Source organism: uncultured Nocardioides sp., from assembly GCF_947489365.1.
Lineage (GTDB): Bacteria > Actinomycetota > Actinomycetes > Propionibacteriales > Nocardioidaceae > Nocardioides.
In genome coordinates, this window is sequence record NZ_CANLDB010000004.1 from 110,619 (window position 1) to 165,256 (window position 54,638).

Genomic DNA, 54,638 nt, shown 5'->3' on the forward strand with positions numbered 1-54,638 from the left:
AAGGGCCCGACGCACACCGGGGACTGGCCGAAGTCGTCGCCGAGCTCGTCGAGCGCGGCGGGCGACATGATCATCCCGGCGCGGTCGGCCAGCGAGGCGGTGATGGGCGCGAACGGCTCGTCGTACGACAGGACGACCGTGCGGTCGTCGGGGGTGCTGATGTCCGTGACCGGGCCCATCTCGCCGCTGCGGGCGGAGTCGTCCTTGGTCAGGTGCCGCTCGAGGGTCTGCTGGACGGCGGCGGCGTCGAAGTCCTCGCCGTCGGCGAACCGGATGCCGTCACGCAACGGGATCTCGACCTCCCTGCCACCACGACGCACGGTGGGCAGGTCGGCGGCCAGCTGCGGGACGATCTCGTTGTCCGCGTCGATGTCGTAGAGCTTCTCGCAGATCGTGTTCATGACGTAGCGGGTGTAGAGCGAGCTGGACGTCGTCGGGTCGAGGACGTCGGGCTCGGCGGACAGGCCCATCGCCAGCTCGCCGCCCTGCTGGAGCTCCGCGCCGTCGGCGAGCACGTCGGTAACGTCGGGACGGTCCTCCACGGCCTGGCGGGGCTGCACCGGGGAGCACCCGGCGACGAGCAGCGTCGCGGCGAGGGCGGCGGCCAGGAGGCTCGGGGCCGGTCCTCGCGCGCGCCGGTTCCGCAGGTCCATCTGGTCACCTCGTCCGAGTCAGGGGTGCCGGCTGGCGGTTGTATACATTCCGACCCTGCCCCAGGACGCCCTCCAGGTCAACAGGTGACCCGCCCCGCCCGCTCCCGCGCGACCCGCACGACGCTGGTCTGACGTGCGGTTGCTCGCACGGGGAGGCCGGCGGAGAGCCGACGGACCTCAGCGCACGAACGGCACGACGGACTTGACCAGGCTCGACCGGGCGACGACCTCCGTGCCCGCGTGGGCGGTGACCGCGACGAAGGCGAGGCGCGCCGTACGGCGGTCGAGCACGCCGGAGGCTCGCACCTGCTGGCCCTCGCGAGCGACGCCCACGAACGTGGTCGCGGCGGCGTGGGTGACCGCGTGCTCGGCGGTCGTCAGCGCCGGGGCGAGCGCGAGGTACCCGGCGACCTCGAGGAGGACCGAGAGTGCGGCCGCGTGCGTGCCCCCGGCCCCGTTGCCGGCGAGGTCCCCGGGCTCCATGACGACCCCGCGCGACGGGTCCGCGTCGTCCAGCAGGCGGATGCCGAGCGCCGCCGGCAGCGGGAGACCGAGGGCGAGCGCGGCGCGGTCGCGCAGGGACCGGCCGGCGAGGAGGGGTGCCGTCGTCACGACGCCCGGTCTAGTCCTCCGAGGTGAACAGCGGGTGCGGCCCGAGACCGGTGCGACGCCGGAGCAGCGCGACCACCTGCTCGGCGACCTCCCGGGCCTGAGCCGTCGCGTCCCCGCGTCGGATCGAAGAGGGCGGCTGGTCGACGTGGAGACGCAGCGCCCCGGCCGAGAGACGGCCCCGGACCGCCGGCGTGGAGCCGCCGTAGGTGATCTGGACGGAACAGGTACGGATGTCGGCCCGCGACCACCACTCCTGGCCCTGGGGCGAGTCGAGCCGGCGCATCGGCGCACGCCGCCCGGCTGAGCCTCCTGAACCTCCGCTGCCCAGTGCGCCAGACTGGCGCGGGTGCTGCACCGCCACCCCTTCCTCGCACTGGTGATCGGCGCCTACCTGCTGTTCGTGGCGTGGTTGACGCTGACGCCCCAGCCGATCAGCCCCGACCAGGTCGAGCTGGTCGAGCGGGTGCTCGCGGCGATCCAGCGTCGCGGGTACGTCGAGTCGTTGACGTTGCCCGACGTGGAGTTCCTCGCGAACATCGGGCTCTTCGTGCCGATCGGGGTCTTCCTGCTGGTGCTCTTCGGCGCCAGCGGCTGGTGGGTCGCGCTGCTGGCGTGCGTGGCGCTGACCGTGGGCATCGAGTCGGCCCAGTTCGGCATCCCGGGTCGGTTCCCCGACGACCGCGACCTCGTCGCCAACAGCCTCGGGGGCGCGATCGGTGTGGGCGTCGCCCTGGTCCTGACGCTGCCGGCCACCCGCCGCCGGCGGCGGGTCAGGGAACGGTCCCGACGCGCCGCCGCGACGTGACCGCAGTCACAGGTTCCCGTGCGACGGTCGAGGACCACCGACTCGGGAGCACGCCATGCCGATCCGCCGCCACACCCTCGTCCCCACCCTCCTCGCCACGGCCGCGCTCGCCCTGGGCGCCCTCGCGCCGGCAGCGGCGTCCGCTCCCCCGGTCGCGTCCTCGGCCGGGACCTCCACCGCGGCGGCCCCCGACCCCGACTGTCCGCAGCTGCAGCTGAAGGACCGCTGGTACGGCGACAACGCCGAGCGGATCCAGCGGGTCATCGACCGCCGCGGCCGCTGCGGCTGGGCGGACGGCGAGGCCCCGGAGGCGACGCCGTACGCGGTGTTCGACTGGGACAACACGATGATCAAGAACGACATCTCTGACCAGACCCTGTTCTGGATGCTGCGCCACGACAAGCTCCTGCAGCCGCGGGGCGGGAACTGGCGCACCACCAGCCAGTACATGACCGACGACGGCGCCCGCGCCCTCCGCTGGGCGTGCGGCGACCTCGCCGCACCCGGTGAGCCGCTCCCGACGCGGTCGTCGGCGCCCCGCTCGGTGCGCTGCGCCGACGAGATCGTGTCGGTCCGCAAGGAGGAGACGACCACCGACGGCGAGAAGGTCTTCGCGGGCTACCACCACCGCCGGATGCAGGCGATGTACGCCTGGGTCGGGCAGGTGCTGCAGGGCTACACGCCCGAGCAGGTCCGCCGGATCGCGGCCAAGGCCCGCACCGCGGCGCTGGAGGCCCCGAAGGGCGCCACCCAGCGCGTCGGGTCGTCCCGCCAGACCGCGTGGATCCGCTACTACCCCACGATGCGCGACCTGGTCCGCACCCTGCACCGCGCCGGCATCGAGCCCTGGATCGTCTCGGCGTCCCCGAAGGAGTTCGCCGACGTGTGGGGCCCCGCCGTCGGCATCGACCCCGACCACACCATCGGCGTCTCCCAGCTCACGACCGACGGCCGGCTGAACGGCCACCTCGAGGGGTGCGGCGGCGTCCCCGACGGCGCCGACTCGGTCATGACGTACGTCGACGGCAAGCGGTGCTTCATCAACAAGCGGATCGCCGGCATCGACGGCCCCCGCGGTCTGCGCCCTGCGCCGTACCGGCTGCGCCCGGTGATCACCGGCGGCGACGCCACCACCGACGTCTCGATGCTCTCCGACGCCACCGGCGTCCGGATCACGCTGAACCGCAACGACGACGAGGTCATGTGCCGCGCCTACGACGACCCGGACGGCCGCTGGCTCGTGCAGCCGATGTTCATCGACCCGCTGCCCCGCAAGGAGGGCCGCTACCCCTGCTCGACGACGGGCGCCCTCGACGGCGACGGCGACGAGGTGCCCGTACGCCGCCCCGACGGCACCGTCGTGCCGGACCAGCGGGACACCGTCTTCGGCCGCGGCTGAGCACGCGACTGCAGGCCTCGGCTCAGGATCGTGACCGCGACCGGGCCGGGTGGGTAGTCCGTGACGGATCGCACCCGCCCGGCACCCCCGAGGGGTGCAGAACGTCACGGACTACCGGGGTGGGCGCGCGGCGCGGCGTGAGTTCCGCGCCGTGACGTAGACCGGGAGCCGCTCAGACCCGGCGGGGGTCCCCGTCGACGACGTCGACGACGGTCACGTCGACCGCCACCTGCTGGCCGGACGCCTTGCTCAGCGGCACGAGCTCGTCGAGCTCGCGCAGGACCCGGGCCCGGACCTCGTCGGCCGTCCGGACCAGGTCCACGCCGAAGGCCGCCACGAGGGACACACCGACCGAGACCAGGCGCTCCCCCTCCACCACGAAGGTCAGGTCGTCCGGGGTGTACGACGCCTCTTCGGTGAGCCCGACCCGCAGCAGGTCCGTCAGCACCCGCGTGGACACCACGGTCCGGGAGCCGTCCGGTCGCAGGTCGGCCAGCACCGGCTGCTCGTGGCGCCGCAGTGCCCGGGCACGTCGCATCACGTCGTCGGCGAGCACCGACCAGCCCGCGGGCTCGGTCTGCTGCGCCGCGGCCACGGCGCGTTCCAAGGGATCCACGACCGGCTCGGTTCCCTGTCCAGTCACCGCCATCGGGCCATCCTCTCCGCCAGTACTCGTCGTCCCCGATGCAGGTGTCCGCGCACGCTGCCCACGGGGATGGCCAGCGCCTCTCCGATCTCGGCGTACGACAGCCCCTCGACCTCCTTGAGGAGCCAGCAGGACCGCTGCAGCCACGGTAGTTCGTCCAGCGCCGCCTGCAACGCCTCGAGCAGCTCGCCGTCGAGCACGTCCTGCAGCGGGTTGTCGTTCGCGGGCCGGACGACGCGGGACAGCAGCTGGTCGTCGATGGGCACCGGACGCCGGTGTCGCTGCAGGTCGGCGGCCCGGCGGTGCACCATCCGGAACAGCCAGGTCCGCAGGCTCGAGCGGCCCTCGAAGGTCGGCAGGCTCTTCCACGCCGAGATCAGCGCCTCCTGGGTGACCTCGGCGCCGTCGTGGGTGCTGCCCCGCATCAGCCGCACCGCGTAGCGGTACATGCCGGGGCCGTGCCGGTCCACGATGACCCGGAACGCGGCCTCGTCCCGGAGCTTGGCCCGTCGTACCAGTGCGTCGTCCGTCGCGTCCTGCAACCCCCACGAGTCGTCGTCGGGAGTCTCAGAGCCAACCGCCATGGCCACGCAACAACGAGCGTCAATATTTTGTGCCCGCTGTCACAGACGGACCGCTGTGCCCGCGATCACACGAGAAAGTCCGTGACGTTTCACCGACTCGGTGCGACCAACTGTTGTCCGACCGAACGCCGGTCGTCATCACAGTGAAGGAGATCATCGTGAGCCAGAGCAGCACCGAGAAGACCACCACGCCGGCCACCACCGCCAAGGAGGGCCCGCTGGTCACCGAGCACGGCCGCACCACCATCGCGGACACCGTGGTCTCCAAGATCGCCGGCATCGCGACCCGCGAGGTCGCTGGTGTCTACAACCTCGGTGGCGGCACGGCCCGCGCGGTCGGCGCCCTCCGTGAGCGCATCCCCGGCTCCAGCACCAACCACTCGCAGGGCATCTCCGTCGAGGTCGGCGAGCGCGAGGCCGCCGTCGACGTGCAGCTGGTCGCCGAGTACGGCGTCTCCATCGCGGACCTGTCCGCGGGCGTGCGCCGCAACGTGATCAACGCCGTGGAGCGCATGACCGGGCTCGACGTGGTCGAGGTCAACATCACCGTCAACGACGTCCACCTGGACGACGGCTCCGACGACGACGACGTCAAGGACGAGGCTCCCGCCCGTGTCCAGTGACACCTCGCCCGCGACCGCGGGCGAGCCCACCCCCTCCGACCCGGCCGAGAGCCTGGCGGAGGAGGTGTTGGCCCTCCCCGGTGTGGCGGGCCTGCACGGCGGCCTCTTCGGTGAGGTCGCGACCTACCTGCCGGGACGACGCGTCACCGGCGTCCGCCTCGACGACGAGCGCACCGACGTCCACGTGAGCGTGGAGTGGGGCGCGAACGTCCACGAGGTCGTCGATGCCGTACGACGCACCGCCGAGGCCCGCTTCGGCGGACGTGTCGACGTGCACGTCGAGGACGTCGTCGGCCCGGCGTCGGCCTGAGCCCTGCCGGTGGCGGCGTTTCCCCTCGTCGCCACCGGCACCGGCCCGGGTCCGTCCCGGGCCCCCAGCCTCCGCGGCCCATCCGCCGCGACGAACCACTGATCAGCCACCACCCACCTTCTGCGACACCCACCCTGAGACCTGTCTGGAGACACACCTCATGACCACCTCGACCCTCGGCCTCATCGCCGGCCTCCTGCTCGCCATCGCCGTCACCATCGGCGGCTTCGGAGGCTTCCTGCTCGCGCTCGTCCTCGGCGCCGTCGGCTACGTCATCGGTGGCCAGCTGGACGGCGAGATCGACGTGACCGCGATGGTCCGTGGTCGCCGTGGCTGAGGTCTCCACCCAGGAGCCGACGCTCGAGAAGGCCCCCGCACCCGCTGCCGGCCACGCCGCACAGGGCAAGGACCGGGCCCCCGAGGAACGAGGCTCGCTGGAGCTCAAGACGAAGGCGCTGTCCCACCTGGCGCAACACGCCGCCACCGAGGTGTCCGGCACGGTGCGCTCCGGGAACGCCGTGCGCCGCACCCTCGGCCGCGATTACCCGCGCGCCTCGGCCCGCATGGACGGCGCCCAGGCCTCGATCGACCTCGACGTCGCGGTCCGCTGGCCCGCGCCGGTCGCCCGGATCGCCCAGCAGACGCGCGACCTGGTCCTGCGGCGCACCCAGGACCTGTCCGGCATCGACATCCGACGCGTGGACGTCACCGTCCACGTCGTCTCCGACGACGACGCCACCACCACCGAGACGAGGAGGGTCCAGTGAGCAGCCCGAAGGCTCCGTCCACTCCCCCCACCCGTACCCCGGCGGCCGGTCTGGTCGCCTCCCTGTTCGCGATCGCGCTGATCGCGCTGGCCGTCGTGGCCGTGCGCGACCTCGCCGTCGACCAGGGGTGGACGTCCGGCTCGCCCTGGACCCCGCCGCTGGTCTCCGGACTCGACGGGCTCACGGCCACCACGACCGTCCTGGTCGTCGGCGCCGTCGCCGGCGTCCTCGCCCTTCTGCTGCTGTACGTCGTGCTGAAGCCGGCTCGTCGTACCCACGGCAAGGGCGGCGACGACGCCACCGACCTCTGGGTCACCCCCGCGGCCGTGGCCACCCTGGCCCGTGAGGCCGCGGACCGCACCGCCGGTGTCCGGTCCGCCGAGGCCCGCGCCACCCGTCGCTCGGTGTCGGTGACCGTGGCCGCGGAGCCCAACGCCGGCGACGTCGAGAGCGCCGTGCGCGCCGCCGTCGACAGCCAGCTCGCCGGCCTGGCCTCGCCCACCGTCAAGATCCGCACCCGCCGTGCAGAGGAGCAGACCGCATGAGCCGCAAGCTGAACGCCCTGGACCGGGTGGTGACGCTGCTCGTCGCCCTCGCGCTCGGAGCCCTCGCCTTCTTCGCCTTCGACTGGCGCTACGGGTGGGTGTTCTCCTACCCCGAGCAGCTGTCGACCGGGCCGGTCACCACCGCCGTCGAGGCGACCTGGTTCCCCTGGGTCTTCGCCGTCGTCGCCGTCGTGCTGGGTCTGCTGGCCCTGTGGTGGCTCGCCTCCCACGCCCGGCGTCCCCACGAGTCGACCGTCCGCCTGACCGGCTCGGACAACACGGGCCGTCTCGACCTGGACCTGTCGTCGCTGGCCTCGGCCACGGCGGACCGCTTCGGCCAGCTGGCCGGTGCGGACTCGGTCCGGGGCCGTACCCGCAGTCTCGGGTCGCACCAGGTCGTCGAGATCACGGCACGCCTCGACCCCCGCGCGGACGGTCCCAGCGTCGCTGCCGCGGCGCGCACCTGCGCCGCCGACGTGGCCGCCGCCCTGCCCGACGGGGACGCGACCTGCCGGGTGCTCATCGATGGTCCCCGGGGTCGCGGCCGACGCGGCTCGACCACCACCGTCGGGGTCCAGTAGGCCCCGCCACCGACGTCCGTCGGGCCTCCTGGCCCGTCGGCGCCGACCTTCCCGTTCCGGCCTCCCGTGAGGTCTTCCCGGGTACCGTCGGTATGCATCGCACCACCACACCGCGTCGGACGGACGCACCGTCCGGCACACCAGAGAGGGAGTTGATCCACATGGGCATCGGCGACAAGATCCAGAACGCTGCTGAGGACCTCAAGGGCAAGGCCAAGGAGGCCGTCGGCGACGCCAAGGGCGACGACAAGCTCAAGGCGGAGGGCAAGTCCGACCAGACGAAGGCCGACGCCAAGAAGGCCGGCGAGAACGTCAAGGACGCCTTCAAGAACTGACCTCTCCCGAGGCACCCAGCTCGAGCACGACGGGCCGACCGCTCCTGCGGTCGGCCCGTCGTCGCGTCCGGACCCCGATGGACCTCCGGTGAGGCCTCCGGGGACCCGCCCGCAGCGACTGCCTTACGCCGTAAGTGCCCCCTGCCTTACGCTGTAGCCACGTCGCCCCGGCACCGGGTCGGCGTCCCGACCCCGGAGGTGGCCAGGCAGTGGCGGCACAGGCGCGCGGAGCAGGCTCCGCCACCGGCGACGACGTCGTCCCCTCACCCGGCGACAGCGTCCTGACCGTGCGGGCCGTCGTCGCGATGTGTGCCCTGGCCGCTCGGTCGCACGCGCAGGTCGCCGAGGTCCTCGGCGCCCCGGAGGTCCTGACGGAGGACACCACCTCCTCGGGCCCGCCGCGTCTGCGGGTCCGCCTGGACGTCGCGGGCACCTACGGCGCCGACCTGCTCGCGCTCGCCGCCGGTGTCCGCAGCGCCGTCGCCGCGACGGTGACGGGGATGACCGGCCTCGAGGTCGCCGCCGTCGACGTCGCCGTCACCGACGTGAGGGCCCCCACCGCCGGGCCGACAGCCGGGCGGAGGGTCGTCGGCGGCCGCTGATCAGCCTGCCCGGAGCCTGCGGCGCAGCTCGACCACGCCCGGCCCCGACAGCTCGCCGAGCGCCGCAGGGCGTCCGGCGACGACCATCAGCAGGGCCTCCCCCGGCCCGCTTACCTCCGGGCCACGACCGACCGAGAAGTCGACGTCGTCGGCGACGAGCCGCAGCCCCCGGGTCAGGGACCGACCGGGCAGGGTCGGCGCACGGCGGGCGAAGTCGAGGGCGGGGACGAGACGCTCGGCGGGCACCACCCGCGGCAGGCCGAGCCCCCGCCGGACGTCCTGGTGGTGGATGGTCCCGTCGGTCAGCGCGATGCCGCCGCCGAGCCCGGCCGTCAGCCCACGCGGGCGCAGGTGCCGGCGCACCAGGTCGAGGACCGCGGCGGGCGACAGGGCGTCGTACGCGCGGAGGACGAGGTCGTTGACGCTCTCGACCCGGAACCCGCCCCGCACGAAGGCGCCGCCCAGCTTTCGTGTCGTCAGCGGGTCGTAGGAGACGACGTGGACCGCGACGTCGCGGACGCTCCACCCGGCGCACAGCGACGGCGCTGCCCACTGCTCCTCGGTGAGGCCCTCCAGGAGGGCCAGGAGGTCGGCCCGCTCCTGCTCGGCCAGCGGCAGGAGCGCCGGTGCCGCCATCAGTCCCGTCCCCCGACCGCCGACGCCAGGCGCCGCAGCCAGAGCGGCCACCCGCCGTCGGCGTCCAGACCCTGGCGCAGCCCGGGCCAGTCCGTGCCGTGGCGCTCGAGGTGGCGGTGCACCAGCGTCACCCGGGTCCCGGCGCCCTCCGGCGTGAAGGTGACCTCCACCTCGCTGGCCGCGGCGGGGTCGTCGACGACCCGCCAGTCGGTCCCGATGAGCCAGGCGAGGACCAGTCGCCGTGGCGGGTCGTGGACGAGCACCCGCGCCCAGCGGCAGGTGCTGCCGTCGACGCCGCGGTCGTAGACGTCGCCGCCGGCGTACGGCTCGAGGACCGTCTCGGCGATCGGCACGTCCAGCAGGTTGTGCTCCCGGGGCTTGACCGCGTCGAGGCGGGAGAAGACCGCGAAGGCCCGGTCGACCCCGACCTCCACCACGACCTCGTGCCGCACGGCGCCGTCCTGCTCGATGCTCATCCGTCCTCCTCGTCGGTCCTCATGCTGTCCAGGGCGTTCGCCCAGAACGCGTCGAGCTGCCGCCGGTACGACGCGAGCCGCTGCACGTCCAGGCTGTACACGTTGGTGCGGCCCACCGGCCGGTCGCGCACGATCCCCGCGTCCTTCAGCACGCGGAGGTGCTGGCTGACCGCGGGTCGCGTGATCGGCATCGCGGCGGCCAGGTCGCCGACGGTCCGCTCCCCTGCGGCGAGACGCTCGACGATGTCCCGCCGGCTCGCGTCGCCGAGGAGGTCCCAGGCGCTGGATCCGTCAGTGGTCACGAACGCGTAAGTTACCACTGACCGGTCTGACGTGCCACCGAGCGCCGGGCCCGGGTCTGCCAGGGTTGGCCCCGGACCCCCGGGGAGGAGCAGACGTTGGACGCACGCCGCATCGCGATGTGGTCGGGCCCGCGCAACCTGTCGACGGCGATGATGCGGAGCTTCGAGAACCGCGCCGACTGCTCGGTCGTCGACGAGCCCCTCTACGCGGCGTACCTCGCGGCCACCGGCCTCGACCACCCTGGGCGCGAGGACGTCCTGGCCGCCCAGCCGACCGACGCCGCCACCGTCCTGGCCGAGCTCGTCCACGGCACGGTGACGACCCCGCTGCAGTACCAGAAGCACATGACCCACCACCTGCTGCCGGACGTCGACCGCACCCCTCTCGCCGGTCTCGTCCACGCCTTCCTCGTCCGGGACCCCGAGCGCGTGCTCGTCTCCTACGCGAAGGTCCGGGAGACCCCCACCCTCGAGGACCTCGGCCTGCCGCAGCAGGTCGAGCTCTTCGAGACGTACGGCGGCCCGGTGGTCGACGCCGCCGACGTGCTCGCCGACCCGGCCGGGACCCTGCGCGCGCTGTGCGACGCGCTCGGCATCGGGTTCGACCCCGCCATGCTGCGGTGGCCCGCGGGCCCGCGCGACACCGACGGGGTGTGGGCGCCGCACTGGTACGCCGGCGTGGAGGCCTCCACCGGGTTCGGCTCGTCCTCCCCCGGCGCCGGCGACCCCCTGCCCGATCATCTCGCCCCGCTCCTCGAGCGGTGCCGCCCCTCCTACGACGCCCTCGCGCCGTACCGCCTGCGACCCACCCGCGACCCGTCCGACCAGGAGACCCGCTGATGCTGCAGACCTACGACCCCCGCAACGACGACCTGCTGGTCGGGATCGACGACGAGGTCGTGCACCGCGACGCGGCCGGGATCAGCCCGTTCGACTCCGTCGTCCAGGGCGGCGACGCCGTCTGGGAGGGCCTGCGGCTCCACCGCGGCCGCATCTTCAAGCTGGACGCCCACCTCGACCGGCTGAAGCGCTCGGCCCAGGCGCTGGCCTTCAGCGAGATCCCCTCGGCCGAGCACGTGACGGAGCGGATCCGCGCCGTCCTCGCCGCCAACGCCATGACCGACGGCGTCCACGTCCGCCTCACGCTGACCCGCGGGGTCAAGATCACCTCCGGGATGGACCCGCGGCTCAACCAGCGCGGACCGACCCTGATCGTGCTCGCCGAGCACAAGGCGCCGGTGTACGACGACTCCGGGATCAGCCTGGTCACGTCCTCGGTGCGCCGGCACCGGCCGGACTCGCTGGACCCGAAGATCCACCACAACAACCTGCTGACCTCGATCCTGGCGAAGGTCGAGGCCAACGTGGCGGGTGCCGACGACGCGCTCATGCTGGACGACGCCGGGTTCGTCGCCGAGACCAACGCGACCCACGTGTTCCACGTCCGCGACGGCGTCGTGCGGACCTCGACGACGCGGGCCTGCCCCGAGGGCATCACGCGCGAGACGGTCCTGGAGATCTGCGCGGCCCAGGGCGTGCCCGTCGAGGTCGGCGACTTCTCGCTGACCCAGGTGTACGCCGCCGACGAGGTCCTCGTCACCGGCACCATGGGTGGCCTGACGCCGGTCACCACCGTCGACGGCCGCACCATCGGCGACGGCCGGCCCGGGCCGATGACGACCCGGCTCGACGCGGCGTACGCCGAGCGGACGGCGGTCGAGGGCACGCTCGTCGTCTGAGTGCTCCCCGCCCGGCCTCAGGCGCCGACGTACTCCGCGAGGTGCTGGCCGGTCAGCGTGCTGCGGTCGGCCACGAGGTCGGACGGAGTGCCCTCGAACACGACCCTGCCGCCGTCGGAGCCGGCGCCCGGGCCGAGGTCGATGATCCAGTCGGCGTGGGCCATGACCGCCTGGTGGTGCTCGATGACGACCACCGAGGTACCGCCGTCGACGAGACGGTCGAGGAGGCCGAGCAGCTGCTCGACGTCCGCGAGGTGCAGGCCGGTGGTCGGCTCGTCGAGGACGTAGACCCCGCCCTGCGTCGCCATGTGGGTCGCCAGCTTCAGGCGTTGCCGCTCCCCGCCCGACAGCGTGGTGAGCGGCTGGCCGATCGTCAGGTAGCCGAGCCCGACGTCCGCGAGGCGCACCAGGATCTTGTGCGCCGCGGGCAGTCGCGCCGCCCCCTCGGCGAAGTGGGCCGCCGCCCGGTCGACCGACATCGCGAGCACGTCCGAGATGGTCGCGCCACCGACGGTGTACTCCAGGACCTCGGCGGTGAACCGACGCCCCTCGCACTCCTCGCAGGGCGTCGCGGAGCCCGCCATGACGCCCAGGTCCGTGTAGATCACGCCCGCGCCGTTGCAGGCCGGGCAGGCGCCGTCCGAGTTCGCGCTGAACAGGCTGGGCTTCACCCCGTTGGCCTTCGCGAAGGCCTTGCGGATCGGCTCGAGCAGGCCCGTGTACGTCGCGGGGTTGCTGCGGCGGGAGCCCCGGATGGCGCCCTGGTCGACGATCACCACGCCGTCCCGCTTCGCCAGCGACCCGTGCACCAGGGAGCTCTTGCCGGAGCCGGCGACGCCGGTGACGACGGCCAGCACCCCCAGCGGGACGTCGACGTCGACGCCCACCAGGTTGTGGGTGTCGGCACCGCGGATCTCCAGCGCGCCCGTCCGGTCGCGGACCGACGCCTTGAGCGACGCCCGGTCGTCGAGGTGGCGGCCGGTGAGGGTGCCGGCCCGGCGCAGCCCGGCGACGTCACCGGTGTAGACGATCTCGCCGCCCTCGGTCCCGGCGCGCGGGCCGAGGTCGACGACGTGGTCGGCGATCAGGATGGCCTCCGGCTTGTGCTCGACGACGAGCACGGTGTTGCCCTTGTCCCGCAGCTCGAGCAGCAGGGTGTTCATCCGGGCGATGTCGTGGGGGTGCAGCCCGATCGTCGGCTCGTCGAAGACGTAGGTGACGTCGGTGAGCGAGGAGCCGAGGTGCCGGATCATCTTCGTGCGCTGCGCCTCTCCCCCCGACAGGGAGCCGGAGGAGCGGTCCAGGCTGAGGTAGCCGAGCCCGATCGCGACGAAGGAGTCGAGGGTGTGCTGCAGGCCGGCGACGAGCGGACCCACCCCCGGGGCGTCGACGGTCCGCAGCCACTCGGCCAGGTCGGAGATCTGCAGCGCCGACACCTCGGCGATGCTGCGCCCGTCGACCAGCGAGCTGCGCGCGCCCTCCGAGAGTCGCGTGCCGTCGCACTCCGGGCAGGTCTGGAAGGTGATGGCGGAGTCGACGAAGGCGCGGATGTGCGGCTGCATCGCCTCGCGGTCCTTCGAGAGGAACGACTTCTGGATCTGCGGCACCAGACCGGAGTAGGTGAGGTTGATGCCCTCGACCTTGATCTTGGTGGGCTCGCGGTAGAGCAGGTCGTGGCGCTCCTTCTTCGTGAACCTCCCCGTCGGCTTGTCGGGGTCGAAGTAGCCGCAGCCGCGGAAGATCCGGCCGTACCAGCCCTCCATCGAGTAGCCGGGCACGCGAATGGCGCCCTCGTTGAGGGACTTCGACGCGTCGTACAGGGCGGTGAGGTCGAAGTCCGTGACCGCGCCGCGTCCCTCGCAGCGCGGGCACATCCCGCCGGTGCGGGTGTAGCTGACCTTCTCGGTGCGCGACCTCTCACCGCGGTCGACGGTCAGGCCACCCTGCGCGGAGACGGACGCGACGTTGAAGGAGAAGGCGCTGGGGGGTCCGAGGTGGGGCTCGCCCAGCCGGCTGAAGAGGATCCGGAGCATGGCGTTGGCGTCGGTGACCGTGCCGACGGTCGAGCGCGGGTTGGCGCCGAGCCGCTCCTGGTCGACGATGATCGCGGTCGTCAGCCCGTCCAGCAGGTCCACGTCGGGCCGGGCCAGGGTGGGCATGAGCCCCTGGAGGAACGCGCTGTAGGTCTCGTTGATCAGCCGCTGGGACTCCGCGGCGATGGTGCCGAAGACCAGGGAGCTCTTGCCGGAGCCCGAGACGCCGGTGAAGACGGTGAGGCGCCGTTTCGGCAGCTCGACGCTGACGTCCTTGAGGTTGTTCTCCCGGGCGCCGTGGACCCGGATCCGGTCGTGCGTGTCGGCCGCGTGACCCGTGCTCATGGGGTCAACCTAGTGCGGCACCGCTGCCGTGCGTCCCGTCCCTGCCCGGTCGCTCAGGCCCGGCCGGCGGTCCGTGAGGAGGAGAGCACCGTCAGGGGCAGGTCGCGGCAGGCCCGGCTGCGGTCGTAGGCGCGCCGGTCGACCCGGTCCCCCGCGAACCGGCGCCCGCCGCCGGCGACCACGACCTGGTCATGGCGGTTGACCAGGACGGCGCCCGGGGCGAGGGCGGGGCCGAGGACCTGCTCGAGCGTCTCGGCGAGGACGTCGGCGCCCGCCAGGCCGAGGACGACGCCCCGGCGGTCCTCGAGCGGGAGGGTGAGGGTGAGCACGAACTCGTCGCTGCAGACGTAGTCCAGGTAGGGGCCGGTGACGTGCAGGCCGCCGGCCCGCAGCGGCGTGCGGAACCACTCCTTGCTCCGGTAGTCGGCGTCCCGGCCCAGGCTGACGGGCTGCGCGACGCGCGCCCGCCTCTCCCCCTGCCACCAGGCGAGCAGCGAGGTGCCCGAGAACGCGTCGGGGTCGGCCACGAACCCGGCCCCCAGCACCCGGTCGTCGCCCAGCACGTCCGCCGCCGACGGCTGGACGGCGGCGACGAGGTCGGCGGGGACGGGGTCGCGGGTCGGGTCCAGCCGGGCGGCCGTGTCGCCGGCCATCCGCGCGATCGCGTCCCGCAGGCCGAGCAGGAAGTCCTCGACGGCGGCCGCGCTCCGGGCCAGCCGCTCGTCCGCGCTGTCGTCGGAGCGGTCGTCCCCCGGTGCGGCGGGGGTCACCGAGGGCACGGCGGCCACCTCACCGGACCCCGGTCCGCAGCTCGGCGAGGTCCTCGAGCGCCCGTCGTACCCGCAGGCGCATGGCGTCCCGCGCCGCGTCGGGGTCGCGCTGCTCGACCGCCTCGACGAGGGTGGTGGTCTCCCGCAGGAGCGACGACCGGTGGTGCGCCTCGAACAGGGGCAGCCTGAGCAGCGCCCCGACCTCGGACTCCAGACGGATGACCTCGCGCGAGAGCCGGGCCGACCGGGTCAGGGCGGCCAGCGCCAGGTGCAGCTCGGTGTCGGCCTGCTGCATCGAGGCGGCGTCGTCACCGGCCATGGAGCCCAGCAGCCCGCGCAGGTCGGCGACGTCGTCGGAGGTGGCCCGCTCCGCGGCCAGCTCCGCGCACCCCGTCATCACCACCGAGTAGTGCACCCCGCGGTCGGCGAGGTCGACCCGGCTCATCGTCGTCAGCCGGCTCCGGAGCTCGGCCTCCCCGGGAGGGACGGGTCCGAGGACGAAGGAGCCCCCACCCCGTCCGCGGACGGTGGTGATGAGGCCGTGGGACCGCAGCCCGACCAGCGCCTCCCGGGCCGTGACGACGGCGACGCCGAACATCGACGCCAGCTCGGACTCGCTCGGCAGTCGCTCACCGTCGGCCAGGACGCCCGAGCGGATGGCCTCGTCGAGCCGGCGCTCGACCCCCGCCGCGCGCCCGATGTCCCCGATCGGGGCGAAGACGGCGGAACGCGCCCGACTCCCCAGCCACCGGTGCATCGGCGGCCCCCTCTCCTCGATGGCTGACACTGTAAGCCCGGACGCGGGCCGTGCGCACCAGGGACGACTCCTGTTAACCTCTGGATCCAGAGGTCCGAGACCTCTCAGCTCGGCGTCCGGCCGGTTCTCCCCCCTCCGGCCGGGCGTCGTCCCCCGCGTCCCGGGGACGTCTCATGACTGCCCGGCGAGGATGTCCGTGAGTGACGGCACGAGGGTCGCGGCGAGACGCCCGCCCTTCTCCAGGTAGGCGTGGGCACCCGCCTCCAGCGCGCCGGCCTCCGCGGTGCGGGCCGGGAAGCCGGACAGCATGACGACCGTCGAGTCCGGCGACACCCTCCGCACGAGCGGGACCGCCTCCAGGCCGTCCATGACCGGCATCGCGATGTCCATGAGGACGAGGTCGGGCTGCGTCTGCTCCACGACCTGGACGGCCTCACGGCCGTCCCCGGCCTCACCGACCACCTCGAAGTCGCCGCCGCCGCGCAGGTCGAGCACCATCGTCAGCATCTCGCGCAGGTCGGCGGCGTCGTCCACGACGACCACTCGGCAGCTCACCAGGGGTCCTCCTCGATCTGCGCCGGCGCCACGCGCCGCAACGTCCCGGCCCGGACGTCCCCGGTGAGCTCGCCGATCAGCTCGCGGGCACGGACGGAGGTGGCGGCCAGGATCTGCCGGGCCCTCGCCTGCTGACCCAGGTCGAGGGTCATCTCCGCCGTCACCAGGCCCTGCACGATGGTGTCGTTGACCTCCAGCGCGGTCCGCATGCGGTCGTCGCGCTGCTGGGCGCGCGCCCGCTCCTGCTCCAGCTGGGCGACCAGGCGGCGGTGCTCGGTGACGTCCGCGACCGCGCAGCACACGATCGTCTCCTGGGCGAGCCGGACGGCCGTCGTCGACAGCAGCACCTGGTTCGTGTGCTGGCCGATCCGCAGGGTGACCTCGGTACGGCGGGTGTCGCCCACCTCGACGGCCAGCAGGTCGAGGACGGCCTGCAGGTGGTCCGCGACGACGAACGCCGTCAGCGGCCAGCCGCGCAGGGACGTCGCGTCGACGCCGAGCAGCTTCGCGAAGGGCTGGTTCGCGACGAGGACCGTCCCGTCGCGGGACACGGTCGCGGCGCCGTCGCCGAGGCGCTCCACCATGACGCGGTAGGGCAGGTCGGTGCCGGAGACGGACACCACCCGCTCCGAGCCGGGCGCCCCGACGACCAGGCTGTCGGCCTCGCCGTCGGCGAGGGCGGTCAGGGCGTCCTCGAGCTCCGCGAGGCGGCGACGCAGCTCGACGACCTCCGCGTCGTCCCCGGGGCTCACGCAGGACCCGTCTGCGCGGCCGGGAGCTCCAGCCCTGCGAGCAGGCGGGCCGTGTCGGACAGGTCCCCGACGATCTTGCGGGTCGGCTCGGGGCTGACCCGCACCAGCGTGGGGACGGCGATGACGCCGTCGGTCCGTGCGCGGGAGGGCTCGTCCATGAGGTCGACGACCTCGATGCTGTGCCGCCCCGCGAGCCGGGCCTCGCAGAGCGCGTAGAGGTTCGCCTGCGCCAGCGCGGACCGGGGCGTCTGCCCGGCGACGTACAGGCGCAGGTGGAAGGACGCGGCGTCGAGGTCCTCCAGCGGGGTGGTCGGGCTCATGGGCTGCCGCCCGTGAGTCTCCGCGCGGCGGAGTCGTGTCGCTCGGCGTCTCGGTCGGCGGCCTCGTCGGCCACCGAGTCCGCCATGTCGGTGGCCTGAGCCAGCTCGTCGTCGAGCTGGCGGCGGAGGGAGGCGATCTGTCTCTCCACCTCCTCGCGTCGGCGGTCGAGCGACTGGCGGCGCCGCTCGTCCTCCCGACGGCGACTGAGTCGCGTCCGCTCGTCCCGCTCCTCCTGCTGTCGGCGCGCGGACCCGGTGAGGACGCCGTCGGGGCCGACGAACACGTCGACCAGCTGCGGCCCGTCGTCGGTGAGCAGGAACTCGCGCACCTGGTTGGAGTGGGCGGAACCACGGTTCTTGATCGCCATCAGCAGGCGGTTGCGCTCGCCGTCGTTCTCGACGTTGCGGACCAGCAGCCAGGCGTCGACGAGGGAGGAGGCGGACACGTCGGTGTGGGGGTCGTCGTCCGCGCCGACGAGCGCGGTCATGATCGTCGTGGCGCCCCGCACCCGGAGCATCGCGATGTCCCGGGCCACGGCCGAGGCGCTGGAGTACGACGCCACGCCCCGCGTGAGGCTGGCGACGGCGTCCACGACGACGACCTCGGCGGGGTGCTCGTCGAGCAGCAGGTGCAGGGAGGCCAGGTGGGCCTCCAGCCCGGTGATGCTCGGGCGCATGTGGCGGACGAGGAGCAGGCCCTCGTCGATCCAGCGCTGCAGGTCGAGGCCGATCGAGCGCATGTTGCGGACGATCTGGCCGGCCGGCTCCTCGAGGGAGAGGAAGAGCGCCTTCTCCCCCCGCTCGCAGGCGGCGGTGGCTGCGGCCGCGGCGATGCTCGTCTTGCCGGTCCCGGCCGATCCGCTGATCATCGTCGTCGAGCCGCGGAAGACGCCGCCGCCGAGCATGCTGTCGAGGTCCGGGATGCCGAGGCTGATGCGCTCGTCGCTGACCTCGTCCTGCTCCTCGTGGTGCAGCGGCATCACCACCAGGCCGCGCCCGGTGATGAGGAAGGGGAACTCGTTGGTGCCGTGCGGGGACCCGCGGTACTTCGCGACGCGCATCCGCCGGGTGGCGACCTCGTCGTCGACGCGGTGGTCGAGGATCACCACGCAGTCGGAGACGTACTCCTCGATGCCGTGGCGGGTCAGGCGGCCCTCGCCGCGCTCGGCCGTCACCACGACGGTGACGTCGCGGTCCTTCAGCCAGCGCAGCAGCCGACCGAACTCCCGGCGCACGGTGACCTCGTCGGGCAGGGTGGCGAACAGGGTCTCGACCGTGTCCAGCACGACCCGGCGTGCGCCGACCGCCTCGATCGCCGCGGCCAGGCGCAGCATCAGCCCGTCGAGGTCGAACTCGCCGCTCTGGACGAGGTCGTCGGTGTCACCGGCGGCGGAGTCGACGGTGACGATGCCCTCGCGTGACATGCCCTCCAGGTCGACCCCGATCGAGGCCGCGTTGGCGAGCAGCTCGGCCGTCGTCTCCTCGAAGCTGAGCAGCACGCCGGGCTCGTCGTACTCGCGGGCGCCCTGGGCCAGGAACTCCACGCCGAACATGGACTTGCCGGACCCGGCGGCGCCGGTGACGATCGTGGCCCGCCCCCGGGGAAGGCCCCCGTAGGTGATGTCGTCGAAGCCCTCGATACCGGTCGCCGCCTTGTCCAGCACACCGGTACCGCTCTCCGACAACGGCCAGGGCCCCACGGTCACTCCCGTCCTCCGAGCAGCTCTCCGTCGGTCCGGGGCCGGACGGTCCGGGCCGAGGAGGAGAGGCGTGGCGAGTGTAGTGGCAATCGCCCGATCTGACCCGATCAATCGCCGAGCACTCCGTGGGCACCCTCAGCAGTCGCGTCGCACCACGACCCGGGGGCGGCCGCTGCCGGTCGCGTCGGTGGTGCCGACGACCCGGAACCCCGCCCGGGCGAACATCCGGACCGTGCCGACGAAGGCCATGGTCAGGTCGATCCGGTCGTCGCCCGCGTCGACCGGGTAGGCCTCGACGGCCGGGGCGCCCCGCGACGCCGCCCAGGCGACCGCGCCCTCGATCAACCCGGTGGTGACGCCGCGGCGCCGGTGCCCGGCGCGCACGACCACGCAGACGATGCTCCACACCGCGACGTCGTCGACGGGGAGGATCACGCGCGACGAGACGAGGCGGGGGTTGTCCGCCCGCGGCCCGAGGCTGCACCACCCGACGGGGACCCCGTCGGCGTAGGCCACGACCCCGGGCGGGTTCTCGCGCCGGCCCAGCGCCCGCGCCGCGCGCTCCCGGCTGACCCCCTCGTCCGTCCGGCCGAGCTCCTCGATCTGGGGGGCCCTCAGGCGGTGCGAGAGGCACCAGCAGTGGGTCGCCCGCCGGTTGGGGTTGACCACGTCGGCGAAGTCCTCGAACCGGTCGGGGGTGACCGGGTGGGTCTCGAGGTGCACCGGGGGCGTGCTCGTCATCGTCCGATCCGACCACGACCCCTCAGCGCGGCGGAAGCCCCTAGGTGGGGCCGGACCGGGGCCCCGACTCGGCGAGGCGGGCCAGGGTGAGCAGCTGCTTGCGGGCCATGACGAGGTCGCCGACCGACACGAGGGGCGCCAGGAGGCGGCCGCGGTCCATGACGATCTTCAGCAGCAGCCGCGACCGGCCCGGCCCGGCGGGCACCACGACGTACGACATCAGCGCACCGAGGATGCGGCCGGTGAACGAGGTGCCCTCCTCGACCGCCAGCACCTCGCCCTGGCCGCGGCCGAAGGCGGAGGTGAACGGCTCCCCGGGCACGGGCTCCGGCAGGTCGAGCAGCCGGCGCGGGGACCGGCGGCCGAGGTTGTCGACGAGGTCGTAGGAGTACGGCGCCGCCCGGACCTGGGTCAGCCACGGCCAGACCCGCTCCGGCGGGGCCGCGACGTCCACGCCGCGCCAGACCTGGAGGGCGGGTCGCCCGTCGGCGGCGCGCAGGTCGTCGCAGGGGTAACGGCGGGCGACCTCGGCGTCGGTAACGCCCCAGCGGTCCCCGATCACGCCCGGTCCCCCGCGGCGCCCCGGCCCGCCGGACGGGCGCCGGGGCCGGGCGCGGGCGTCACGTCGCGCGGGTCGTCCACGCGGTGGCCGTGCGCGCACTCCATGACCGGGTGCACCGTCGCCCCGCACCCGCGGTGCTCCATCCGCGTGGCGGGGCCGTCGGGGTCGGCGTACCACCGGGCGCCGAAGGCGGCGAGCGCCACCAGCGTCGGGTAGAGCTCGAAGCCCTTGTCGGTGAGCCGGTACTCCTGCCGCTCCCGGCTGCCCTCGTCGCGGTACGGCGCCCGGCGGAGCACACCGTGGTCGACCAGGAGCGTCAGCCGGTCGGTGAGCACCTGCCGCGACAGGCCCGCGTGGCGCCGCATGTCCTCGAAGCGGCGGACGCCGTTCACCACCTCGCGCAGCACGACGACGACCGAGGGACGGCCCAGCAGGTCCATCACCCGGCCGACCTGGCAGTTCTCCGTCGACCAGTCCAGCGCCGTGGGTGCCTCCATGTCCCGAGGCTACCTGAGTCCATTTGACAGACCCAGGAGGCGGGCCGGAGGCTGCCCCCATGAGCGCACCCGACCGCGACCTGCCCGACCTGTCCGCCCTGTCCGGGATGGAGCAGCTCCGGGCCGTCGTCGACGGCCACGTCCCCCCGCCCGGCATCTCGACCCTCATGGGCATGGTCGACATGGAGATTCTCGGCGAGGGCTCGGTGGCCGTCTCGCTCGTGCCCGGGCTGCAGCACTACAACCCGATCGGCAGCGTCCACGGTGGCGTGCACGCGACCCTGCTCGACACCGCCTGCGGCTGCTCGGTCCACACCACCCTCGCCCCCGGCGAGCGCTACACCTCGCTCGACCTCACCCTGAAGTTCCTGCGCGGGATCACCGTCGACACGGGCCCGGTGCGCGCGGTCGGCACCCTGCTGCAGCGCGGACGACGGACGGCGCTGGCGCAGGCGCGCCTGGAGGACGCCTCCGGGCGCCTGCTCGCCCACGCGACCTCGAGCTGCTTGATCGTGCCTCCTCCGGGCTGAGTCCTGGCCCCCGCCGCCTGCCAGACTCCGGCCATGAGCGAGCACGCGTCCGTCGTCGTCCTCGGCGGCGGCGTGGTCGGCCTGAGCACCGCCTACCACCTGGCCCGCGCCGGGGTGGAGGACGTCGTCCTGCTGGAGCGCGGCAGCCTCGGCGAGGGGTCGTCGTGCCGGGCCGCCGGCGGGGTGCGGGCGATGTTCACCGACGCGCTGAACGTCGAGCTCGGCCTGCGGAGCCTGGAGGCCTACGAGCGGTTCGCGACCGACCTGGGCGTCGACGTCGACCTGCACCGGGTCGGCTACCTGTTCCTGGTCGACTCCGACGAGGCGATGGCCGCCTTCGCCGCCGCCGCCCCGGTCCAGCGGTCGCTGGGCCTCGAGGTGCGGGAGCTGTCCGTGGCCGAGACGGTCGCCGCCTCCCCGCTCGTCTCGCCCGACGGCCTGGTCGGCGGCGTGCTGTCCCCGCGGGCCGGGCACTGCACCCCCGAGTCGGTCGTCGCCGGGTACGCCGCCGGGGCACGACGCCACGGCGCCCGGCTCCACACCGGCCGGGCGGTGACCGGCGTCGACGTCGTCGACGGCGTCGTCACCGCGGTCCGCACCGACGCCGGGCCGATCGCCACGGACACCGTGGTCTGCGCGACCGGGGCCTGGTCGGCGCGGGTCGCCGCCTGGGCGGGCGTCGACCTGCCGGTGGCGGCACTGCGCCGCCACGTGGCGATCACCGACGAGGTCCCCGGGCTCGACCCGGCGACGCCCTTCACCATCGAGCACTCCTCCTCCTACTACTTCCACCGGGAGGGCGCGGGCCTGCTGATGGGCCTGCCGGACCGCGCCGACGTCTGGACCGAGGACCCGCGCCGTGACGAGTCCTGGCTCGAGGACCTCGGTGAGGCCGTCGAGCGTCGTACGCCGTCGCTGGCGGAGACGGGGATCGGCATCGGCTGGGCGGGCCTGTACGAGATGAGCCCCGACCACAACGCCCTCATCGGCGAGGCCACGGGCCCGGGTGCGCCGTCCCGCTTCCTCTACGCCACCGGGTTCTCGGGCCACGGCTTCCTCATGGCGCCCGCGGTCGGGGAGGTCGTCGCGGCCCTCGTGATGCGCCGGACACCGCCCATCGACGTGGCCGCGCTGTCCGTCGACCGGTTCACCACCGCCGGGGCCCGCCCCGAGCTGCACGTGGTGTGACCGTCGTCCTCGGGCCGCTCCTGGCCCTCGTCTCGAGCGTCGGCTGGGGCACCAGCGACTACCTGGGCGGGCGCCTCTCGGCCCGCCTCGGCGCGCTGCGCGTGCTGCTGGTCTCCCAGGCCGCGGCCACCACCGTCCTGGTCGTCCTCGCCGTCACCGTGGGCGGGCCGCTGCCCGCGGGCATCGTCGCCACCGGACTGCTGGCGGGCGTCGCGGAGGCCGTCGCGATCGCTTCCCTCTACCGGGGCCTCGCGGTCGGACGGGCGGGCCTGGTCGCCCCGGCGTCCGCCGTCTCCCCCGTCGTGCCCCTGGCCGTCGGGCTCCTCGCGGGCCAGGTCCCCGGGCCGCTGCGCACGGTGGGGCTGCTGCTGGTCGTCGCCGGGCTCGTCCTGGCCTCGCGCGAGCCTGCGTCGTCCGACGGCGCCCGGTCCGGTCCCGACGTCCGCAGCCTCGGCTTCGGGCTCGTGGCCGGGGTCGGCTTCGGGGCCTACTTCGTGCTGATGGCGGAGGCCAGCGCGACGAGCGTGCCGTGGGCGCTGGCGCTCGCCCGGCTCGCCGCGATCTCCCTGATCGGGCTCGGCGTCGTCGTGGCGTCGCGGCTGGCCACCGTCCCGGCCGTCGCGCTGCGGCGGGTCGACGTGGTGCGGCTGCTCGCGCTGGGGCTCGTGGTGGTCGTCGGTGACGGCGCCTACGCCCTGTCCTCGACGTACGGCGCCCTGGTGCTCGTCGCCGTCCTGGCCGCGACGCACCCGGTCGTCACCGTGCTCTGGGCGCGCTTCGCGGGCGGCGAGCGCATCGACGGCCTACGGTGGGCGGGCATCGCGGTGACCGTCCTCGGTGTCTGCGCCGTCACGGCCTGAGTCTCGACCCGCGAAGGTGGGGTACCGCGCAGCCGATGAGTCCCCCGCCACCCCAGCTGAGCCGTCGTGCCGCCCTCCGCGGCGCCGCACTGGCCGGTCTCCTGCCGCTGGGCGGCTGTGCCGGCCTCACCCGGCGGGTCTCCAGCACCGCGCCGGGCGGCCGCGACCGGCTGACGGTGCAGGTCTACGGCACCGACGTCGAGGCCGACCTGTACGTCGAGCTGGCACGTCGCTTCTCCGAGGCGCGCGGGGTGACGGTCGACGTCACCTACGTCCCGTTCGCCGAGGCGTTGACCGCGGTCGACTCCGGCCTGCTGGCCGGCACCGCCCCCGACGTCTTCCGCGTCGACTACCCGACGATGGGCCTCTACTCCGGCACCGGCCAGCTGCTCGACCTCACCGACGCGACCGCGGAGCTGGCGCGCGACGTGTCGCCGGCGTACATGGGCGCGGTCAGCAGCGGCGACCGGGTGTACGGCGTGCCCCAGCACGTCGACACCTCGGCCCTGCTCTACCGCCGCGACGCCTTCGAGGCCGCCGGCATCACGGTGCCGGACCGGGGCGAGGACGCGTGGTCGTGGGAGGAGTTCGGCGAGGTCGCCGACCGGCTCCGCGACAGCGCGGAGGCCGACGGCACCGGACGGGCGCCGTTCGCGGTGAACTGGCAGGAGTTCGGTGCCTTCCGCTGGCTCACCTGGCTCTTCGAGGCGGGCGGCCAGCTCTACACCGAGGACCTCGGGTCCGCCGCGCTCACCGAGGGCGGGGCCGACGGGCCGGGGGCACGGGCGCTCGAGTTCACCCGCTCGTTCTTCGAGCGCGGCTGGGTGCCGCGGGCGACCTCGACGAAGGCCACCACGCTGCCCGACGCGCTCTTCACCTCCGGCCGGCTCGGGATGGTCTTCGCGGGCAACTTCCTGCTCCCCGCGTTCGCCGAGACCATCGGCGACCGCTTCGGCTACGGCGCGACCTTCCAGCCGCAGGACGCCCGCCGCTCCTCCGAGCTGGGGGGCAACGCCCTGGTCGCCAACGCGGACGCCGCCAACCCCGAGCTGGCCGCGGAGTTCCTCACCTACATGGTCGAGCCCGACCAGATGGCCACCTTCTGCGCCGAGGGCGTGCTCCTGCCGACCCGGACCTCGCTGCTCGAGCAGGGCCTCGACTTCGCGATCGGGGCCGACCTGATGGGGGTGTACGCCGACCAGATCCGGACCATCACGGACCGCGACGTCGCCGACGTCACCACCCCCACCTTCGCGGAGGTCAACACGGTGCTGGCCAACGAGCTCGAGCAGTGCTTCCTGGGCGACGCGTCGGTGTCCGACACCCTCGACGCCATCGCCGAGCGGGTCGACCAGACCGCCACGCTCAACGAGGCCGCCCCGTGAGCGGTCCCGTGAGCGGTCCCACGGGCCGCCGGCACCCGGACACCCGGGCGGCCTGGGCGTTCCTGGCGCCGAACGCCGTCCTCATCGTGCTGTTCCTGCTCGTCCCGCTCGGCTGGGCGTTCGTGCTGAGCTTCCAGGCCAAGCGCCCCTTCGGCCCGGGCACCTGGACCGGGTTCGACAACCTCACCCGGCTGCTGGCCGACGACGTGTTCTGGCGTGCCGCCCTCAACACGGCGGTCTTCACCGCCGTCACGGTGCCCCTCATGGTCGTGCTGGGCCTGGCCGTCGCGCTGCTGCTCGACAAGGCGATGCCGGGCCGCACGATCGCCCGCACCATCGTCTACCTGCCCGTGGTGGTCAGCACCGTCGTCGTCGCGCTCATCGGGCTGCTGCTGTTCGACGAGTCGATCGGGATCGTCAACGGCGTGCTGGCCGACCTCGGCGTCGGCCCCGTGTCGTGGCAGAGCGACGGCACGCTGGCGATGATCTCGGTGATGCTCATCGTCCTGTGGACGCGGGTCGGCTTCGCACTGCTGATCTACCTCGCCGCACTGCAGGACGTCGACCCGGAGATGCTCGAGGCCGCGCGGGTGGACGGCGCCGGGCCCTGGGTCCTGGTGCGCCGCATGATCGTCCCGACGCTGCGCCCCACGACGTTCTTCCTCGTCGTGGTCAACATCATCTGGTCCTTCCAGATCTTCGACATCGTCTACGTGATGACCAACGGCGGCCCGGGCTACTCGACGACGATGCTGGTGACCTACGCCTACGACCAGGGCTTCGGCCCGGCGCGCAACTTCGGGTACGGCGCCGCCGTCGGCGTCGTCCTGTTCCTGCTGACGCTGCTGGTGACCCTGCTGCAGCTGCGCGGCTCGCGCCGCCACGACCCCTCGGAGCAGAGCTGATGCCGACCTGGGCCCGGGTGCTGGTCGCGACGGTGGTGACCGTCGTGTTCGCCCTCCCGCTCTACGCGATGGTGGTCGTGGCCTTCACGCCCCGCGACCTGCTCCTCGACGACGGCGCCGGTCTGTGGTCGTCGCAGTGGACCACCGCGAACTTCACCGGGCTGTTCGAGGCCTACCCGATCTGGCGCTGGTTCGGCAACGCCCTGCTCGTCGCCGGCCTGACCACGGTGCTGTCGGTGGTGGTGAACCTGCTCGCCGGCTACGCGCTGGCCAAGCTGCGCTTCGCGGGCCGCACGGCCGCGTTCCTCGTCGTCCTGGCGACGCTGATGATCCCGACGCAGGCGGTGATGATCCCCCAGTTCCAGGTGGTCTCGGCGCTGGGGCTGGTGGGCTTCTTCTGGGCCGTGATCCTGCCGTCGGCGTCCACCGCGCTGGGCATCTTCCTCGCCCGCCAGTTCTTCCTCGCGATCCCCGACGAGCTCGTCGACGCCGCGAAGGTCGACGGGTGCACCACGTTCGGCGCCTTCCGCCGCATCGTGCTCCCGCTGTCGCGACCGCTGCTGGCGGTGATGACGCTGCTGGCGTTCATGCAGCAGTGGAACGACTTCCTGTGGCCCCTCATCGCGCTGCGCGACCCCGACCTCTACACGCTGCCCGTCGCCCTCCGGTTCCTTCAGGGCGCCTACGACGCCGACTACGGCGGGATCATGGCGATGGCGCTGCTGTCGAGCATCCCGCTGCTCGTGATGTTCGTGCTGCTGCAGCGCTGGTTCGTCGCCGGGCTGTCGCGCTCGGGGTTGAAGTAGCCCCCGTCGTCCGGGCCGTCGCCGATGAGTCCGGACGCCCGACCCGGTCGGTCCGGTCGTGATCCTCGTGACCGGCCACCTGCGCGTCGACCCTGCCAGCCGTGACGCCTTCCTCGCCTCCTGCCTCGACGACGTCCGCGCGGCACGCTCCGCCGACGGCTGCCTCGACTTCGTCCTCGCCCCCGACCCCCTCGAGCCGGACCGCGTCCACGTGACCGAGCGCTGGCGGGACGAGGCCGCCCTGGAGGCCTTCCGGGGGTCCGGGCCGAGCGACGAGGCGCAGCAGACGATCCTCGGCGGCGACGTCACGCAGTACGCCGTGACCGACCCGGGGCACGCCCTGATGCGACCTGGTGGCTGACGATCGGCTAGTGTGCGAGGCCGAGAGGGAGTAGTCCCCAACGGCCGCGTCGACATACTGGCCCCCGCCCCGCGAGATCGGGTGGGTTCCCGGCGTGGCAGGCCACCGTGAGGTGGCGGACGAGACTTTCGACCAGTGCACCGTCCCACCAGACGCGCCTGGTCGAGAGCGCGTCCCCTGCGGCCGGTTCTCGTCCCGGTGCGGGAAACGAGTCCCGATGTCCGAGTTCCTCTCCGCCCTGCTGCTCAGCACGGGCGTCATCTTCGTCGCCGAGCTCGGCGACAAGAGCCAGCTGATGGCGATGACCTTCGCCACCCGCTACCGCGCCCGCGACGTGCTGATCGGCATCACCGTCGCCACGGCGTTCGTCCACCTCGCCTCGGTGGGGATCGGCTACGCCATGGGGACGGCGTTCGCCGACTACCAGGGCCCGATCGCGATCGTCGCGGGCGTGTCGTTCCTGGGCTTCGCGGCGTGGACCCTGCGCGGCGACGAGCTGACCGAGGAGGAGCGCAGCAAGGCCGCCACCGCCACCCGGACCGCGATCCTCGCGGTCGGCACTGCGTTCTTCCTCGCCGAGCTCGGTGACAAGACCATGCTCGCCACGATCGTGCTCGCCGTGCGCGAGGACTGGGTCGGCGTCTGGATCGGCTCGACGATCGGCATGGTCGCCGCCGACGCCCTCGCGATCGTCGTCGGCGCCGTGCTCGGCAAGCACCTGCCCGAGAAGGTCATCACGTACGGCGCCGCCGCGCTGTTCGCGATCTTCGGCGTCGTGCTGATCCTCGAGGGTGCGGGCGTCCTGGGCTGAGGCGCCGCTACTCGGCGGCGAGCACCAGGCCCGGCAGCGCGGCCAGGGTCGGGATGCGCAGTGCTCCCACGACCTCGGCTCCCGGTCCGGCCCCGGACCGGTCGAGGTGCACCGCTGCCGCGCCGGCACCGAGCGCTCCCGCGACGTCGTTCTCGACCGAGTCGCCGACCATCACGGTGCGCGCCACGGCGACGCCCAGCAGGTCCGCGGTCGCGGTGAAGGCGCGCGGGTCGGGCTTCGCCGCAGGTAGGTGGGACGACGCCGCGACGACGTCCACGAGCTCGAGCAGCCCCGTCGCCCGCAGCTTCGCGGTCTGGATGTCGCGCTCCCCGTTGGTGAGCACGGCCAGCGGTACGCCGGCCTCCCGCAGCGCCCGCAGGGCGGGGGCGGCGTCGGCGTGGGCGCGCCACCGGTCGCGGTAGGCACACTGGTAGACGCCGAACCGTGCGTCCGCGTCGGCGTCCCTCAGGTCGGGCTGGCCGAGGAAAGCGCGGATGCGCTCGCGGCGGTGCTCGTCGAGCGTGAGCTCACGACGCTGGTAGCGCGGGTAGTACCGGTCCGTGAGCGCCTGCCACCGCCGCACCAGCTCGTCGGGCTCCCCCGCCGGCCCGTGCGTGGCCGCGAACGCGAGCACGGCACCGCGGGCGGCCCCCTCGTGGTCGACGAGCGTGTCGTCGAGGTCGAGGAGCACCGCCCCCGGGCGTGCGGTCACGGGCCTCAGGCGTCGGTGCCGCGACCCGAGGCGGCCTGCAAGCGCTCGATCTGCTCGGAGGCCTCCGCCTTCGTCAGGTCGGCCGACAGCGTCTCCCCCGCCTCGCGGGCCAGGGTGTCGAGGTAGCTCTTCTGCGCGCCGGTCGCCGGCTCGTCGCCGGTGACCCACTCGGAGGGGTCCTTCTCCGTCGTGTTCGCGGCGTCGGTGCCGGTGGCCCCGAGCATCCCGCCGCTCTCGCCGATGGCGGTGTCGGTGCCGGCGTCGTCGCCGGCGTCGGGCGTCGAATCTGTGTTCGAATCGGTCATGTCACGACCGTAGCACCCACCCCCGACAGCGCCCTCCGCACACCTCCACCCCCCGCTCCCATCCGTCGTCCCTGTCGTCCCAGGGGTCTCACTGGCCTCAGGTTTCACGGGTTGGCTGGTGAAACTCCCTCTGGGCTGACGAAACTTCGTGCGCCAGGACGGGGTTTCGTCCGCCCGACGACCCGACGACCCGACGACCCGACGACCCGCCGTGCGCCGGGCCGCTCGGTGGCAGGCTCAGCTCGCGCGCAGCGCCTGGCGGGCGAACGCGTCGCGCACGCGCTGGGCGACGACGTGCGGCCGGTCGAGGTCCGCCCACACCACGCGGACGACGATGAAACCGGTGAGCTCGCGGATGAGGTCCTCGCGCTGCTGCTCGGCGAAGACCGCGTCCCCGGGCGTCGCGCCCGCGGCGAGGAAGCGCTGGTACTTGTACCGGCCGTCGAACTCCAGGACCACACCCAGCTCCGGCCACGCCATGTCGCAGGTCGCCACGAGCGCGTCACCGCGACGGACCTCGTACTGGAGGACCGGCGCCGGCAGCCCGGCGCACCGGAGCAGCCACCGGGTGCGCGACTCCCCGACGGACGCGGCACCGGGGTCGGCCATCCGCACCAGCAGCTGCAGGGGCAGCGTGCCGGGCCAGTGGCGCTTCGCGGCGAACTCCGCCCGCAGCTCGTCGGGCGAGCACTGACCGCTGCGCAGCAGCGAGTCCAGAACCACCAGACCCGCCTCGCCGTCGCCGAGCGTCGCAGTCTCCAGCGCGCAGCGGACCGCCGGCAGGACCCGCCGACCGCCCACCGTCCCGACCTCGTGCCCGGCCACGGAGCCGTGGTGGTGGACCAGTCCGTTGTTGCGCCGGCCGGTGGCGCCGTCCAGGCGGGTGACATGGGCGTTCGTCAGGTCGGTCCCCCAGACGTCGAGCCCGTGGGCGAGCGACCCCGTCACGTGGCTGAGGGCCACAGCCTCCCCCAGCTGGTGCAGCGCGGCGTCCCCACGCAGCATGTGGCGACCGACCTGGTCGAGTCCGCGCCGGCGCGCCGCGTCGGTGTAGTAGCCGTGGCAGAACCGGACCCAGACCCCCGCCCGCCGCCCGGCGGTGAGCAGGTCGTCCGTCGTCCCGGCGGCCACGGCCTCGGCCCGGGAGAAGAACCCGCGCTCGGCCAGCAGGTGTTCGAGGATGCCCATGGCGAGCACCCTGCGACGACCAGCGCGTACGCAGCCCGCCCCCGCGCGAGGCCTGTGGAGCACCCGTCCCGCCCGGCGTCTGTGGACGAGTTCTGGCGTGCTCCTGGCGCCCGGGGGTTTCACCAGCCGGCTGGTGAAACCCCGACTGGGCTGACGGAACTTCGTGGGCCAGGACGGGGTTTCACGGGTCGACTGGTGAAACCAGGGACCAGTGAAACTCCTGTGAACACAGCGACCCCCGTGACGCCCGTGACCCACGCGACCACAGTGACTTGTGGGACCGGCCGCCTGGCGAGCCTACGACCGCAGGCGGGCGAGGCGGGTGCGGAAGCGGGGGGCGATGTGGCGGCGGGTGCGGGTGGTGGGGACGGCGTCGCCGTCGAGGTCGACCTCGGCGACGGTCTCGAGCACGGGCGCTTCGTGGTCGCCGGCGACGACGGTGCCGCGGGCCCACCACAGGGCCAGGCCGTCGTCGGTGACCTCGAGGCTGGCGAGGTTGTTGTCGAACCACGGCCCGCGCAGCAGGGACCACTGCAGCGGCGCGTCGGGGACCTTCGCCGAGCGGGCGACGAGGTGGCCGATGGGGCCGGCGACGCCGTACGACAGCACCGCGGTCGCGAAGCGCATCCGCCGGGCCAGCGGGTTGCGGATCGGGGAGCACACCGCCTGGATGATGCGGCTCTGGAGCGGTGGGGCGTCCGGGTCCCTCAGACGTGCCTCGGAGACGAAGCTGTGGTGGACGTCGCCCGACAGGAAGGTCACGGTGCGTGGCGCGTCGCCGCGGCGGCCGGTGGCGACCTCGATCACCATGTCGACGACCGCCCGGAACGAGGACTGGAACGCCGCCCAGTGCTCGAGGTCCACGCCCTGGCGGACCGTCTCGCCGAAGCGGGCCGGCCGCTCGCCCCACGCCCCGCCGGCCAGCGCCTCGCCGAAGGCCTCGACGTAGTGCAGCCCGGGGGCCAGCAGGAACGGCAGCGAGCTGCCGATGAGGAGGTGCTGCACGTCCCCCCGGAGCTGGCCGGACAGCCAGTCGAGCTCGTCGGGGTCCAGCATCGCCCGGTGCTCGGGCTCCAGCACCCGCCCGGCGCGGGTGTCGACCACGACGAGACGGGCCTGGTCCCCGAAGTCGCGCACGTAGCTCCAGCGGTACGACGTCGGCACCTGGTTGGCGCGGTCCGCGAACGTGTCGAGCTCGGCCGACAGGTCGAGCTCCTCCCCCGCCGCCGCGTACGCCTCGTGCGCGGCGACCCGGCGCCACAGCGGGTCCGCGGCCCGCTCGGCCGCCGACATGTTGCCGAGGTGCTGGTAGACCCAGTACGACGCCAGCCCGCCGACGATCCGTCCCTGCCACCAGGACGTCGCCTCCATCTTCTGGCGCCAGTCCCAGGAGGTGTTCCAGTCGTCGCGGATGTCGTGGTCGTCGAAGATCATCGCGCTGGGCAGGGTCGAGAGCAGCCAGCGGTTGGCCGGGTCGCTCCAGGCCAGGTAGTACAGGTGGGCGTACTCCTCGTAGTCGGCGAGCTCCTTCCACGGCGCCTCGTCGATGTCGCGCCGCGAGGAGATGAACTCGTGCATCGCCTCCGTGGTCTCGTCGGCGTAGACCTGGTCGCCCAGGAAGACCACGAGGTCCGGCCAGCGCATGTCGCCGCCGGTCAGGCCCGCCATCCGCAGCGCGTAGCTGCGCAGCGCGTCCACCCCGTGCAGGTCGTTGCCCGCCTTGTCGTGGCCCACGCTGGTGCGGCACGAGCCGTACGCCAGGCGCAGGGGCTTGTCGGCCTCCAGCGTGGCGATCACCGGCGGCGGGTACGGCGAGGCCGCCTCGGGCCACACCGTCACGCCGTCGACCTCGACCTCGTAGGCCACCCGGCTGCCCCGCTCGAGGCCCGTGACCTCCACGAGCGCGTAGTGGTGGCCGTGCACGCCGAAGGTCCGCGCCCGGGCGGTGACGTCACCGGCGCGGACGACGACGTCGCCGGCGGCGGCCGTCTCCACCCAGATGGTCGCGGAGTCCTCGTCGACGTACCGCATGAGCGGTCCGAGGACGAGTCCCGTAGCGTCGGATGCTGGCTGTGCGGGGTCCCCCGGGGCACCCGGGCCGCCGCCGTCTCCGGCCCTGTGGTCCATGCCACCGATCCTGTCACGGGGGCCCGCAGCGCAGCCGCACCCGTCTTATCTCATATCTGATATATGGTGGTGACCATGACGCAGAGCGAGGACTACAAGTCCCGGATCGGCTACCTGATCCGTGACGCACGGAAGCACCGCGGCCTGACCCAGCACCAGCTCGCCGAGCTGCTCTCGACCAGCCAGCCGGCGATCAACCGCATCGAGCGCGGCCACCAGAACCTCTCGCTGGAGATGCTGGCGCGCATCGGCGAGGCGCTCGACTCCGAGATCGTCGCCCTGGGCGCCGGGCCGACGCACCTGCGCGTCACCGGCCCGACGACGCTCTCGGGCAGCATCACCGTCAAGACCTCGAAGAACGCCGGTGTCGCGCTGCTCTGCGCGAGCCTGCTGAACCGCAACCGCACGGTGCTGCGCAAGGTCGCGCGCATCGAGGAGGTCAACCGGCTCCTCGAGGTGCTGCAGAGCCTGGGCGTGAGGACCCGCTGGCTCAACGACGACAACGACCTCGAGATCGTGCCGCCCACCGAGCTGGACCTCGACCACATCGACGAGGCCGCGGCCCGTCGTACGCGCTCGGTGATCATGTTCCTCGGCCCGCTGCTGCACCGCTCCGAGTCGTTCGCCCTGCCGTACGCCGGGGGCTGCAACCTCGGCGAGCGGACCGTCGAGCCGCACATGTCGGCGCTGCGTCCCTTCGGCCTCGAGGTCAAGGCCACCGAGGGCAGCTACCACGCCACCGTGTCCGAGGCCGTCGAGCCGGTCCGCCCGATCGTGCTCACCGAGCGGGGCGACACCGTCACCGAGAACGCCCTGATGGCCGCCGCGCTCAACCCCGGCACCACGGTGATCCGCAACGCCTCGTCCAACTACATGGTCCAGGACCTCTGCTTCTTCCTGCAGAAGCTCGGGGTCGACGTGGAGGGCGTGGGCAGCACGACGCTGCGCGTGACCGGTCGCGAGCGGATCGACGTCGACGTCGACTACGCCCCGAGCGAGGACCCGATCGAGGCGATGTCGCTGCTGGCCGCGTCGATCGTCACGAAGTCGGCCATCACCATCAAGCGCGTCCCGATCGAGTTCCTCGAGATCGAGCTCGCCACCCTGGAGGGGATGGGGTTCGCCTACACCCGCTCCCCCGAGTACGTCGCGCTCAACGGCCGCACCCGCCTCGTCGACCTCACCACCGAGGCATCCGAGCTGCGCGCGCCGCTGGACAAGATCCACCCGATGCCGTTCCCGGGCCTGAACATCGACAACCTGCCGTTCTTCGCGGTCATCGCCGCTGTCGCCCAGGGCCAGACGCTGCTGCACGACTGGGTCTACGAGAACCGGGCGATCTACCTCACGGAGCTGACCAAGCTCGGCGCCCAGGTCAAGCTCCTCGACCCGCACCGCGTCCTCGTCGAGGGGCCGACCCACTGGTCGGGCACCGAGATCGTCTGCCCGCCCGCGCTGCGCCCGGCGGTCGTGATCCTGCTCGCGATGCTGGCCTCCAAGGGCACCTCGGTCCTGCGGTCGACGTACGTCATCCACCGCGGCTACGAGGACCTCGCCGCCCGGCTGAACGAGCTCGGCGCCAACATCGAGCCCTTCCGCGACATCTAGGCCGCGGTGGGGCAGGTGACCGGCCGGGTGCGCGCCTTCGCCCACCGGGGAGGGGCGCTGCACCCCGACCTGGTGGGGCTGGAGAACACGCTCCGCGCGTTCCGCCACGCCCACGCGCTCGGCTTCCGCCACCTGGAGACCGACGTCCACCTCACGGCGGACGGGGTGCTGGTCGCCTTCCACGACACCGTCCTGGACCGGGTCACCGACGGCACCGGTCGGGTGTCCGCGGTGACCCTGGCGGGGCTCCGCACAGCGCGGGTGGGCGGTCGTGAGCCGGTGCCGACCCTCGTGGAGCTGCTCGACGCCCTCCCGGACACGGTGGTGAACGTCGACCTCAAGGACGACCGCGCCGTCGCCCCGCTGGCGCGGCTGCTCGCCGTCCGCGGCGACGAGGACCGGGTCGTCGTCGGCTCCTTCTCAGCCCGTCGCCTGCGCCGGTTCCGCCGGCTGACCCGCGGCCGCGTCGCCACCAGCGCCCACGCCGTCGAGGTGGCGGCGTACCGCCTCCTGCCGAGCGCCGGGCTGCTGCGCCTGCTGGTGCGCGGTCGCCCCACGGCGCTGCAGGTGCCGGAACGTGCCGGGCCGCTGCGGGTCGTCACCCCGGGGCTCGTACGGCGGGCGCACGCGGCCGGCGTCGAGGTGCACGTGTGGGTGGTCGACGCCGAGGACCGGATGCGGGCGCTGCTCGAGGCCGGCGTCGACGGGCTCATGACGGACCGGACCGACATACTCGCCCGTGTGATGCGCGACGTCGGACCCTGGCCGACCCCGTGACCGCGCCGACGGCGACCGGGGTGAGGGCCTACGGCTGGCCCGTGTGGGCCTGGGGGCTGTGGGACTGGGCCGGGGCGGCGTTCAACGCCGTCATCACCACCTTCGTCTTCAGCGTCTACCTCACCTCCGACGCCTTCGGGCCCCAGGCCGACAGCCGCCTGGGCTGGACCCTGGCCGCCGCGGGCGTGGTCGTGGCGCTCACCGCCCCCGTCAGCGGCCAGCGCTCGGACGGGCGGGGGCACCGCACCCGCTGGCTCGGGATCCACACCGGGCTGGTCGTCATCTGCTCCGCCGCGCTGTTCTGGGTGCGCCCGGACGAGTCGTACCTGTGGTTCGGCCTGCTGGCCCTCGCCGCGGGCAACGTCTTCTTCGAGCTCGCGCAGGTCAACTACAACGCGATGCTGCCGCGGGTCTCGACCCCCGCCACCATCGGGCGCATCTCCGGCCTCGGCTGGGGACTCGGCTACCTGGGCGGCATCGTGCTGCTCCTGGCGGTCTACCTCGGCCTGATCTCGCCGGAGGTCGGCTGGTTCGGCGTCACCGACGCCGACGGGCTCGACGTGCGGGTGACCATGCTCGTCTGCGCGGCGTGGACGCTGGTGTTCGCCGTGCCGGTCCTCCTCACCCTGCGCGACGAGAAGGTCCCGGCGACGAGGGGCGGCCCCGAGGCCGGCGCCCGCGCCGGGGTCGTGGAGTCCTACCGCCGGCTGCTGCGCTCCGTCGCCGACCTGTGGCGCACCGACCGCAACCTGGTGTTCTTCCTGGGGGCGTCGGCGGTCTTCCGCGACGGCCTCGCCGGCGTCTTCGCCTTCGCCGGGGTGCTCGCCGCCGGCTCGTTCGGCTTCTCCCCCGGCGACGTCATCCTGCTCGGCATCGCGGCCAACGTCGTGGCCGGGATCGCCACGATCGGGTTCGGCTTCCTGGACGACCGCCTCGGACCGAAGCGCGTCATCGTGCTCGCCCTGGTCGCCATGGTGCTGGCGGGCCTCGGCATCTTCGCGTTCCACGACGCCGGGGCCGCCGTCTTCTGGACCCTCGGGCTGACCCTCAGCGTCTTCGTCGGGCCGGCCCAGTCCGCCTCGCGGACCTTCCTGGCCCGGATGGTGCCCCCCGGGCGGGAGGGCCAGGTGTTCGGCCTCTACGCCACGACCGGGCGTGCCGTCAGCTTCCTCGCGCCGGCCGCCTTCGCGACCGCGATCACCGTCGGTGCCGCGGTCACCGGCGAGGGCCAGGACGCCGCGCAGCACTGGGGCGTCCTGGGCATCGTCGCCGTCCTCGCGGCGGGCCTGGCGCTCCTGTCCGGCGTCCGCGAGGTCGTCCGCCTCGACCCGCCGACGGACACCCCGCGCCCGGCCTGACACCCGGCCTGACGTCGGGCCTGACATCGGGCCGGGAATGTTCAGGGCCACCCGGTCGTTCTGACGGGGTACAGGAGAGCGTGTCGTGACCGCCGGACTGGACCAATCCGCCTGCGGCCGCGGCGTCGAACCACGTTCTACCGTCGCACGACAACCACATGGGGACATGAAGGGAAGGTGGCACCGTGGCCGAGAGGACGCTACGCGGAGCCCGACTGGGTGGCCAGAGCTTCGAGGACGAGCGCGGCATCGAGTTCGCCGCTCGCCAGCAGATCGGGTACGCCTGCACGCAGGGGCACGAGTTCGAGATCACCATGTCGGTCGAGGCCGACGTCCCGGGGATCTGGGAGTGCCCGCGCTGCGGCGCCGAGGCCCGCAGCACCGCCGGGATCGAGCACGTCGCCAAGGCCGAGAAGCCGGCTCGTACGCACTGGGACATGCTCCTGGAGCGACGCTCGGAGAAGGAGCTCGAGGACATCCTCAAGGAGCGCCTCGAGCTGCTGCGCGGCGGCGAGATCGGTCCCGCGCACCTGCACCGTGGCAAGAAGCGCAAGACGCCGGCCTGATCCTCAGGCCTGACGGTCGTCGGGCGGGTCCACGACCTCGCCCGGCACGACGTCACCAGCGGGCCGCGCCCCTCTCGGGGGGTGCGGCCCGTTCGTCGTCCCGGGCCCGGTCGGCGGGGAGTACGCCGCCGCGCCCGCGGCGAGCAGCCGGCGGGTCACCATCCCGGTCAGGGCCACCCGGGCGAGCGGACGTGTCAGGGGCAGGATCAGCAGGATGCCGACCACGTCGGTGACGAAGCCCGGCGCGACCATCAGCACGCCGCCGACCAGCACCAGCCCGGCGTCGGCGAGCTCGCGGGCCGGCATCCGTCCCGACTGCAGCGCTGTGCTGAGCGCCTGCCAGGCCCGGCGGCCCTCGCGGCGCACCAGCCAGCCCCCCACCACGGCGGAGAGCAGCAGCAGGCCCACCGTGGGCCAGGCCCCGATGACCTCGCCGACCTGGATCAGGACGTACAGCTCGAGGAGCGGGACGACGAGGAACACCAGCGCCAGGAGGGCCAGCACGGGCGGTCGGCGCCGACGGGGCCCGGTGCCGTGGGCGGTGCTCACCGGGACCCCCTGCTGCCGGCGAGCACCCGTCGTACGCGCGGACCGGCGAGACGTCGGCGCTCCCGCAGGCCCCACCCGGTGATGCGGACCAGCGACTCCAGGGCGACCCGACCGCTCATCTTCGACTCCCCGCGCACCCGCTCGACGAAGTCGATGGGGACCTCGCGCACCACGAGGCCGGCCGAGACGACCCGCCACGCGAGGTCGGTCTGGAAGACGTAGCCGGTGGAGCGCACCGTCTCCAGGCCGAGGGCCTCGAGGGCCTCGCGGCGGTACAGCCGGAAGCCGGCGGTGGCGTCGCGGATGCCGACGCCGAGGAGCAGGCGCACGTAACGGTTGCCGGCCCGCGAGAGCAGCTCGCGGCGACGCGGCCAGTTCTGGACGCTCCCGCCGGGCACCCAGCGCGAGCCGATGACGAGGTCGGCGGGCGGGCCGCCGTCCGCGCCGTGGAGGGCGTCGAGGAGGCGGTGCAGCTGCTCGGGCTGGTGCGAGCCGTCGGCGTCCATCTCGCCGACCACGTCGTAGCCGGCGGCGAGGGCGCGGTCGAACCCGGCGAGGTAGGCGGCGCCGAGCCCGCCCTTGCCGGTGCGGTGCAGCACCTGCACGCCCGGGTCGGCGGCGGCCAGCGCGTCGGCCACGTCACCGGTGCCGTCCGGGGAGTCGTCGTCGACGACGAGGACGTCGACGTCGGGCCTGCTGCGGCGCAGCCGGCCCACGATCCACGCGAGGTTCTCGACCTCGTCGTAGGTGGGGACCACCATGACGACCCGGCCCGTCGGCCCGGGTCGGATCGGGTCGCTCACGCCCACCGGCCCTCCTCCCGCACGTCGCCGCGCCCGTCCGCGTCCTCCTCGCGGCGGCGCCGGTCGCGTCCTCGACGATACGGGAGCAGGGCGAGCAGCAGCCCGATCGGGACCGACAGCAGCGCCAGCCGGCCGAGCCACGGCGCGACCGTCATGGACGGCGGGGCGCCGGAGGCGAGGGCGACGTCCGCCTCGAGGACCTCCTGGGTGCGCGGGGCGGCAGCGTCACGGACCTCGCCGTCGGGGCCGATGACGCCGGAGACGCCGTTGATGGCCGCGACGACCGTGGTGCGGCCCGTCTCCTGGGCCCGCATCCGGGTGATCTCGAACTGCTGGTCGATCTGCGCGGTGTCGATGAACATCGCGTTGCTGGTCTGGACCACGAGCACCTGGGCCCCGTTGCGCACCTGGGCGGTGATGCCGTCGTCGTACGCGACGTCGAAGCAGATGGCGTCGGCGAGCGCCACCTCGCCGCCACCGGCCAGGGGCACGCGCAGCGGCTCGCTGCGGTCGCCGGCGAGCATGTCGCGCGGGATCAGGTCCAGGCGGCTGACCTGGTCGGTGACCCAGCCGAGCAGCGGGCTGTCCCGGAAGGGGATGAACTCGCCGAAGGGGACCGGGTGCCACTTCGTGTAGCGCTGTCCGGCGCCCACCCCGGGCGTGAAGACGATCCCCTGGTTGAGCACCTGGCCCTCCGCGGGGGCGTCGACGATCGCGCCGACGAGGAGGGGGGCGCCGACGGCGTCGACGGCGGTGTCCACGCCGTGGCGCACCGCGCCGGTGAACGGGTCGCTGGTCGTCGAGTTCTCGGGCCAGACCACCACGTCCGGTCGGGGGGTCGAGCCGTCACGGACGGCGTCGCCGAGCTCCTCGGTGGCCTCGACGTGGTTGGCCAGCAGCTGGTCGGTGTCGTACAGCACGTCGTCCCCCGGGCCCGGGACGTTCCCCTGGACGGCGGCGAGCCGGGCCGTGCCCGAGGTGTCCTGCCGGTGCTGGACGACGTGGGGGGCGGCCACCAGGACCAGGCCGACGGCGGCGGCGGCCGCCACGGTCCCGGGCCGGCGGCGGACCTCGAGGACGGCCCACACGAGCGTCACCCCGGTCGCGGCCATGAGCAGCGAGACCCCGACCGAGCCCCACCACGGCAGGCCGGCGGCGTACGGCGAGTCGGGCGAGGCGAAGGCGAGGCGGCCCCAGGGGAACCCGCCGAAGGGCCAGGACCCGCGGGCGGTCTCGGTCGCCACCCAGGCCAGGCTCACCCAGACGGGCCAGGCGGGAAGACGCATGAGCAGGACGGTGGCCAGGGCCCAGGCGGCGTAGAACGCCGCCTCGAGCAGGCCGACCCCGATCCAGGCGTCGACGCCGATCACCCGCATCCAGACGAGCAGGGTGACCTGGAACGCGGCACCGAACACGATCGCCGGGAGCAGGACGACCCGCAGCCGCCGCTCCCTCAGCCGGTGGACCGACCAGGTCGCCCCGGCGACGGCCAGGGGACCCAGCACCCAGAGGCCGACTGGCTCGAAGGCCCCGACGAGGAGGAGCCCGCTGACCAGCGCGAGGAGCGTGGAGACGAGCACGACCGGAACGCTACCGGGGCCTTCCGCGCCCGGGACCTGCAGCACAGCGGAAGGGGCCGTGACCCTTCGGACCGACCCAGGACCGACCGGCTGCCGGCACCAGGAAGTTGTCTACGGAGTCCCGACCCCTTCCGCTTTCGCTCCCCACGAGCGGCACCGACCTCCGTGAACGGTCTTGGCGGGGTTCGTGGTACTCGACCCTCCATGACCGCCACTCGGACGCCGGTCCGCTACCGCGGACTGCACGAGCGAACACCCAGGACTCTGGTCCAGCCGACCGGGGGTGTCAAACGCGCGCTGACCTGCGCGGACGCGCATCGTCGCAGGTCAGCGCGATACGGCTCGGCCAGAACTACTCCGTTGTAACTCCCGGGGTCCCGGCGTGTCGGGACCTGACACGCCGGGGTGCTGGCGCTGGTCTAACCGGTCGTCCCCAGGGGTCGGCCCGCGCCCCAGGAGCGGCGCGGACGGGGCAGCGCGGCGGGCTCCGCCAACACCGGCAGCCCGTCGGCGTCCAAGCCGTCCGGGCAGTCCCACAGCGTCAGGTCCGCCCGGGCGCCCACCTCGAGCCGACCGCCGTCGTCGTCGCGCCCGGCCCGCGCCGCACCGGCGGTGTGGGCCCGGTAGGCGACGGCAGGTGTGAGGCGGTGCCGAGGGTCGTGGTGGTGGACCGCCGCCCGGACCGCCGCCCACGGCCCGACGGGGGTGACCGGGGAGTCGGACCCGAGCGCGAGGCCGCCGCGGGTGGCGGCGAGGGCGGCGAACGGGTTGGTGTCGGCCCAGCGCTCCCCCAGCCGGGCGGCGTACATGCCGTCGGGTCCGCCCCACAGGGCGTCGAAGAGCGGCTGGACGCTGGAGGTGACGCCGAGCTCGTCGAGGACCGCCACGACGGCGGGTGACGGGAGCTCGACGTGCTCGACGCGGTGACGGGCCGCCCGCAGCCGGGCGGCGCCGTCGGGCCCGAGCCGGACGGCGGCGGACGCGAGGCCCTCCCCCACGGCGTCCAGCGCGGCGTCGCCGATGGCGTGGAAGCCGGCCTGCAGCCCCGCCTCGGTGCACGCCACGACGTGGTCGGCGACCTGGCCGGCGTCGAGGTAGGCGTGGCCGCAGCCCCCGGCGTCGGCGTACGACCGCCCCAGCGCGGCCGTGCGCGAGCCCAGGGCGCCGTCGGCGACGAGGTCGCCGGCGAGGCCCTCGACACCGAGCCGGCGCGCGGTGCCCAGGGCCAGGAGCTCGCCCCAGTAGACGGTCGCCCGGAGGCCGGTCTCGGCCGCGGCCTGCCGGACGAGGGGGATCTCGGCCTCCGGCCCGATGTGCGGGGCGGCGTTCTCGTGGAACCCGACGAGGCCCACGGCGAGCATCGCCGCGCAGGCGGCGCGCGCGGCGTCGAGGCGGTCGGTGTCGGGCACCAGCTGCTCCAGGGCCGCCCGGGCCGCGTGGTGGGCGTCCCGCTCGACCCGGCCGTCCTCGCTCCACCCGTCGAGGTCGGCCAGGCCGGGGACCAGCGCGGCGAGGGCGGGCGAGAGGACGGCGGAGTGGCCGTCGACGCGGGTGAGCTGGACCCGGCGGCCGGGGGCCGCGCGCTCGAGCTCGTCGGCGGTCGGGGGCCGGGGCGTCGCCCACCCCGTCTCGTCCCAGCCCTGGCCGAGCAGGACGCCGGCGGTCGGCGAGGCCGACGCGTGGGCCGACAACCGGTCCAGGACCGCGGTCAGGCTCCGCTCGCCGGTGAGGTCGAGGCCCAGCAGGGCGAACCCGGTGCGGACCGTGTGGACGTGGCTGTCGGTGAAGCCGGCCGTGAGCAGCGCCCCGCCCGCGTCGACGACCTCCGTCCCCGCGTCCCCCGCCGCGCCCGGGCCGTCGTACGCCGACGCGCCGTCCGCGTCGGTCAGGCCCACCACGACGCCGTCCGCCACGGCGACGACGGTCTCGGGCCGACCGGGGAGCCGGGCGTCGCGGACGAGGAGGCGGCCGGCCGGGGTGCGGGTCGTGGAGGTCATGGCCCCACCCCACCATCCGCGGAGCCCGGGATGCGGGACGACCCGTGAGAGGATGTGCCGTCTCCTGGACGATCCCGCGACGGGCACACGAGAGGTCCCCCCGCCATGACCGCAGTCACCGCCGCCGAGGCGTCCTCGGGGGCTCCGGCGTCTCGGCAGCTCCGCGCGGCCGGCTGGCTCCTCCACACCTACACCGCGAGCGGGACGGCCATCGCCTTCGGCGCCCTGGTGGCGACCGTGGCGGGCAACGAGGTCGTCGCCCTGTGGCTGCTGTTCGCTGCCCTGGTCGTCGACGGGACCGACGGGCTGCTGGCACGTCGGCTCCGCGTCTCGCAGACCATCCCGGGCTTCGACGGCGCCCGGCTGGACGACATCGTCGACTACATCACGTACTGCTTCGTGCCGGTCTTCATGCTCTGGAACGGCGGCTACCTCCCCGAGGGCCCCGTGGGAGCGGTGCTGGCCGTCGTCCCGCTGCTGGCCTCGAGCTACCAGTTCTGCCGCGTCGACGCGAAGACCGACGACAACTGCTTCCTGGGCTTCCCGAGCTACTGGAACGTCGTCGCGCTCTACGTCATCGTGCTCGGGCTGTCCGACGCCGTGGTGGCCACGATCCTGCTGGTCTGCGCCGTGCTCGTCTTCGTGCCCGTGAAGTACCTCTACCCCTCGAAGACCCGGGTGCACCGCGTGCTGAACCTGGTGCTCGCCGGTGCGTGGCTCGTCACCTACGCCCTGATGCTGGTGCAGTACCCCGAGGCCCACCCGCTCGTGGTCGCGGTCTCGCTCGCCTACGTCGTCTACTACGTCGGCGCCAGCGTGTGGATGACGGTGCGCAACCCGCACCGCGCCGCGGCCTGAGCGGTCCCGCTCAGCCCACGGGGCGACGTTCGTACGGCGTCGACAGCACGATGGTGGTCCGGGTCGACACGCCCGCCGCGGCCCGGATCCGCGCCAGCAGGTCCTCGAGGGCGACCGGCGACGCGACCCGCACCTGCAGGATGTACGACTCCTCGCCGGCCACCGACCAGCAGGACTCGATCTCGGTCAGGTGCGCCAGCCGGTCGGGCGCGTCGTCGGGGGCCGCGGGGTCCGTGGGCCGGATCGACACGAAGGCCGACAGCGGCAGCCCGGCGGCGGCGTGGTCGACGCGGGCGCCGTACCCGGTGATCAGGCCACGCTGCTCGAGACGCTTGACCCGCTGGTGGACCGCCGAGGTGGACAGGCCGGTCGCCCGGCCCAGGTCGGTGAACGACATGCGCCCGTCGTCGACCAGCAGCCGCAGGATGGTGCGGTCGATGTCCTCCACGCCCTCACCCTAGGTGGGCGCCGAGCGGCGGTGGGAGACTGCGCGCATGACGGGACCGAGCGGCGGCGACAGCACGGGGCGGCTGATGCTGCTGGACACGGCGAGCCTCTACTTCCGGGCGTTCTTCGGGGTCCCCGACTCCGTCACCGCCCCCGACGGCACCCCCGTGAACGCCGTGCGGGGCCTCATGGACTTCATCACCCGCCTGGTGGGGGACTACTCCCCCACCCACCTGGCCTGCTGCTGGGACGACGACTGGCGCCCGCAGTGGCGCGTCGACCTGCTGCCGTCGTACAAGGCGCACCGGGTGGTCGAGGAGGTCGCCTCCGACCCCGACGTGGAGGAGGTCCCCGACCCGCTCTCCGTGCAGGTCCCGGTGATCCGCGAGGTGCTGGAGGCGCTCGGGATCGCCGTCGTGGGGCACGCCGAGATGGAGGCCGACGACGTGATCGGCACGCTCGCCACCGAGGCCGGGATGCCGGTCGACGTGGTCACCGGAGACCGGGACCTGTTCCAGCTGGTGGACGACGACGCCGAGGTCCGGATCCTCTACACCGCCCGCGGCGTCGGACGCCACGAGCGGGTGGACGACGCCTGGGTCGTGGCGAGGTACGGCGTCCACGCGGCGCAGTACGCCGACTTCGCGACCCTGCGCGGGGACTCCTCCGACGGCCTGCCGGGCGTCGCGGGGGTCGGCGACAAGACCGCGGCGACCCTGCTGGGCCGGTTCGGTGACCTCCCCGCGATCCGCGCCGCGGCCGCCGATCCCGCGGCGGACCTGGGTCCCGGCCCGCGCGGCAAGGTCAAGGCCGCCGCCGACTACCTCGACGTGGCCCCGCAGGTCGTCGCCGTCCGTCGCGACCTCGACCTCGCCGGGCACGACCTGCGGCTCCCGTCGTCGCCGGCCGACCCCGACGCGTTCGCCGCCCTGACGGAGCGCTGGGGCCTCGGCAGCTCGGCCGAGCGGCTGCTGGAGACACTGGCGCGCTGAGTCGCCCTGCGTCGCACTGCGTCGCACGGGCCGCGCACCGCCGCCTCCCGCGTGCCGGGCCCGACCTGGCTACGGTGGGGACCATGTCGAACATCGCCGTCGTCGGAGGCCACGGGCAGATCGCCCGCCACCTGCACCCCTTCCTGGTCGAGGCCGGGCACACCCCGGTCGCGCTGGTGCGCAACGAGGACTACCGCGCCGACCTCGAGGCCGCCGGGGCGGAGGTCCGGCTGCTCGACATCGAGTCGGACGACGCCGCGGCCTTCGCCGCCGCGTTCGAGGGCTGCTCCGCGGTCGTCTTCGCCGCCGGCGGCGGGCCGGACGGCAACGTCGAGCGCAAGCGGACCGTCGACCTCGAGGGCTCGCTGAAGTCCATCGAGGGCGCGCGGCAGGCCGGCATCTCCCGGTTCGTGCAGATCTCCGCGATCAGCGTCGACGAGCCCGTCGCGGACGACGCCGGCGAGGTCTGGAAGGTGTACGTCGCCGCCAAGCGCGACGCCGACGCCGCCCTGCGCGACAGCGGGCTGGACTGGACGATCATCCGTCCCGGCGGTCTCGTCGACGAGCCGGGCACCGGCATGGTGGCCCTGGCCCCGTCCCTCGACCGTGGCTCGGTCCCGCGCGCGGACGTCGCCGCCGTCGTCGCCGCGTGCCTCGACGAGGACGCGACGATCGGCAAGCAGTGGGAGCTCGTCGCCGGGCAGACGCCGGTGCTGGCAGCGATCCGCAGCTCCTGAGCCTGGGAAGGAGCGTCGCGGATCGGGCTACTCCTTGGGTCTCGAGGCCGCGCGGGTGTGCATCCGCTCGCCCTCACGGCTGAAGATCGAGAGCATCTCGACGCGGTGCGCGTCGGCAACGCCGAACCAGTGCGGGAGCCGGGTGTCGAACTCGGCGACCTCGCCGGGCTCGAGCACGATGTCGTGGTCGCCGAGCACCATCCGGAGCCGGCCGTCGAGCACGTAGAGCCACTCGTACCCCTCGTGGCTCTGCGGGTCCGGCTTCCGGCGCTGGGAGCCCGGGGCGAGGATCATCTTGTACGCCTGCAGCCCGCCCGCCCGCCGTGACAGCGGGATCATCGTCAGCGGACCGTTCGTCACCGCGCGCTGCGGCACGCGGGGGTCCGCGGCGGTCGTGGTCTCCAGCAGCTCGTCCAGCGCCATCCCGTAGGCCCGCGCGATCGGCAGCAGCAGCTCCAGCGTCGGCTTGCGGCCCCCGGACTCCAGCCGTGACAACGTGCTCACCGAGATGCCCGTCTGCTCGGCGAGCCCGGCCAGCGTCACCTCCTGCTCGCCCCGCAGGGCCCGCAACCGGGGGCCGACCGCCTCGAGCACCGTCTCCACGTCCACGCCGACAGTTTGCCGTATCGGCAATGGAGTTTGTCAATGCGCCGCCGTCCCGGCAGTCTCGTGGTGTCGAGACAACCGAGTGAGGGGACAGCGTGATGGAGACGTACGACGTGGTGGTCGTCGGAGGCGGACCGGCGGGGCTGAGCGGGGCGATCGCCCTGGCGCGGTCGCGACGCAGCGTGCTGGTCGTGGACGCCGGGAACCCCCGCAACGCGCCCGCGGAGGGTGCCCACAACCTGCTGGGCCGCGAGGGGGTCCCGCCCCGGGAGCTGCTGGCCACCGGGCGCGACGAGCTCGCGTCGTACGGCGGGCACGTGCGGCACACCGAGGCCATCGGCGCGCGGCGCACCGACGACGGGTTCGTCGTGACCCTGGCCGACGGTCCGGGGTCGTCCCGGGAGGTCGCGAGCAGGGGACTGTTGGTCACCAGCGGGCTGGTCGACGAGCTGCCGGACGTGCCGGGCCTGGCGGAGCGGTGGGGGCACGAGGTGCTGCACTGCCCCTTCTGCCACGGCTGGGAGGTGCGCGACCAGCGGATCGGCGTGCTGTCCACCGGACCGATGACCACCCACCAGGCGCTGCTCTTCGGGCAGCTGTCGGACCGGGTGGTCGTGCTGGCGCACACCGCGCCGCCCTCCGCCGAGGACCGGGCGAGCCTGGACGCCATGGGCGTCGAGGTCGTCGACGGCCGGGTGACCGAGGTCGTCGGCGAGGACGGCGGCCCGCTGGGCGGTGTCCGGCTGGCCGACGGGACCGTGGTCGGGCTGGACGCCGTCGTGGTCGCCTCGCGGCTGGTGGCGGCGTCCCCGGTCCTGGCGGACCTGGGGCTGGAGGCGGTGGACCACCCGTCGGGGGCAGGCGTGCACTACCCGTCGGAGATGGCGGGGAGCACGTCGGTGCCCCTCCTGCGGCTGGCCGGCAACGTCACCGACCTCATGGCCCAGGTGGGCGCCTCGGCCGCGGCCGGGATGATGGCGGGCGCCGCCCTCCACGGCGAGCTGATCCAGGCCGACCTCGCCGCGCGTCTCGCGGCGCGGGCGGAGGCCGTCGCTACTCGGTGAGGCTGGAGTAGGCGACGACCCCGCGGCGCAGCCGGCTGCCGGCCTCGCGGGCGACCTTCCGGAGCTCGCCGCCGCCGGCGGCCACGGCCACCTGGTCGACGAGGTCGAGCAGCTGGCGGACCCAGCGCACGAAGTCGCCGGCCGCGAGGTCGGTGCCGGCGAGGACGTCGTCCAGCTCGCCGCCCTCGGCCCAGCGCCACGCCGCCCAGGCGAAGCCCGGGTCCGGGGGTCGGAGGTAGTCGAGCCGGTGGTCCTTCTCCAGGGTGTCCAGGTCGCGCCACAGGCGGACGGTCCGCTGGATCGCCCCGGCCACCGGCCCCCGCGGCAGGCGCGGCTCGGCGGCGTCCTCGGGGCGACGCGCCTCGTAGACGAGGACGGACACGGCGGCGGCGAGCTCCGAGGGGTCGAGGCCGTCCCAGAGCCCGAGGCGCAGCGCCTCGGCGGCCACGAGGTCCATCTCCCCGTGCAGGCGCCGCAGCCGGCGACCGCGGTCGGTGACGGCGTCGCCGTCGAGGTAGCCCAGCTCGTCGAGGACCTGGCAGACCCGGTCGAAGGCCCGGGCCACGGTGTGGGTACGACGCTCCACCCGCGCCCGGAGCGTCTCGGCGTCGGTGTGCAGGCGGTGCCAGCGGTCGGCCCAGCGGGCGTGGTCCTCGCGGTCGGGACAGTGGTGGCAGGGGTGGGCGGCGAGCTGCTCGCGCAGGGCCGCGATCTCCGTCTCGACCGCCGACGGCAGCCCCACCGCGCCCCGGGAGCCGCGGGAGGGTCGGTCGAGGTCGCGGGTGCGCAGGTGCAGGGCGGAGGCGAGGTCGCGGCGCTGCTGGGGGTTGCGGCCGTCGAAGGTCTTCGGCACCTTCAGCGTCGCCACCGGGGCGACGGGGGTCGGGAAGTCCAGCAGGCTGAGGCGGCGCGCCTGCCGCCCCTCGGTGACGACCAGGGGCCGGGGCTCGCGGCCGTCGGTGCCGGGGTCGACGACGACCACCCAGCCCGCGAACTTGCCGGCGGGCACCGCGACGACGTCCCCGCGGCGCAGCCGGGCCAGGGCGTCCCCGGCCTCGTCGCGCAGGTCCATCCGCCGGGCACGGGCCGCGTTCTTCTCGACGTGGGAGATCTGGCGGCGCAGGGCGGCGTACGCCATGAAGTCGCCGCGGTCGCAGACCGCGGCGTCGGCGTACCCCGCCAGCGCGTCCTCGGCCTTCGCCAGCTGCGACGCCAGGCCCACCACGGAGGCGTCGGCCTGGAACTGGGCGAAGGACTGCTCCAGCAGGTCGCGGGACCGGGCCCGCCCGACCTGGGCGACGAGGTTGACCGCCATGTTGTACGACGGCCGGAAGCTGGACTTGAGCGGGTAGGTGCGGGTCGAGGCCAGGCCGGCGACCGCGGCGGGGTCGATGCCCGGCTGCCACAGCACCACGGCGTGGCCCTCGACGTCGAGGCCGCGGCGTCCGGCGCGGCCGGTGAGCTGGGTGTACTCCCCCGGCGTGATGTCGGCGTGGGTCTCGCCGTTCCACTTCGACAGCTTCTCGATGACCACGGTGCGGGCGGGCATGTTGATGCCCAGCGCCAGGGTCTCGGTGGCGAAGACGGCCTTGACGAGGCCCTGGACGAACAGCTCCTCCACGCACTCCTTGAAGGTCGGCAGCATGCCGGCGTGGTGGGAGGCGATGCCGCGGGACAGCCCCTCGGCGAAGCGGGCGTAACCGAGGACGCGGCGGTCCTCGTCGGGCAGGTGGCGGCAGCGGTCCTCGACGAACGCGAGGATCGAGTCCCGCTCCGCGGGCGAGGTCAGGCGCAGGTCGGCGTCGAGGCACTGCTCGACCGCCGCGGCGCAGCCGGCGCGGCTGAAGACGAACACGATGGCGGGCAGCAGGCCGTCGCGGTCCAGGCGGGAGAGGACCTCCGGGCGGCTCGGGATCCACACCCGGCGGCCGTTGCCGACCTGCCGCGGTCCGGAGCCCCGGCCCGCGGGGCCCGGCCGGCCGCGACCGCTGCGGGCGCCCTTGGGCGAACGTCGGTCCTTGACCCGGCTGGAGACCATGTCGTCGCGGGCCACGCGCAGCAGCTCGGAGTTCACCTTCGCGCCCTCGCGGACGAACCCCGCGCGGGCGTCGACGTCGGAGTCGGCGAACAGGTCGTGCAGGCGGCGTCCGACCATGACGTGCTGGAACAGCGGGACGGGGCGCTTCTCCTCGACGATCGTGGAGGTGTCACCGCGGACGGTGGCCAGCCACTCGCCCAGCTCCTCGGCGTTCGACACCGTCGCCGACAGCGAGACCAGGGACACCGAGTCGGGCAGGTGGATGATGACCTCCTCCCACACCGCCCCCCGCATGCGGTCGGCGAGGTAGTGGACCTCGTCCATGACGACGTAGCCGAGGTCCGTGAGCGTGCCGGACCCGGCGTACAGCATGTTGCGGAGCACCTCGGTCGTCATCACGACGATGGGAGCGTCGCCGTTGACGGCGTGGTCGCCGGTCAGCAGGCCCACCTGGTCGGCGCCGTACCGGCGGACGAGGTCGGCGTGCTTCTGGTTGCTCAGCGCCTTGATCGGGGTGGTGTAGAAGCACTTGCGCCCGCCGGCGAGCGCCAGGTGGCAGGCGAACTCCCCCACGACGGTCTTCCCGGACCCGGTGGGCGCGGCGACGAGGACGCCGCGACCGTCCTCGAGGTCGCGGCAGGCCTCGAGCTGGAACTCGTCGAGACCGAACGGGTAGTGGGCCTCGAAGTCCACGAGGACCGGGTGCTTCGAGCGGCGGCGGCTGGCGGCGTACCGCTCCGCCGGGCTCAGCGACCCCTCGTCCCGCGCGTCGACCCCACCCGCTTCGCGCGTGTCCCCGCTCCTCATGCCAGCACCTCCAGCGCCCCGGGGGCGCACTCGACCGTCAACGGCAGCGGTCCGAACCGTTCACCGTCCGCATAGGCCACGATGCCCGGTGCCGCCAAGGTCACACGTCGCACCCGGTGCCGCTCGTACGCCGGGTGCCCGGTGTGGGTGCCCCGGTAGAGCGTCGGGTAGGTCCGCACGAGCCCCGCGCGGCTCATCGGGCGGATCACGACCACGTCGAGCAGGCCGTCGTCGAGGACGGCGCCCTCGGTGATCCGCAGGCCCCCGCCGAACGACGGCCCGTTGCCCACCGCGACGAGCATCGCGGGGGTGCGCCGGGCGACGCCGTCGAGGTCGAGGACGTAGTCTCGGGGCGTGAACGTCCGCAGCTCGGCGAGGGTCGCGAGCGTGTAGCGGGAGCGGCCGCGCGGCCGCCGCATGCCGTTGGCCCGCTCGTTGACGAGCGCGTCAAAACCGGCGGCCAGGACGGTGACGAAGTACGTCGCCCCGCTCCGCGCGAGGTCGATGCGTCGGGTGCGGGCGGCGACGACGCGGTCGGCGGCCGCCACCGGGTCGTCCCGCGGGATCCCCAGGTAGCGCGCGACGTCGTTGCCGGTGCCGCACGGGACGGTGCCGAGCGCGACGCCCGTGCCGGCGAGGGCCTGGACCGCGGCGTGCACCGTGCCGTCACCCCCGACGGCGACCACGGCGTCGACGCCGTCCGCGACGGCCTGCCGGGCGAGGTGGGTGGTCCCGGCGGCGTCGGCCCCGGTGAGCAGGACGCAGTCCAGGCCGGCGTCGCGCAGTCGGCCCGCGGCGGCCTCCCGGGCCGCGAGGGCGCGTCCACCCCCGGCCGACGGGTTCGCCAGCAGGGCGATCGCGCGTGACACCCTCCGACCCTAGTGGCCGCGGCGTCCCCCGGTCCCCGCACCGGGCCGCGCGCCGGGCGGGAGGGGGCCTAGTGCGGGAGGGGGCCTAGTGGCGGCCGCCGAGGAGGAGGCGGACCTCCCAGCGCTCCGGGTCCGCTCCCACCGACCGCGCCATCCGCTCCACCGCGTCGAGGACCCGGTCCGCGGTGAACGCCGACCCCGGGCACGCCAGCGCCGCCCGGTCCCCCCGCTGCACCACGTGCACCTGCCCGTGTCGCCACGCCCGGTGCGCGGCCCGTCGCGTCTCGTCGTCCGCCACGATCACCGGGTGCGCCTCGTCGACGGCGAGCAGGTCGAGCGCCAGCTGGGGCTCGTCGTCGGGGGCGGCGTCCGGGGCATCCGGAGCGCCGTTTCTGCCGAATCGGTGGTCCGGGACGGGGTTCGCGGCACCGTTTCCGCCGAAACGGGGGCCCGGAGCGCCGTTCCCGGCACCGTTCCTGCCGAGTCGGCCCCGCACCAGGTGCCCGTCCCGCACCGACTGCTCGGCGCGCCAGGTCACCGACTCGGTCCCCAACCACTCGGGCAGGTCGAACGGATCGAGCGGCAGGAAGGCACCGGGCTCGGTCACAGGGGCGACAGCTCGTCGTCGGCCCACTGCTCGGTGCCCTTGGCCTTCCGGGCCCGCAGACGGTCGACGAAGCGAGCGACGATCTCGGCGATGATGAACAGCACCAGCATCGGCAGGGCCAGCATCAGCATGGAGAACGGGTCCGTCGACGGCGTCGCGACCGCGGCGAAGACGAAGGTGCCGATGACGATCCAGGGACGGTACTTCCCGATCTGCTTACCGCTGACCACCCCGGCGAGGTTCAGCATGATCACGAACAGCGGGATCTCGAACGCGACCCCGAACACGAGCAGCATCCGGGTGAAGAAGCTGAAGTACTCGCCGAAGTCGACGAGGCTGACCAGCTCGCCGGGCGTGAACCCGATCAGGACCTCGATGCCGACCGGCAGCACGTAGTACGCCGTGGCGACGCCCGCGATGAACAGCGGGCCCGCGACGGCCGCGAACACCCGGGTCCACAGCTTCTCGCGGGAGTGCAGGCCGGGGACGATGAACGCCCACAGCTGGTAGAGCCAGTACGGCGAGGTGACCACCACGGCGGCGACCCCGGCCATCTTGAGCTGGAGGAGCAGCGGTCCCGTGACGCGTCCGATGGTCGGCGTGGTGCTGACTCCCTCGGCGCTCAGCGCGCGCTGGGCCTGCTCGTACGGGCCGAGGACGAGCGTCAGCAGCTGTTCGTAGAGGAACAGCGCGACGACGAAGACGACGATCAGCGCGACGGTCGCCTTGAGGATGCGCGCGCGGAGCTCACGGAGGTGGTCCGACAGCGCCATCTGGCCGTCGGGGCCGACCGGGTGGTGCGGGCGACCACGGAACAGGTTCGCGACGCCGCCCAGGGGGACGGAGAATGCCATCGAGTGGGGGCTCGGCTCAGCTGGTGGTGTCGCGGTGCTCGCGCGTCGCCTGGATGTCCGCCTCGGTCGCGGCCGCGTTGCGGGCCTCGATCTCCTTCTCGGCGGGGTGCTTGTCGCTGTCCTTGACCCCGTCGTCGTCCCCGTCGATCAGACCCTTGGTCTCGGTCTTGAAGATACGCAGGGCGCGACCGGTGCCGCGGGCGAGGTCCGGCAGCTTGGCCGCCCCGAACAGCAGGATGATCACGCCGAAGATGAGCACCAGCTCCATGGTGCCGAGTCCGAACATGATGAGCTCCTCGAGATCGCGGGGTGAGGGGACTTCCTCACTGTACGTGGTGTTCGGAGTAGAGACCCGCCACGGATGCCAGGTCGGCGGTGAACATCTCGGTGAACTCTGCGGGGGCCACGACTGTCGCCGCCGGGGCCAGCCTGAGGAGGGTACGGCGCAACCACCGCTCGTCCGCGACGGCGAGGTCGACCTCGAGCCCCCCGTCGGGCAGGGCCCGTACGTCGTCGACCTGGTAGTACTCGGGCACCCACCGGGCCTCCGGGGCGAGCCGCAGCGTCACGCGCAGCGCGTCCGCCGGCGGCTCGAAGAGACCACCGCCGGGGGCGGTGGGCGGCGTGGGCCCCTGCTCGGGCCGCTCCACCGGGGTGGTGAGGACCTCGACCTCGGTGATGCGGTCGAGCCGGAACCAGCGGGGCGCCTCGGCCCGGTGGCACCAGGCCCCGAGGTAGTCGTGGCCCTGCTCCGTCACCAGGGTGTCCGGGTCGACGACCCGGACGGACTCCTCGTCGCGGGCGGGGACGAGGTAGGTCAGCCGCAGCTGGCGGCCATCGTCGATGGCCCGCCGTACGGTCGTGCGGGTCTCGCCGAGCCCTGCCGTCCGGTCGTCGCCGGCGTCGACGAGCTGCGCCACACCCCCGGCGGCCACCTCGAGCTTGGCCAGCACCCGGTCCAGCACCTCGCGGGTCTCCACGTCCGCGTCGGTGCGCAGCGACCGCAGCGCCACCACCAGCGCCGCCGCCTCGGTGGCCTGCAGGCGCAGGGGGCGGGACAGGTAGTCGGCGTTCGAGACCCGGACGACGCCCTCGTCCTCGAGCGCGTCGAGGTCGACGTCGATGAGGTCGTCGGGGTAGCCGCCGGGCAGGCCGCACATGAACAGCACCCGCAGGTCCTTGTCCAGCTGCTGACGGCTGACCCCGAGGTCGGCCGCCGCGCGGTCCAGCGGCACCGAGCCTCGGTTGTTCAGGTACGGCACCAGCCGCAGCAGCCGTCCCACCTGGTCGAGCGCCGGCTGCGCCGGCTGCCTCGCGGTCGTCATCGGCCCCGCCCGTCCCCGGCGGCGACGAGGGCGTCGAGGGCCTCGGTGACGCGGCGGAGCACCGTTTCGCGCAAATCGGGGGGTCCCTCCACGTAGGCGTCCGCACCGTGCGCCAGGACCTCGTCGGCGACCTCCGAGCCGGAGTCGGGGAGCTCGAGGCGGTCCCAGGACGTCGTCCCGTCTGGCCCGGCGACGCCGGTCGAGACCGTCCGCGCGGCGCGGCGCAGGCCGTGGCCGCTGCCGGTGCGCACCAGCACCGTCGCCGGGACGCCGGGAGTGGGCTGCACCAGGTTGCGGGTGAGCTGGCCGACCTCGGTGCCGTCGGGGACGACGACCTCGCCGGGGTGGCCCTCGACGGCCACCTCGCCGACGACGCGGCTGAGCCGGAACACGCGCGGCTCGTCGCGGTCACGGTCGTGCCCGGCGACGTACCAGCGTCCCGAGGACCGGACGACGCCCCACGGCTCGAGCCGGCGCGGCCGGGGCGCGTCGCCGGGGCTGCGCCGGTAGTCGAAGCGGACCGGCGTGCCGTCGGTGACCGCGGTCCAGAACGCCTCGAACGACGGCTCCTCCGCCCGCAAACGGGGCTCCACCAGGTCGAGGGCCGAGCGGTCCAGCTCGACCCCCGCCGCGGTGAGGGTCGCCAGGGCGCGGGTGGTGTGGTCGGCCAGGCGCGCGTTGTCCCACGCCCGGCCGGCGAGGGCGACCACCGAGGCCTCCTCCGCCGTGAGCGTCACCTCGGGCAGCGCGAACCGCTCGGGCCGCACCCGGTAGCCCACCTCGTCGTCGAAGTAGTTGTCGAGCGCGCCGACCTCGACGGGGACGCCGATACTGCGAAGCTCCTCCTTGTCGCGCTCGAACATCTTCTCGAACGCCGCCTCGGTGGAGCCGGGGTAGAGGACCTCACGGATCCGCCCCTTGGGGATCCAGTGCCGGGTGACGAGCAGCATGATGAGCAGGTTGAGCAGTCGTTCGCTCTTGTCGGACGCCATGCTGCTCCCGGGGTCGGTGGGGTCAGGCCGTGCTGGTGCCGAGCACGTCGATCACGAAGTACAGCGTGTCGCCGCCCTGGATGTCCGGCGGCTGGCCCTCCTCGCCGTACCCGAGGGCCGGCGGGATCTCGAGCAGCACGCGGCTGCGGGTCGGGATGCCGGTCAGTCCCTGCTTCCACCCCTTCACGACGCCGTCGAGCGAGAACACGCTCGGTCCGGCCTCGGCGGGAGCCGCCGTGGGGTTGTTCGGGTCGGGCTCCGGTGCGGTGAAGTTCTGGTCGAAGGGCTTGTCGCCGTCGAAGGTCTGGCCCAGGTAGGTCACGGCCACGAAGTCGTCGGCCTGCACCCGCGGGCCGTTGCCCTCGGCCAGCACGGTCACCTTCAGCTCGCCGGACGGCTGCGCGGCGTCGGCGAAGTCCAGCTTGGTGACGGCCCCGTCGCCGTTCTCGACCACGCGGGGGGTTCCGGCAGGCGGGTCCTGGCGCTCGTCGGTGATGGACGGCTGGACGACGCCGACGCTGTCCATGACGAACAGGACGCTGTCGGCGTTGCCGATCCCCAGCTGCGGGTTCCCCAGCTCGCCGAAGGCGTCCTCGGGCGGGGCGACGACGGCCGTACGGCTCCCGACGGTCGTCCCCTCGAAGGCGGCGACGATGCCTGCGGGGAGCTCGTCGGCGGGGTCGAAGATCTGGGGGGTCGCAGGCTGCTGGTCCCAGGTGCTGAGCACGGTGCTCTCGGAGTAGCCGTTGCCGATGAGGATCTGGCCCATCACGGCGGCACCGTCGGTCAGCTCGGGGCCGTCGCCCTCGACAATGGTCTCGGACTCGACCTCGTCGACCGACACGCGACCGTCCCACTCCACCTCGGGCGGCTCGCCGACGTTGTCGGAGATGCTGATCGAGTCCAGGCCGGCGCCGGTCGGCTGCCCGGCCTCCGGCTCGTCGTCCTCGCCGCAGGCGGCCAGGCTCAGCACGAGCGCGGTCACCGCGGGGACGGCCAGGGCGCGGCGGGTGGTGGCACGAGAAGGTCGAGGCACGCCGGTCACCCTAACCGGGGCACCCAGCGTCTCCCCCACCTGCCGTCCCGTGCCGTCCGACGGCGTCACATGCCGTCGATCAGCCGCTGCACGCGTTCGTCGGAGGACCGGAACGGGTCCTTGCACAGCACCGTGCGCTGCGCCTGGTCGTTGAGCTTGAGGTGGACCCAGTCGACGGTGAAGTCGCGTCGTCGCTCCTGCGCGCGGCGGATGAACTCCCCGCGCAGCTTCGCCCGGGTGGTCTGCGGGGGCAGGGACTTGGCCTCGAAGATCCGCAGGTCGTTGGTGACCCGCTCGACCTTGCCGCGCTTCTCGAGCAGGTAGTACAGGCCGCGGTTGCGGT

At 73.8% G+C, this 54,638-nt stretch carries 65 protein-coding genes (2 of these 65 cut by a window edge); 28 read left to right on the forward strand and 37 right to left on the reverse strand.

The features are described 5' to 3' along the window. From Q0858_RS12600 to Q0858_RS12610, 3 genes are all read right to left on the reverse strand, one after another. A protein-coding gene (locus tag Q0858_RS12600) for an ABC transporter substrate-binding protein (RefSeq protein WP_299054849.1) crosses the window boundary here: on the reverse strand, positions 1-653 show its 5' portion. The gene continues 1,030 nt to the left of window position 1, outside the view; only the first 653 of its 1,683 coding nucleotides appear in the window; it begins with the start codon at positions 651-653; its stop codon lies off the left edge, out of view. A gap of 177 nt (positions 654-830) precedes the next feature. Next, positions 831-1,265 (reverse strand): hypothetical protein, encoded by a 435-nt coding sequence (locus Q0858_RS12605; protein ID WP_299054851.1) that lies wholly within the window; start codon positions 1,263-1,265, stop codon positions 831-833. Positions 1,266-1,275: 10 nt separating this feature from the next. Continuing rightward, on the reverse strand, positions 1,276-1,548 hold the full coding sequence (locus Q0858_RS12610; RefSeq protein WP_299054854.1) for a hypothetical protein: 273 nt from the start codon (positions 1,546-1,548) through the stop codon (positions 1,276-1,278). A 63-nt stretch (positions 1,549-1,611) separates the two neighbouring features. Here Q0858_RS12610 and Q0858_RS12615 point away from each other — a divergent pair, with 63 nt between their 5' ends. Together Q0858_RS12615 and Q0858_RS12620 are read left to right on the forward strand one after the other, a co-directional pair. Next, entirely contained in the window at positions 1,612-2,070 is a 459-nt protein-coding gene (locus Q0858_RS12615) for a VanZ family protein (protein WP_299054857.1), read from the forward strand. A 55-nt stretch (positions 2,071-2,125) separates the two neighbouring features. Then, complete coding sequence (locus Q0858_RS12620; protein ID WP_299054859.1) at positions 2,126-3,469, forward strand: haloacid dehalogenase-like hydrolase; 1,344 nt, start codon at positions 2,126-2,128, stop codon at positions 3,467-3,469. Between the two features lie 172 nt (positions 3,470-3,641). Here Q0858_RS12620 and Q0858_RS12625 read toward each other — a convergent pair whose 3' ends face one another. Both Q0858_RS12625 and Q0858_RS12630 read right to left on the reverse strand, forming a co-directional pair. Beyond that, positions 3,642-4,118 (reverse strand): hypothetical protein, encoded by a 477-nt coding sequence (locus Q0858_RS12625; protein ID WP_299054861.1) that lies wholly within the window; start codon positions 4,116-4,118, stop codon positions 3,642-3,644. Continuing rightward, a complete protein-coding gene (locus Q0858_RS12630; protein WP_299054863.1) occupies positions 4,109-4,657 on the reverse strand; it encodes an RNA polymerase sigma factor in 549 nt (182 codons plus the stop codon). Before Q0858_RS12630 ends, Q0858_RS12625 begins: the two co-directional genes overlap by 10 nt. Before the next feature lie 200 nt (positions 4,658-4,857). On the opposite strand from Q0858_RS12630, the gene Q0858_RS12635 reads away from it, so the two are divergent. From Q0858_RS12635 to Q0858_RS12670, 8 genes are all read left to right on the forward strand, one after another. Then, positions 4,858-5,322: an Asp23/Gls24 family envelope stress response protein gene (locus tag Q0858_RS12635; protein ID WP_299054865.1), complete on the forward strand. Its 465-nt coding sequence runs from the start codon at positions 4,858-4,860 to the stop codon at positions 5,320-5,322. Then, a complete protein-coding gene (locus Q0858_RS12640; RefSeq protein ID WP_299054867.1) occupies positions 5,312-5,632 on the forward strand; it encodes a hypothetical protein in 321 nt (106 codons plus the stop codon). Before Q0858_RS12635 ends, Q0858_RS12640 begins: the two co-directional genes overlap by 11 nt. 160 nt (positions 5,633-5,792) lie before the next feature. Further along, positions 5,793-5,969 (forward strand): DUF2273 domain-containing protein, encoded by a 177-nt coding sequence (locus Q0858_RS12645; RefSeq protein WP_240236189.1) that lies wholly within the window; start codon positions 5,793-5,795, stop codon positions 5,967-5,969. Then, positions 5,962-6,399 (forward strand): Asp23/Gls24 family envelope stress response protein, encoded by a 438-nt coding sequence (locus tag Q0858_RS12650; protein ID WP_299054874.1) that lies wholly within the window; start codon positions 5,962-5,964, stop codon positions 6,397-6,399. The genes Q0858_RS12645 and Q0858_RS12650 overlap by 8 nt, the downstream gene beginning before the upstream one ends. Continuing rightward, entirely contained in the window at positions 6,396-6,944 is a 549-nt protein-coding gene (locus tag Q0858_RS12655) for a DUF6286 domain-containing protein (RefSeq protein WP_299054877.1), read from the forward strand. Before Q0858_RS12650 ends, Q0858_RS12655 begins: the two co-directional genes overlap by 4 nt. Continuing rightward, positions 6,941-7,525 (forward strand): hypothetical protein, encoded by a 585-nt coding sequence (locus Q0858_RS12660; RefSeq protein WP_299054880.1) that lies wholly within the window; start codon positions 6,941-6,943, stop codon positions 7,523-7,525. The genes Q0858_RS12655 and Q0858_RS12660 overlap by 4 nt, the downstream gene beginning before the upstream one ends. A 161-nt stretch (positions 7,526-7,686) precedes the next feature. After that, positions 7,687-7,860, forward strand: a complete 174-nt coding sequence (locus Q0858_RS12665; protein ID WP_299054884.1) for a CsbD family protein — start codon at positions 7,687-7,689, stop codon at positions 7,858-7,860. Between the two features lie 209 nt (positions 7,861-8,069). Continuing rightward, positions 8,070-8,462 (forward strand): Asp23/Gls24 family envelope stress response protein, encoded by a 393-nt coding sequence (locus Q0858_RS12670; protein WP_299054886.1) that lies wholly within the window; start codon positions 8,070-8,072, stop codon positions 8,460-8,462. Here Q0858_RS12670 and Q0858_RS12675 read toward each other — a convergent pair whose 3' ends face one another. Genes Q0858_RS12675 through Q0858_RS12685 form a run of 3 tightly spaced genes read right to left on the reverse strand, consistent with a single transcriptional unit; the run spans position 8,463 to position 9,876 of the window. Continuing rightward, positions 8,463-9,098: a maleylpyruvate isomerase family mycothiol-dependent enzyme gene (locus tag Q0858_RS12675; RefSeq protein WP_299054889.1), complete on the reverse strand. Its 636-nt coding sequence runs from the start codon at positions 9,096-9,098 to the stop codon at positions 8,463-8,465. It lies immediately after the preceding gene. Further along, on the reverse strand, positions 9,098-9,574 hold the full coding sequence (locus Q0858_RS12680; protein WP_299054892.1) for an SRPBCC family protein: 477 nt from the start codon (positions 9,572-9,574) through the stop codon (positions 9,098-9,100). Before Q0858_RS12680 ends, Q0858_RS12675 begins: the two co-directional genes overlap by 1 nt. Beyond that, complete coding sequence (locus Q0858_RS12685) at positions 9,571-9,876, reverse strand: metalloregulator ArsR/SmtB family transcription factor (protein WP_299054895.1); 306 nt, start codon at positions 9,874-9,876, stop codon at positions 9,571-9,573. The genes Q0858_RS12680 and Q0858_RS12685 overlap by 4 nt, the downstream gene beginning before the upstream one ends. A gap of 96 nt (positions 9,877-9,972) precedes the next feature. Between Q0858_RS12685 and Q0858_RS12690 the strand changes: the two genes are divergently transcribed. Both Q0858_RS12690 and Q0858_RS12695 read left to right on the forward strand, forming a co-directional pair. Next, positions 9,973-10,716 (forward strand): HAD family hydrolase, encoded by a 744-nt coding sequence (locus Q0858_RS12690; RefSeq protein WP_299054897.1) that lies wholly within the window; start codon positions 9,973-9,975, stop codon positions 10,714-10,716. After that, positions 10,716-11,615, forward strand: coding sequence for an aminotransferase class IV (locus Q0858_RS12695; protein WP_299054900.1), 900 nt, complete (start codon positions 10,716-10,718; stop codon positions 11,613-11,615). The genes Q0858_RS12690 and Q0858_RS12695 overlap by 1 nt, the downstream gene beginning before the upstream one ends. A gap of 17 nt (positions 11,616-11,632) precedes the next feature. On the opposite strand, the gene Q0858_RS12700 is transcribed toward Q0858_RS12695, so the two are convergent. The 10 genes from Q0858_RS12700 to Q0858_RS12745 all read right to left on the reverse strand — a co-directional run bounded on the left by Q0858_RS12700 (position 11,633) and on the right by Q0858_RS12745 (position 20,647). Continuing rightward, positions 11,633-13,993, reverse strand: coding sequence for an excinuclease ABC subunit UvrA (locus Q0858_RS12700; RefSeq protein ID WP_299054903.1), 2,361 nt, complete (start codon positions 13,991-13,993; stop codon positions 11,633-11,635). Positions 13,994-14,046: 53 nt separating this feature from the next. Then, positions 14,047-14,772 (reverse strand): cache domain-containing protein, encoded by a 726-nt coding sequence (locus tag Q0858_RS12705; RefSeq protein ID WP_299054905.1) that lies wholly within the window; start codon positions 14,770-14,772, stop codon positions 14,047-14,049. Positions 14,773-14,782: 10 nt separating this feature from the next. After that, positions 14,783-15,520, reverse strand: coding sequence for an FCD domain-containing protein (locus Q0858_RS12710; protein ID WP_299054908.1), 738 nt, complete (start codon positions 15,518-15,520; stop codon positions 14,783-14,785). 171 nt (positions 15,521-15,691) lie between these two features. Beyond that, positions 15,692-16,075 (reverse strand): response regulator, encoded by a 384-nt coding sequence (locus tag Q0858_RS12715; protein WP_299054910.1) that lies wholly within the window; start codon positions 16,073-16,075, stop codon positions 15,692-15,694. Beyond that, positions 16,072-16,827, reverse strand: a complete 756-nt coding sequence (locus tag Q0858_RS12720; protein WP_299054913.1) for a PAS domain S-box protein — start codon at positions 16,825-16,827, stop codon at positions 16,072-16,074. The genes Q0858_RS12715 and Q0858_RS12720 overlap by 4 nt, the downstream gene beginning before the upstream one ends. After that, positions 16,824-17,147, reverse strand: a complete 324-nt coding sequence (locus Q0858_RS12725) for a circadian clock KaiB family protein (RefSeq protein ID WP_299054914.1) — start codon at positions 17,145-17,147, stop codon at positions 16,824-16,826. The genes Q0858_RS12720 and Q0858_RS12725 overlap by 4 nt, the downstream gene beginning before the upstream one ends. Beyond that, positions 17,144-18,811, reverse strand: coding sequence for a circadian clock protein KaiC (gene kaiC, locus Q0858_RS12730; protein WP_299054916.1), 1,668 nt, complete (start codon positions 18,809-18,811; stop codon positions 17,144-17,146). Before kaiC ends, Q0858_RS12725 begins: the two co-directional genes overlap by 4 nt. Positions 18,812-18,982: 171 nt before the next feature. Next, positions 18,983-19,588 (reverse strand): GNAT family N-acetyltransferase, encoded by a 606-nt coding sequence (locus tag Q0858_RS12735; protein ID WP_299054918.1) that lies wholly within the window; start codon positions 19,586-19,588, stop codon positions 18,983-18,985. Positions 19,589-19,628: 40 nt separating this feature from the next. Beyond that, on the reverse strand, positions 19,629-20,150 hold the full coding sequence (locus Q0858_RS12740) for a hypothetical protein (protein ID WP_299054920.1): 522 nt from the start codon (positions 20,148-20,150) through the stop codon (positions 19,629-19,631). Continuing rightward, positions 20,147-20,647, reverse strand: coding sequence for a helix-turn-helix domain-containing protein (locus Q0858_RS12745; protein WP_299054922.1), 501 nt, complete (start codon positions 20,645-20,647; stop codon positions 20,147-20,149). The genes Q0858_RS12740 and Q0858_RS12745 overlap by 4 nt, the downstream gene beginning before the upstream one ends. A 59-nt stretch (positions 20,648-20,706) precedes the next feature. Between Q0858_RS12745 and Q0858_RS12750 the strand changes: the two genes are divergently transcribed. From Q0858_RS12750 to Q0858_RS12785, 8 genes are all read left to right on the forward strand, one after another. Beyond that, on the forward strand, positions 20,707-21,177 hold the full coding sequence (locus Q0858_RS12750) for a PaaI family thioesterase (RefSeq protein WP_299054925.1): 471 nt from the start codon (positions 20,707-20,709) through the stop codon (positions 21,175-21,177). Between the two features lie 33 nt (positions 21,178-21,210). Next, entirely contained in the window at positions 21,211-22,365 is a 1,155-nt protein-coding gene (locus tag Q0858_RS12755) for an FAD-binding oxidoreductase (RefSeq protein ID WP_299054927.1), read from the forward strand. Beyond that, a complete protein-coding gene (locus Q0858_RS12760) occupies positions 22,362-23,225 on the forward strand; it encodes an EamA family transporter (RefSeq protein WP_299054930.1) in 864 nt (287 codons plus the stop codon). The genes Q0858_RS12755 and Q0858_RS12760 overlap by 4 nt, the downstream gene beginning before the upstream one ends. A gap of 35 nt (positions 23,226-23,260) precedes the next feature. Then, positions 23,261-24,610, forward strand: coding sequence for a sugar ABC transporter substrate-binding protein (locus Q0858_RS12765; RefSeq protein WP_299054933.1), 1,350 nt, complete (start codon positions 23,261-23,263; stop codon positions 24,608-24,610). Further along, the gene (locus Q0858_RS12770; protein WP_299054935.1) at positions 24,607-25,515 is read left to right on the forward strand and encodes a carbohydrate ABC transporter permease; all 909 of its coding nucleotides are present in this window, start codon (positions 24,607-24,609) and stop codon (positions 25,513-25,515) included. The genes Q0858_RS12765 and Q0858_RS12770 overlap by 4 nt, the downstream gene beginning before the upstream one ends. After that, entirely contained in the window at positions 25,515-26,321 is an 807-nt protein-coding gene (locus tag Q0858_RS12775) for a carbohydrate ABC transporter permease (protein WP_299054937.1), read from the forward strand. Before Q0858_RS12770 ends, Q0858_RS12775 begins: the two co-directional genes overlap by 1 nt. Positions 26,322-26,379: 58 nt before the next feature. Beyond that, positions 26,380-26,682 (forward strand): antibiotic biosynthesis monooxygenase family protein, encoded by a 303-nt coding sequence (locus Q0858_RS12780; protein ID WP_299054940.1) that lies wholly within the window; start codon positions 26,380-26,382, stop codon positions 26,680-26,682. 217 nt (positions 26,683-26,899) lie between these two features. Continuing rightward, entirely contained in the window at positions 26,900-27,493 is a 594-nt protein-coding gene (locus Q0858_RS12785; protein ID WP_299054942.1) for a TMEM165/GDT1 family protein, read from the forward strand. A gap of 7 nt (positions 27,494-27,500) precedes the next feature. Here Q0858_RS12785 and Q0858_RS12790 read toward each other — a convergent pair whose 3' ends face one another. From Q0858_RS12790 to Q0858_RS12805, 4 genes are all read right to left on the reverse strand, one after another. Next, positions 27,501-28,205 carry an HAD family hydrolase gene (locus Q0858_RS12790; RefSeq protein ID WP_299054945.1) on the reverse strand — a complete coding sequence of 235 codons (705 nt, stop codon included), beginning with the start codon at positions 28,203-28,205 and terminating at the stop codon, positions 27,501-27,503. Between the two features lie 5 nt (positions 28,206-28,210). Continuing rightward, positions 28,211-28,510 (reverse strand): DUF3072 domain-containing protein, encoded by a 300-nt coding sequence (locus tag Q0858_RS12795; RefSeq protein WP_299054948.1) that lies wholly within the window; start codon positions 28,508-28,510, stop codon positions 28,211-28,213. Between the two features lie 237 nt (positions 28,511-28,747). Further along, positions 28,748-29,698: a hypothetical protein gene (locus tag Q0858_RS12800; protein ID WP_299054951.1), complete on the reverse strand. Its 951-nt coding sequence runs from the start codon at positions 29,696-29,698 to the stop codon at positions 28,748-28,750. A 297-nt stretch (positions 29,699-29,995) separates the two neighbouring features. Further along, positions 29,996-31,729 carry an alkaline phosphatase D family protein gene (locus tag Q0858_RS12805; protein ID WP_299054953.1) on the reverse strand — a complete coding sequence of 578 codons (1,734 nt, stop codon included), beginning with the start codon at positions 31,727-31,729 and terminating at the stop codon, positions 29,996-29,998. A 171-nt stretch (positions 31,730-31,900) separates the two neighbouring features. On the opposite strand from Q0858_RS12805, the gene Q0858_RS12810 reads away from it, so the two are divergent. From Q0858_RS12810 to Q0858_RS12825, 4 genes are all read left to right on the forward strand, one after another. Beyond that, complete coding sequence (locus Q0858_RS12810) at positions 31,901-33,433, forward strand: UDP-N-acetylglucosamine 1-carboxyvinyltransferase (protein WP_299054955.1); 1,533 nt, start codon at positions 31,901-31,903, stop codon at positions 33,431-33,433. Between the two features lie 6 nt (positions 33,434-33,439). Further along, the gene (locus Q0858_RS12815) at positions 33,440-34,210 is read left to right on the forward strand and encodes a glycerophosphodiester phosphodiesterase family protein (RefSeq protein WP_299054958.1); all 771 of its coding nucleotides are present in this window, start codon (positions 33,440-33,442) and stop codon (positions 34,208-34,210) included. Next, on the forward strand, positions 34,207-35,568 hold the full coding sequence (locus Q0858_RS12820) for an MFS transporter (RefSeq protein ID WP_299054961.1): 1,362 nt from the start codon (positions 34,207-34,209) through the stop codon (positions 35,566-35,568). The genes Q0858_RS12815 and Q0858_RS12820 overlap by 4 nt, the downstream gene beginning before the upstream one ends. A gap of 185 nt (positions 35,569-35,753) precedes the next feature. After that, a complete protein-coding gene (locus tag Q0858_RS12825; RefSeq protein ID WP_299054963.1) occupies positions 35,754-36,134 on the forward strand; it encodes an RNA polymerase-binding protein RbpA in 381 nt (126 codons plus the stop codon). A gap of 3 nt (positions 36,135-36,137) precedes the next feature. On the opposite strand, the gene Q0858_RS12830 is transcribed toward Q0858_RS12825, so the two are convergent. The 4 genes from Q0858_RS12830 to Q0858_RS12845 form a co-directional block, all read right to left on the reverse strand. Then, positions 36,138-36,683, reverse strand: coding sequence for an FxsA family protein (locus Q0858_RS12830; protein WP_299054966.1), 546 nt, complete (start codon positions 36,681-36,683; stop codon positions 36,138-36,140). After that, positions 36,680-37,486, reverse strand: a complete 807-nt coding sequence (locus tag Q0858_RS12835; protein ID WP_299054967.1) for a polyprenol monophosphomannose synthase — start codon at positions 37,484-37,486, stop codon at positions 36,680-36,682. Before Q0858_RS12835 ends, Q0858_RS12830 begins: the two co-directional genes overlap by 4 nt. Further along, complete coding sequence (gene lnt, locus Q0858_RS12840) at positions 37,483-39,066, reverse strand: apolipoprotein N-acyltransferase (protein WP_299054969.1); 1,584 nt, start codon at positions 39,064-39,066, stop codon at positions 37,483-37,485. Before lnt ends, Q0858_RS12835 begins: the two co-directional genes overlap by 4 nt. A gap of 419 nt (positions 39,067-39,485) precedes the next feature. After that, positions 39,486-41,063, reverse strand: coding sequence for an amidohydrolase family protein (locus Q0858_RS12845; RefSeq protein WP_299054971.1), 1,578 nt, complete (start codon positions 41,061-41,063; stop codon positions 39,486-39,488). A gap of 105 nt (positions 41,064-41,168) precedes the next feature. On the opposite strand from Q0858_RS12845, the gene Q0858_RS12850 reads away from it, so the two are divergent. Continuing rightward, a complete protein-coding gene (locus tag Q0858_RS12850; protein ID WP_299054973.1) occupies positions 41,169-41,921 on the forward strand; it encodes a CDP-alcohol phosphatidyltransferase family protein in 753 nt (250 codons plus the stop codon). Positions 41,922-41,931: 10 nt separating this feature from the next. Here Q0858_RS12850 and Q0858_RS12855 read toward each other — a convergent pair whose 3' ends face one another. After that, positions 41,932-42,369, reverse strand: a complete 438-nt coding sequence (locus Q0858_RS12855) for an Lrp/AsnC family transcriptional regulator (RefSeq protein WP_299054975.1) — start codon at positions 42,367-42,369, stop codon at positions 41,932-41,934. Between the two features lie 46 nt (positions 42,370-42,415). Here Q0858_RS12855 and Q0858_RS12860 point away from each other — a divergent pair, with 46 nt between their 5' ends. Together Q0858_RS12860 and Q0858_RS12865 are read left to right on the forward strand one after the other, a co-directional pair. Next, on the forward strand, positions 42,416-43,360 hold the full coding sequence (locus Q0858_RS12860; RefSeq protein WP_299054978.1) for a 5'-3' exonuclease H3TH domain-containing protein: 945 nt from the start codon (positions 42,416-42,418) through the stop codon (positions 43,358-43,360). 83 nt (positions 43,361-43,443) lie between these two features. Next, on the forward strand, positions 43,444-44,097 hold the full coding sequence (locus Q0858_RS12865; protein WP_299054980.1) for an SDR family oxidoreductase: 654 nt from the start codon (positions 43,444-43,446) through the stop codon (positions 44,095-44,097). Between the two features lie 27 nt (positions 44,098-44,124). Here Q0858_RS12865 and Q0858_RS12870 read toward each other — a convergent pair whose 3' ends face one another. Continuing rightward, positions 44,125-44,706 (reverse strand): helix-turn-helix domain-containing protein, encoded by a 582-nt coding sequence (locus Q0858_RS12870; protein WP_299054982.1) that lies wholly within the window; start codon positions 44,704-44,706, stop codon positions 44,125-44,127. Between the two features lie 95 nt (positions 44,707-44,801). Between Q0858_RS12870 and Q0858_RS12875 the strand changes: the two genes are divergently transcribed. After that, positions 44,802-45,767 (forward strand): NAD(P)/FAD-dependent oxidoreductase, encoded by a 966-nt coding sequence (locus tag Q0858_RS12875; RefSeq protein WP_299054984.1) that lies wholly within the window; start codon positions 44,802-44,804, stop codon positions 45,765-45,767. Here Q0858_RS12875 and Q0858_RS12880 read toward each other — a convergent pair. The 9 genes from Q0858_RS12880 to pafA form a co-directional block, all read right to left on the reverse strand. Further along, on the reverse strand, positions 45,757-48,612 hold the full coding sequence (locus Q0858_RS12880) for a DEAD/DEAH box helicase (RefSeq protein ID WP_299054985.1): 2,856 nt from the start codon (positions 48,610-48,612) through the stop codon (positions 45,757-45,759). The two genes, Q0858_RS12875 and Q0858_RS12880, sit on opposite strands and share 11 nt — an antisense overlap. After that, positions 48,609-49,481, reverse strand: coding sequence for a YegS/Rv2252/BmrU family lipid kinase (locus Q0858_RS12885; RefSeq protein WP_299054986.1), 873 nt, complete (start codon positions 49,479-49,481; stop codon positions 48,609-48,611). The genes Q0858_RS12880 and Q0858_RS12885 overlap by 4 nt, the downstream gene beginning before the upstream one ends. Before the next feature lie 85 nt (positions 49,482-49,566). Next, positions 49,567-50,088, reverse strand: coding sequence for a hypothetical protein (locus Q0858_RS12890; protein WP_299054987.1), 522 nt, complete (start codon positions 50,086-50,088; stop codon positions 49,567-49,569). Further along, positions 50,085-50,942 carry a twin-arginine translocase subunit TatC gene (gene tatC, locus Q0858_RS12895; protein WP_299054989.1) on the reverse strand — a complete coding sequence of 286 codons (858 nt, stop codon included), beginning with the start codon at positions 50,940-50,942 and terminating at the stop codon, positions 50,085-50,087. The genes Q0858_RS12890 and tatC overlap by 4 nt, the downstream gene beginning before the upstream one ends. A gap of 16 nt (positions 50,943-50,958) precedes the next feature. Beyond that, positions 50,959-51,228, reverse strand: a complete 270-nt coding sequence (locus tag Q0858_RS12900; protein ID WP_299054993.1) for a Sec-independent protein translocase subunit TatA — start codon at positions 51,226-51,228, stop codon at positions 50,959-50,961. Between the two features lie 37 nt (positions 51,229-51,265). Continuing rightward, positions 51,266-52,267 carry a YafY family protein gene (locus tag Q0858_RS12905; protein WP_299054995.1) on the reverse strand — a complete coding sequence of 334 codons (1,002 nt, stop codon included), beginning with the start codon at positions 52,265-52,267 and terminating at the stop codon, positions 51,266-51,268. Next, complete coding sequence (locus Q0858_RS12910) at positions 52,264-53,259, reverse strand: WYL domain-containing protein (protein WP_299054998.1); 996 nt, start codon at positions 53,257-53,259, stop codon at positions 52,264-52,266. Before Q0858_RS12910 ends, Q0858_RS12905 begins: the two co-directional genes overlap by 4 nt. A gap of 22 nt (positions 53,260-53,281) precedes the next feature. Beyond that, a complete protein-coding gene (locus Q0858_RS12915) occupies positions 53,282-54,295 on the reverse strand; it encodes an FKBP-type peptidyl-prolyl cis-trans isomerase (protein WP_299055000.1) in 1,014 nt (337 codons plus the stop codon). A gap of 65 nt (positions 54,296-54,360) precedes the next feature. Continuing rightward, positions 54,361-54,638, reverse strand: the end of a protein-coding gene (gene pafA, locus Q0858_RS12920; protein WP_299055003.1) for a Pup--protein ligase. The gene runs 1,084 nt beyond the window's last position; the window shows 278 of its 1,362 coding nt (coding positions 1,085-1,362); its start codon lies beyond the right edge, outside the window — the gene reads right to left on this strand; its stop codon occupies positions 54,361-54,363.

Coding starts and splice junctions, on each gene's coding strand:
- Q0858_RS12610 (WP_299054854.1), bottom strand. CDS start 1,548: ATGCGCCGGCTCGACTCGCCCCAGGGCCAGGAGTGGTGGTCGCGGGCC.
- Q0858_RS12620 (WP_299054859.1), top strand. CDS start 2,126: ATGCCGATCCGCCGCCACACCCTCGTCCCCACCCTCCTCGCCACGGCC.
- Q0858_RS12625 (WP_299054861.1), bottom strand. CDS start 4,118: ATGGCGGTGACTGGACAGGGAACCGAGCCGGTCGTGGATCCCTTGGAA.
- Q0858_RS12645 (WP_240236189.1), top strand. CDS start 5,793: ATGACCACCTCGACCCTCGGCCTCATCGCCGGCCTCCTGCTCGCCATC.
- Q0858_RS12660 (WP_299054880.1), top strand. CDS start 6,941: ATGAGCCGCAAGCTGAACGCCCTGGACCGGGTGGTGACGCTGCTCGTC.
- Q0858_RS12665 (WP_299054884.1), top strand. CDS start 7,687: ATGGGCATCGGCGACAAGATCCAGAACGCTGCTGAGGACCTCAAGGGC.
- Q0858_RS12675 (WP_299054889.1), bottom strand. CDS start 9,098: ATGGCGGCACCGGCGCTCCTGCCGCTGGCCGAGCAGGAGCGGGCCGAC.
- Q0858_RS12680 (WP_299054892.1), bottom strand. CDS start 9,574: ATGAGCATCGAGCAGGACGGCGCCGTGCGGCACGAGGTCGTGGTGGAG.
- Q0858_RS12695 (WP_299054900.1), top strand. CDS start 10,716: ATGCTGCAGACCTACGACCCCCGCAACGACGACCTGCTGGTCGGGATC.
- Q0858_RS12700 (WP_299054903.1), bottom strand. CDS start 13,993: ATGAGCACGGGTCACGCGGCCGACACGCACGACCGGATCCGGGTCCAC.
- Q0858_RS12710 (WP_299054908.1), bottom strand. CDS start 15,520: ATGCACCGGTGGCTGGGGAGTCGGGCGCGTTCCGCCGTCTTCGCCCCG.
- Q0858_RS12725 (WP_299054914.1), bottom strand. CDS start 17,147: ATGAGCCCGACCACCCCGCTGGAGGACCTCGACGCCGCGTCCTTCCAC.
- Q0858_RS12735 (WP_299054918.1), bottom strand. CDS start 19,588: ATGACGAGCACGCCCCCGGTGCACCTCGAGACCCACCCGGTCACCCCC.
- Q0858_RS12745 (WP_299054922.1), bottom strand. CDS start 20,647: ATGGAGGCACCCACGGCGCTGGACTGGTCGACGGAGAACTGCCAGGTC.
- Q0858_RS12750 (WP_299054925.1), top strand. CDS start 20,707: ATGAGCGCACCCGACCGCGACCTGCCCGACCTGTCCGCCCTGTCCGGG.
- Q0858_RS12755 (WP_299054927.1), top strand. CDS start 21,211: ATGAGCGAGCACGCGTCCGTCGTCGTCCTCGGCGGCGGCGTGGTCGGC.
- Q0858_RS12765 (WP_299054933.1), top strand. CDS start 23,261: ATGAGTCCCCCGCCACCCCAGCTGAGCCGTCGTGCCGCCCTCCGCGGC.
- Q0858_RS12775 (WP_299054937.1), top strand. CDS start 25,515: ATGCCGACCTGGGCCCGGGTGCTGGTCGCGACGGTGGTGACCGTCGTG.
- Q0858_RS12785 (WP_299054942.1), top strand. CDS start 26,900: ATGTCCGAGTTCCTCTCCGCCCTGCTGCTCAGCACGGGCGTCATCTTC.
- Q0858_RS12795 (WP_299054948.1), bottom strand. CDS start 28,510: ATGACCGATTCGAACACAGATTCGACGCCCGACGCCGGCGACGACGCC.
- Q0858_RS12800 (WP_299054951.1), bottom strand. CDS start 29,698: ATGGGCATCCTCGAACACCTGCTGGCCGAGCGCGGGTTCTTCTCCCGG.
- Q0858_RS12805 (WP_299054953.1), bottom strand. CDS start 31,729: ATGCGGTACGTCGACGAGGACTCCGCGACCATCTGGGTGGAGACGGCC.
- Q0858_RS12810 (WP_299054955.1), top strand. CDS start 31,901: ATGACGCAGAGCGAGGACTACAAGTCCCGGATCGGCTACCTGATCCGT.
- Q0858_RS12845 (WP_299054971.1), bottom strand. CDS start 41,063: ATGACCTCCACGACCCGCACCCCGGCCGGCCGCCTCCTCGTCCGCGAC.
- Q0858_RS12850 (WP_299054973.1), top strand. CDS start 41,169: ATGACCGCAGTCACCGCCGCCGAGGCGTCCTCGGGGGCTCCGGCGTCT.
- Q0858_RS12860 (WP_299054978.1), top strand. CDS start 42,416: ATGACGGGACCGAGCGGCGGCGACAGCACGGGGCGGCTGATGCTGCTG.
- Q0858_RS12865 (WP_299054980.1), top strand. CDS start 43,444: ATGTCGAACATCGCCGTCGTCGGAGGCCACGGGCAGATCGCCCGCCAC.
- Q0858_RS12875 (WP_299054984.1), top strand. CDS start 44,802: ATGGAGACGTACGACGTGGTGGTCGTCGGAGGCGGACCGGCGGGGCTG.
- Q0858_RS12880 (WP_299054985.1), bottom strand. CDS start 48,612: ATGAGGAGCGGGGACACGCGCGAAGCGGGTGGGGTCGACGCGCGGGAC.
- tatC (WP_299054989.1), bottom strand. CDS start 50,942: ATGGCATTCTCCGTCCCCCTGGGCGGCGTCGCGAACCTGTTCCGTGGT.
- Q0858_RS12900 (WP_299054993.1), bottom strand. CDS start 51,228: ATGTTCGGACTCGGCACCATGGAGCTGGTGCTCATCTTCGGCGTGATC.
- Q0858_RS12905 (WP_299054995.1), bottom strand. CDS start 52,267: ATGACGACCGCGAGGCAGCCGGCGCAGCCGGCGCTCGACCAGGTGGGA.
- Q0858_RS12910 (WP_299054998.1), bottom strand. CDS start 53,259: ATGGCGTCCGACAAGAGCGAACGACTGCTCAACCTGCTCATCATGCTG.